The organism is Parageobacillus sp. NEAU-HV-2 (genome assembly GCF_059115485.1).
This window is the reverse complement of the sequence record NZ_JBXUJJ010000003.1, coordinates 339,434-396,126: the sequence shown is the minus strand read 5'-3', so window position 1 is coordinate 396,126 and position 56,693 is coordinate 339,434. Positions and strand designations below refer to the sequence as shown.

The 56,693-nt window shown below is 44.7% G+C and carries 58 protein-coding genes and 3 pseudogenes (1 of these 61 cut by a window edge); 40 read left to right on the top strand and 21 right to left on the bottom strand.

Annotation, left to right across the window (positions count from 1 at the left end):
- Positions 1-614, top strand: partial view of an SDR family oxidoreductase gene (locus tag AC1WMD_RS08310; protein ID WP_494256662.1) — the 3' portion only. The gene continues 424 nt to the left of window position 1, outside the view; 614 of the gene's 1,038 nt are visible here — the last part of the coding sequence; its start codon lies beyond the left edge, outside the window; the stop codon is at positions 612-614.
- Positions 615-793: 179 nt separating this feature from the next.
- Here AC1WMD_RS08310 and AC1WMD_RS08305 read toward each other — a convergent pair whose 3' ends face one another.
- Genes AC1WMD_RS08305 through AC1WMD_RS08290 form a run of 4 tightly spaced genes read right to left on the bottom strand, consistent with a single transcriptional unit; the run spans position 794 to position 3,912 of the window.
- On the bottom strand, positions 794-1,978 hold the full coding sequence (locus AC1WMD_RS08305; RefSeq protein WP_494256661.1) for an acetyl-CoA C-acetyltransferase: 1,185 nt from the start codon (positions 1,976-1,978) through the stop codon (positions 794-796).
- On the bottom strand, positions 1,975-3,546 hold the full coding sequence (locus AC1WMD_RS08300; protein WP_494256659.1) for an ATP-dependent acyl-CoA ligase: 1,572 nt from the start codon (positions 3,544-3,546) through the stop codon (positions 1,975-1,977). The genes AC1WMD_RS08305 and AC1WMD_RS08300 overlap by 4 nt, the downstream gene beginning before the upstream one ends.
- Before the next feature lie 37 nt (positions 3,547-3,583).
- The gene (locus AC1WMD_RS08295) at positions 3,584-3,766 is read right to left on the bottom strand and encodes a TIGR00366 family protein (protein ID WP_088124174.1); all 183 of its coding nucleotides are present in this window, start codon (positions 3,764-3,766) and stop codon (positions 3,584-3,586) included.
- The gene (locus AC1WMD_RS08290) at positions 3,742-3,912 is read right to left on the bottom strand and encodes a TIGR00366 family protein (protein ID WP_494256657.1); all 171 of its coding nucleotides are present in this window, start codon (positions 3,910-3,912) and stop codon (positions 3,742-3,744) included. Before AC1WMD_RS08290 ends, AC1WMD_RS08295 begins: the two co-directional genes overlap by 25 nt.
- A gap of 243 nt (positions 3,913-4,155) precedes the next feature.
- On the opposite strand from AC1WMD_RS08290, the gene AC1WMD_RS08285 reads away from it, so the two are divergent.
- The 8 genes from AC1WMD_RS08285 (at position 4,156) to AC1WMD_RS08250 (ending at position 12,044) form a co-directional block, all read left to right on the top strand.
- On the top strand, positions 4,156-5,556 hold the full coding sequence (locus AC1WMD_RS08285; protein ID WP_494256655.1) for a sigma-54 interaction domain-containing protein: 1,401 nt from the start codon (positions 4,156-4,158) through the stop codon (positions 5,554-5,556).
- 252 nt (positions 5,557-5,808) lie between these two features.
- Entirely contained in the window at positions 5,809-7,389 is a 1,581-nt protein-coding gene (locus AC1WMD_RS08280) for an acyl-CoA synthetase (RefSeq protein WP_494256653.1), read from the top strand.
- Positions 7,390-7,449: 60 nt separating this feature from the next.
- Positions 7,450-8,745, top strand: coding sequence for an MFS transporter (locus tag AC1WMD_RS08275; RefSeq protein WP_494256651.1), 1,296 nt, complete (start codon positions 7,450-7,452; stop codon positions 8,743-8,745).
- Positions 8,735-9,034, top strand: a complete 300-nt coding sequence (locus AC1WMD_RS08270; protein WP_043905109.1) for a hypothetical protein — start codon at positions 8,735-8,737, stop codon at positions 9,032-9,034. Before AC1WMD_RS08275 ends, AC1WMD_RS08270 begins: the two co-directional genes overlap by 11 nt.
- Before the next feature lie 208 nt (positions 9,035-9,242).
- Positions 9,243-10,217, top strand: coding sequence for a carbon-nitrogen hydrolase family protein (locus AC1WMD_RS08265; RefSeq protein WP_043905108.1), 975 nt, complete (start codon positions 9,243-9,245; stop codon positions 10,215-10,217).
- A gap of 437 nt (positions 10,218-10,654) precedes the next feature.
- Positions 10,655-11,194 (top strand): DUF6998 domain-containing protein, encoded by a 540-nt coding sequence (locus AC1WMD_RS08260; protein WP_494256650.1) that lies wholly within the window; start codon positions 10,655-10,657, stop codon positions 11,192-11,194.
- Between the two features lie 44 nt (positions 11,195-11,238).
- Positions 11,239-11,622, top strand: a complete 384-nt coding sequence (locus AC1WMD_RS08255; RefSeq protein ID WP_043905106.1) for a hypothetical protein — start codon at positions 11,239-11,241, stop codon at positions 11,620-11,622.
- A 2-nt stretch (positions 11,623-11,624) separates the two neighbouring features.
- The gene (locus AC1WMD_RS08250; RefSeq protein ID WP_494256649.1) at positions 11,625-12,044 is read left to right on the top strand and encodes a DUF6884 domain-containing protein; all 420 of its coding nucleotides are present in this window, start codon (positions 11,625-11,627) and stop codon (positions 12,042-12,044) included.
- Positions 12,045-12,107: 63 nt separating this feature from the next.
- Here the strand turns inward: AC1WMD_RS08250 and AC1WMD_RS08245 are convergent, their stop codons facing one another.
- The 5 genes from AC1WMD_RS08245 to AC1WMD_RS08225 all read right to left on the bottom strand — a co-directional run bounded on the left by AC1WMD_RS08245 (position 12,108) and on the right by AC1WMD_RS08225 (position 16,002).
- Positions 12,108-12,902 (bottom strand): hypothetical protein, encoded by a 795-nt coding sequence (locus tag AC1WMD_RS08245; RefSeq protein ID WP_494256648.1) that lies wholly within the window; start codon positions 12,900-12,902, stop codon positions 12,108-12,110.
- A gap of 40 nt (positions 12,903-12,942) precedes the next feature.
- Entirely contained in the window at positions 12,943-13,629 is a 687-nt protein-coding gene (locus AC1WMD_RS08240; protein WP_494256647.1) for a hypothetical protein, read from the bottom strand.
- Positions 13,630-13,698: 69 nt separating this feature from the next.
- Positions 13,699-15,318 carry a T7SS effector LXG polymorphic toxin gene (locus tag AC1WMD_RS08235; RefSeq protein ID WP_494256646.1) on the bottom strand — a complete coding sequence of 540 codons (1,620 nt, stop codon included), beginning with the start codon at positions 15,316-15,318 and terminating at the stop codon, positions 13,699-13,701.
- A gap of 12 nt (positions 15,319-15,330) precedes the next feature.
- Positions 15,331-15,603, bottom strand: coding sequence for a YwqI/YxiC family protein (locus AC1WMD_RS08230; RefSeq protein WP_494256644.1), 273 nt, complete (start codon positions 15,601-15,603; stop codon positions 15,331-15,333).
- Between the two features lie 15 nt (positions 15,604-15,618).
- A complete protein-coding gene (locus AC1WMD_RS08225) occupies positions 15,619-16,002 on the bottom strand; it encodes a YwqH-like family protein (protein WP_494256643.1) in 384 nt (127 codons plus the stop codon).
- A gap of 550 nt (positions 16,003-16,552) precedes the next feature.
- Here AC1WMD_RS08225 and AC1WMD_RS08220 point away from each other — a divergent pair.
- Both AC1WMD_RS08220 and AC1WMD_RS08215 read left to right on the top strand, forming a co-directional pair.
- Positions 16,553-17,179: a phosphatase PAP2 family protein gene (locus AC1WMD_RS08220; RefSeq protein ID WP_494256642.1), complete on the top strand. Its 627-nt coding sequence runs from the start codon at positions 16,553-16,555 to the stop codon at positions 17,177-17,179.
- Positions 17,176-17,340: pseudogene (locus AC1WMD_RS08215) on the top strand (GDYXXLXY domain-containing protein); the annotation flags it as partial. The gene AC1WMD_RS08220 and the pseudogene AC1WMD_RS08215, both read left to right, overlap by 4 nt.
- 162 nt (positions 17,341-17,502) lie before the next feature.
- Here the strand turns inward: AC1WMD_RS08215 and AC1WMD_RS08210 are convergent.
- Positions 17,503-17,682, bottom strand: a complete 180-nt coding sequence (locus AC1WMD_RS08210; protein ID WP_186003978.1) for a hypothetical protein — start codon at positions 17,680-17,682, stop codon at positions 17,503-17,505.
- Here AC1WMD_RS08210 and AC1WMD_RS08205 point away from each other — a divergent pair.
- The 5 genes from AC1WMD_RS08205 to AC1WMD_RS08185 all read left to right on the top strand — a co-directional run bounded on the left by AC1WMD_RS08205 (position 17,624) and on the right by AC1WMD_RS08185 (position 26,087).
- Positions 17,624-19,342, top strand: a complete 1,719-nt coding sequence (locus AC1WMD_RS08205; RefSeq protein ID WP_043905099.1) for a serine hydrolase domain-containing protein — start codon at positions 17,624-17,626, stop codon at positions 19,340-19,342. The genes AC1WMD_RS08210 and AC1WMD_RS08205 overlap by 59 nt on opposite strands.
- Positions 19,343-19,360: 18 nt before the next feature.
- Complete coding sequence (locus AC1WMD_RS08200; RefSeq protein WP_043905098.1) at positions 19,361-21,457, top strand: glycoside hydrolase family 3 protein; 2,097 nt, start codon at positions 19,361-19,363, stop codon at positions 21,455-21,457.
- Positions 21,458-21,472: 15 nt separating this feature from the next.
- Positions 21,473-22,729 (top strand): exo-beta-N-acetylmuramidase NamZ family protein, encoded by a 1,257-nt coding sequence (locus tag AC1WMD_RS08195; RefSeq protein WP_043905097.1) that lies wholly within the window; start codon positions 21,473-21,475, stop codon positions 22,727-22,729.
- 320 nt (positions 22,730-23,049) lie between these two features.
- Positions 23,050-25,434: a penicillin acylase family protein gene (locus tag AC1WMD_RS08190; protein WP_043905096.1), complete on the top strand. Its 2,385-nt coding sequence runs from the start codon at positions 23,050-23,052 to the stop codon at positions 25,432-25,434.
- 95 nt (positions 25,435-25,529) lie between these two features.
- Positions 25,530-26,087, top strand: a complete 558-nt coding sequence (locus tag AC1WMD_RS08185) for a DUF4871 domain-containing protein (protein ID WP_043905095.1) — start codon at positions 25,530-25,532, stop codon at positions 26,085-26,087.
- A gap of 65 nt (positions 26,088-26,152) precedes the next feature.
- Here the strand turns inward: AC1WMD_RS08185 and AC1WMD_RS08180 are convergent, their stop codons facing one another.
- Together AC1WMD_RS08180 and AC1WMD_RS08175 are read right to left on the bottom strand one after the other, a co-directional pair.
- On the bottom strand, positions 26,153-27,025 hold the full coding sequence (locus AC1WMD_RS08180; protein ID WP_494256701.1) for a fructosamine kinase family protein: 873 nt from the start codon (positions 27,023-27,025) through the stop codon (positions 26,153-26,155).
- Entirely contained in the window at positions 27,022-27,750 is a 729-nt protein-coding gene (locus tag AC1WMD_RS08175; protein ID WP_043905093.1) for an NAD-dependent deacylase, read from the bottom strand. The genes AC1WMD_RS08180 and AC1WMD_RS08175 overlap by 4 nt, the downstream gene beginning before the upstream one ends.
- A gap of 157 nt (positions 27,751-27,907) precedes the next feature.
- Here AC1WMD_RS08175 and AC1WMD_RS08170 point away from each other — a divergent pair, with 157 nt between their 5' ends.
- Positions 27,908-28,462, top strand: a complete 555-nt coding sequence (locus tag AC1WMD_RS08170; RefSeq protein WP_043905092.1) for a DJ-1/PfpI family protein — start codon at positions 27,908-27,910, stop codon at positions 28,460-28,462.
- A gap of 84 nt (positions 28,463-28,546) precedes the next feature.
- Here AC1WMD_RS08170 and AC1WMD_RS08165 read toward each other — a convergent pair whose 3' ends face one another.
- On the bottom strand, positions 28,547-29,443 hold the full coding sequence (locus AC1WMD_RS08165) for a DMT family transporter (protein WP_494256640.1): 897 nt from the start codon (positions 29,441-29,443) through the stop codon (positions 28,547-28,549).
- A gap of 271 nt (positions 29,444-29,714) precedes the next feature.
- Here AC1WMD_RS08165 and AC1WMD_RS08160 point away from each other — a divergent pair, with 271 nt between their 5' ends.
- Positions 29,715-31,151 (top strand): NAD-dependent malic enzyme, encoded by a 1,437-nt coding sequence (locus tag AC1WMD_RS08160; RefSeq protein WP_494256638.1) that lies wholly within the window; start codon positions 29,715-29,717, stop codon positions 31,149-31,151.
- A gap of 160 nt (positions 31,152-31,311) precedes the next feature.
- Here AC1WMD_RS08160 and AC1WMD_RS08155 read toward each other — a convergent pair whose 3' ends face one another.
- Both AC1WMD_RS08155 and AC1WMD_RS08150 read right to left on the bottom strand, forming a co-directional pair.
- A complete protein-coding gene (locus AC1WMD_RS08155; protein ID WP_494256636.1) occupies positions 31,312-31,767 on the bottom strand; it encodes a CBO0543 family protein in 456 nt (151 codons plus the stop codon).
- On the bottom strand, positions 31,694-32,845 hold the full coding sequence (locus tag AC1WMD_RS08150; protein WP_494256635.1) for a DUF2515 domain-containing protein: 1,152 nt from the start codon (positions 32,843-32,845) through the stop codon (positions 31,694-31,696). The genes AC1WMD_RS08155 and AC1WMD_RS08150 overlap by 74 nt, the downstream gene beginning before the upstream one ends.
- A gap of 78 nt (positions 32,846-32,923) precedes the next feature.
- On the opposite strand from AC1WMD_RS08150, the gene shc reads away from it, so the two are divergent.
- From shc to AC1WMD_RS08135, 4 genes and pseudogenes are all read left to right on the top strand, one after another.
- Positions 32,924-34,810, top strand: coding sequence for a squalene--hopene cyclase (gene shc, locus AC1WMD_RS08145; protein ID WP_494256634.1), 1,887 nt, complete (start codon positions 32,924-32,926; stop codon positions 34,808-34,810).
- Positions 34,811-34,819: 9 nt separating this feature from the next.
- Positions 34,820-34,906: pseudogene (locus AC1WMD_RS18670) on the top strand (CRISPR-associated endonuclease Cas2); the annotation flags it as partial.
- A 383-nt stretch (positions 34,907-35,289) separates the two neighbouring features.
- Entirely contained in the window at positions 35,290-36,567 is a 1,278-nt protein-coding gene (locus AC1WMD_RS08140; protein ID WP_494256633.1) for an MDR family MFS transporter, read from the top strand.
- Positions 36,568-36,937: 370 nt separating this feature from the next.
- Positions 36,938-37,699, top strand: a complete 762-nt coding sequence (locus tag AC1WMD_RS08135) for a TcaA second domain-containing protein (protein WP_494256631.1) — start codon at positions 36,938-36,940, stop codon at positions 37,697-37,699.
- Between the two features lie 31 nt (positions 37,700-37,730).
- Here the strand turns inward: AC1WMD_RS08135 and AC1WMD_RS08130 are convergent, their stop codons facing one another.
- Together AC1WMD_RS08130 and AC1WMD_RS08125 are read right to left on the bottom strand one after the other, a co-directional pair.
- A complete protein-coding gene (locus tag AC1WMD_RS08130; protein ID WP_494256630.1) occupies positions 37,731-38,396 on the bottom strand; it encodes an SIMPL domain-containing protein in 666 nt (221 codons plus the stop codon).
- A gap of 21 nt (positions 38,397-38,417) precedes the next feature.
- A complete protein-coding gene (locus AC1WMD_RS08125; protein WP_494256629.1) occupies positions 38,418-38,549 on the bottom strand; it encodes a hypothetical protein in 132 nt (43 codons plus the stop codon).
- A gap of 177 nt (positions 38,550-38,726) precedes the next feature.
- On the opposite strand from AC1WMD_RS08125, the gene AC1WMD_RS08120 reads away from it, so the two are divergent.
- A complete protein-coding gene (locus AC1WMD_RS08120) occupies positions 38,727-39,392 on the top strand; it encodes a 5-bromo-4-chloroindolyl phosphate hydrolysis family protein (RefSeq protein ID WP_494256627.1) in 666 nt (221 codons plus the stop codon).
- Positions 39,376-40,569, top strand: coding sequence for a toxic anion resistance protein (locus tag AC1WMD_RS08115; RefSeq protein ID WP_043905084.1), 1,194 nt, complete (start codon positions 39,376-39,378; stop codon positions 40,567-40,569). The genes AC1WMD_RS08120 and AC1WMD_RS08115 overlap by 17 nt, the downstream gene beginning before the upstream one ends.
- Before the next feature lie 36 nt (positions 40,570-40,605).
- Here AC1WMD_RS08115 and AC1WMD_RS08110 read toward each other — a convergent pair whose 3' ends face one another.
- Both AC1WMD_RS08110 and AC1WMD_RS08105 read right to left on the bottom strand, forming a co-directional pair.
- Entirely contained in the window at positions 40,606-41,058 is a 453-nt protein-coding gene (locus AC1WMD_RS08110) for a YndM family protein (RefSeq protein ID WP_043905083.1), read from the bottom strand.
- Between the two features lie 27 nt (positions 41,059-41,085).
- Positions 41,086-41,214, bottom strand: a complete 129-nt coding sequence (locus AC1WMD_RS08105) for a hypothetical protein (RefSeq protein ID WP_260676066.1) — start codon at positions 41,212-41,214, stop codon at positions 41,086-41,088.
- Positions 41,215-41,364: 150 nt separating this feature from the next.
- On the opposite strand from AC1WMD_RS08105, the gene AC1WMD_RS08100 reads away from it, so the two are divergent.
- From AC1WMD_RS08100 to AC1WMD_RS08080, 5 genes are all read left to right on the top strand, one after another.
- Positions 41,365-41,562, top strand: coding sequence for a YozQ family protein (locus tag AC1WMD_RS08100; protein ID WP_043905082.1), 198 nt, complete (start codon positions 41,365-41,367; stop codon positions 41,560-41,562).
- Between the two features lie 97 nt (positions 41,563-41,659).
- The gene (locus tag AC1WMD_RS08095) at positions 41,660-42,493 is read left to right on the top strand and encodes an EamA family transporter (RefSeq protein WP_494256624.1); all 834 of its coding nucleotides are present in this window, start codon (positions 41,660-41,662) and stop codon (positions 42,491-42,493) included.
- 333 nt (positions 42,494-42,826) lie between these two features.
- Positions 42,827-44,128, top strand: coding sequence for an ammonium transporter (locus tag AC1WMD_RS08090; RefSeq protein ID WP_043905080.1), 1,302 nt, complete (start codon positions 42,827-42,829; stop codon positions 44,126-44,128).
- Positions 44,129-44,150: 22 nt separating this feature from the next.
- Entirely contained in the window at positions 44,151-45,200 is a 1,050-nt protein-coding gene (locus AC1WMD_RS08085) for a DUF294 nucleotidyltransferase-like domain-containing protein (RefSeq protein ID WP_494256622.1), read from the top strand.
- On the top strand, positions 45,193-45,924 hold the full coding sequence (locus tag AC1WMD_RS08080) for an exonuclease domain-containing protein (protein WP_043905078.1): 732 nt from the start codon (positions 45,193-45,195) through the stop codon (positions 45,922-45,924). Before AC1WMD_RS08085 ends, AC1WMD_RS08080 begins: the two co-directional genes overlap by 8 nt.
- 38 nt (positions 45,925-45,962) lie before the next feature.
- Here the strand turns inward: AC1WMD_RS08080 and AC1WMD_RS08075 are convergent, their stop codons facing one another.
- Together AC1WMD_RS08075 and AC1WMD_RS08070 are read right to left on the bottom strand one after the other, a co-directional pair.
- Positions 45,963-46,457, bottom strand: coding sequence for a PCYCGC domain-containing protein (locus AC1WMD_RS08075; protein ID WP_043905077.1), 495 nt, complete (start codon positions 46,455-46,457; stop codon positions 45,963-45,965).
- A gap of 147 nt (positions 46,458-46,604) precedes the next feature.
- Positions 46,605-47,576, bottom strand: a complete 972-nt coding sequence (locus AC1WMD_RS08070) for an ABC transporter substrate-binding protein (protein ID WP_043905076.1) — start codon at positions 47,574-47,576, stop codon at positions 46,605-46,607.
- 184 nt (positions 47,577-47,760) lie between these two features.
- Between AC1WMD_RS08070 and AC1WMD_RS08065 the strand changes: the two genes are divergently transcribed.
- The 11 genes and pseudogenes from AC1WMD_RS08065 to AC1WMD_RS08015 all read left to right on the top strand — a co-directional run bounded on the left by AC1WMD_RS08065 (position 47,761) and on the right by AC1WMD_RS08015 (position 56,691).
- Positions 47,761-48,762, top strand: coding sequence for a FecCD family ABC transporter permease (locus tag AC1WMD_RS08065; RefSeq protein WP_494256619.1), 1,002 nt, complete (start codon positions 47,761-47,763; stop codon positions 48,760-48,762).
- Positions 48,759-49,805 (top strand): FecCD family ABC transporter permease, encoded by a 1,047-nt coding sequence (locus AC1WMD_RS08060; protein ID WP_494256617.1) that lies wholly within the window; start codon positions 48,759-48,761, stop codon positions 49,803-49,805. The genes AC1WMD_RS08065 and AC1WMD_RS08060 overlap by 4 nt, the downstream gene beginning before the upstream one ends.
- A gap of 18 nt (positions 49,806-49,823) precedes the next feature.
- The gene (locus AC1WMD_RS08055) at positions 49,824-50,639 is read left to right on the top strand and encodes an ABC transporter ATP-binding protein (RefSeq protein WP_043905073.1); all 816 of its coding nucleotides are present in this window, start codon (positions 49,824-49,826) and stop codon (positions 50,637-50,639) included.
- Complete coding sequence (locus tag AC1WMD_RS08050) at positions 50,636-51,382, top strand: IucA/IucC family C-terminal-domain containing protein (protein WP_494256615.1); 747 nt, start codon at positions 50,636-50,638, stop codon at positions 51,380-51,382. The genes AC1WMD_RS08055 and AC1WMD_RS08050 overlap by 4 nt, the downstream gene beginning before the upstream one ends.
- Before the next feature lie 141 nt (positions 51,383-51,523).
- The gene (locus AC1WMD_RS08045; protein WP_494256613.1) at positions 51,524-53,533 is read left to right on the top strand and encodes a putative bifunctional diguanylate cyclase/phosphodiesterase; all 2,010 of its coding nucleotides are present in this window, start codon (positions 51,524-51,526) and stop codon (positions 53,531-53,533) included.
- A 95-nt stretch (positions 53,534-53,628) separates the two neighbouring features.
- Entirely contained in the window at positions 53,629-54,240 is a 612-nt protein-coding gene (cdaS, locus tag AC1WMD_RS08040; protein ID WP_494256611.1) for a sporulation-specific diadenylate cyclase CdaS, read from the top strand.
- Positions 54,241-54,253: 13 nt separating this feature from the next.
- Positions 54,254-54,559, top strand: coding sequence for a DUF5634 family protein (locus AC1WMD_RS08035; protein ID WP_043905069.1), 306 nt, complete (start codon positions 54,254-54,256; stop codon positions 54,557-54,559).
- A gap of 93 nt (positions 54,560-54,652) precedes the next feature.
- Positions 54,653-55,135 (top strand): GNAT family N-acetyltransferase, encoded by a 483-nt coding sequence (locus AC1WMD_RS08030; RefSeq protein ID WP_494256609.1) that lies wholly within the window; start codon positions 54,653-54,655, stop codon positions 55,133-55,135.
- Between the two features lie 11 nt (positions 55,136-55,146).
- Positions 55,147-55,230: pseudogene (locus AC1WMD_RS08025) on the top strand (peptidase E); the annotation flags it as partial.
- A gap of 94 nt (positions 55,231-55,324) precedes the next feature.
- Positions 55,325-56,134: an AAC(3) family N-acetyltransferase gene (locus tag AC1WMD_RS08020; RefSeq protein ID WP_494256607.1), complete on the top strand. Its 810-nt coding sequence runs from the start codon at positions 55,325-55,327 to the stop codon at positions 56,132-56,134.
- Complete coding sequence (locus AC1WMD_RS08015; protein ID WP_494256605.1) at positions 56,131-56,691, top strand: histidine phosphatase family protein; 561 nt, start codon at positions 56,131-56,133, stop codon at positions 56,689-56,691. Before AC1WMD_RS08020 ends, AC1WMD_RS08015 begins: the two co-directional genes overlap by 4 nt.
- Positions 56,692-56,693 lie beyond the last annotated feature (2 nt).

Here is a 56,693-nt window from a genome sequence, read left to right as displayed (position 1 = left end):
GCGAAATCGAAGCAGAGAAACATTTGCCGCAAAGAGTATTAACAGTAAGGGCTGGGCTACTTGTCGGACCTTTTGATTATACAGACCGCTTGCCTTATTGGGTAAAAAGAATTTACGAAGGCGGAAAAGTGTTATGCCCAGGTAATCCTAACCGTCCGGTGCAATTGATTGATGTCAAAGATTTGGCTGTTTGGATGATCCAAATGGTGGAACGAAAAATAACAGGCATATATAACGCAACCGGCCCTGATTATCCTCTTACCATGGGGCATTTATTAGAAACGTGTAAGCAAGTAACAGGAAGCAACGCGGAACTTGTATGGGTGAAAGAAGAGTTTTTAGCAAAACATCATGTTCAGCCTTGGATCGAAATGCCATTATGGATTCCTGAAAGCTTCCCGCTCCCGGGAGAAAAAGAGCCGTGGAACGGTTTTTTTGCGATTGACATTTCAAAAGCGATAGAAGCAGGTCTTACATTCCGGCCGCTCGAATACACGATACATGACATTTTCGTATGGGAAACCTCAAGAACAGATGGAGAAAGAAAAGCAGGCATTACGTTAGAGAGAGAAACGAAGCTATTGGAAGCTTGGATAGAAGAGAGCCTTCGTTAATTTTTCAGATAGGAACACGCAAAGCCAATAACATCGTGAGTTATGGCTTTGCAAGCATTGTATACAAACATTCTTCCATAGAAGTTTGAAGGCACCCGTGTTTACTCGGGTGCCTTCGCCCTAGATATTGGACTAACGTCCACTGTGCTGCTGATTCATGCGTTCAGTTCTGTTTTGCATTATACACGCTCAATGACCATTGCTATTCCTTGTCCGCCACCAATGCACAGGCTGGCTACACCATAACGAAGTCGTCTTCTTCGCAGTTCATAAGCCAATGTAAGCAATAACCTTGCACCGCTCGCACCAACCGGATGCCCCAAAGCGATCGCTCCACCGTTCACATTGGTTTTTGTCCGGTCCAACTTTAATTCCTTCTCCACGGCAAGATACTGAGCGGCAAAGGCTTCATTCACTTCAACAAGGTCGATATCTTCCAATGTCAGATTGGCTCTCTGCAATGCCATTTGGATTGCAGGCACAGGCCCAATCCCCATAATTCGAGGATCCACGCCTGCAACTCCCCAGGAGACGATTCTGCACAGAGGCTGAATGCCCACCTTAGGAAGCATATTTTCCCCAATTATGATGAGCGAAACCGCCCCATCGTTGATTCCGCTGGAATTCCCCGCCGTAACCGTACCGTCTTTTTTAAAGACAGGCTTTAGTTTTGTTAAACTTTCCAAAGTCGTATCGTGTCTTGGATGTTCGTCTTCACTGATCACCTTTACCTTTCCATCCCTGGATATGATTTCGACAGGGATGATTTCCTCAGCCAGTTTTCCTTCTTGTCTTGCTTTTTCCGTTCTTTGTTGGCTTAAAAGCGCATATTCGTCTTGCTCTTTCCTGCTTATTTCATACTTCTGGGCTAGATTTTCCGCTGTCATCCCCATTCCTAAGCCACAATATTCATCGGTCAAGGTGTTTTGAAGCATATCGGTAAATTGAAGCGTTCCCATTTTCTGTCCCTCAAAGCGCATGGAAAAGTGGCTGAAAGGAGACGTTGACATATTCTCGGCACCGCCAACCAACGCCAGGTTGGACTCTCCTAACCGAATGCTCGAAGCGGCAGTAACCACTGCCTGCAAACCAGAACCGCACAAGCGGTTCACGGTTAAAGCAGGCACTTCCATTTGCACTCCTGATTTCAACGCGATATGGCGGGCTAGGTACGGCGCGTTCGTACTGGATTGAATTACGTTGCCGTAAACAACATTATCGATGTCTTTCGGATCGACTCCCGCTCTTTGGATGGCCGCTCTGGCGGAAATCGCCCCTAGATCAATTGCGGTTAAATCTCTTAAAGCTCCTCCAAATCTGCCAAAAGGCGTTCGTGCTCCTTCCAATAGATAAACGTTGGTCATCGTCTTCCTCCTATTTCTCTGTTTAACTGTACTCCATTTGCGACCCGGTCCCAAGATGCCCCAATTCCTTCTTTCCGCAAGGTGTATTTTTGTACCCTCTGAGTGGCGGTCTTTGGTAAATGTTCCTTAATTTCCACATATCTCGGTACCATGTAGTATGCCATGTGCTGTTCACAGTAACGGATAAACTCCTCATAATTAAAGTCACATTCAGGCTGAAGCGTAAGAACCACCTTCACATCTTCCTCCCCTAATTCAGAAGGAACACCTATGGCGGCAGACTCTTTCACGCAAGGGTGTTTATTCACAATCCGTTCGATTTCGTAGGAAGAGATGTTTTCTCCGCGGTAGCGGATACAGTCTTTGATTCGGTCTTTGAAATAAAAGTATCCGTCTTCATCTTGGTAGCCGCGGTCGCCGGTATGGAACCATCCTCCCTTAAGTGCCTCAGCCGTTTTTTCGAGCATTTTATAGTAACCTTGGAATTGTGTAAATTTCACTTCTTCCCGAACCACGATCTCTCCTTCTACGCCAGGCGGAACCTCCTGATCATTTTCATCCACAATCCTTAGCGAAACATGGGGTAAAGGTTTTCCAATCGAGCCTACACGGATTTGATCTATCGGATTGCAGAGGCAGACCGTTGCCGTCTCAGTAAGCCCATAACCTTCCACTATCGTTAATCCAAAACGTTTCTCGAACTCTTCCCAAATTTCCTTTGGGGCTGCTCCTCCAAAAATCCTAGTTACTGTATTATTCTTTTCATAATCAGATATTGGTTGCTTAAAGAGGATCGTTAGCATCGAACCAATGTAATTAAATATAGTTGCTTTACACTCGTAGATTTCCTTCCAGAAATTGCTTGCGCTAAATCTTTCGGACAACACCAGCTTTGCCCCCGACAACAGCGTTCCCATAACCGACAATTGTTGTGCGTTACAGTGGAACAAAGGCAAGCAGGTATATAATATATCTTCTTTCTTTATCCTCATCATTACATCTTTAAATGTAAGACCGGTGTTGATATAAGAAAAATGCGGCAAAATAACCCCCTTTGGTAATCCTGTCGTTCCTGATGTATAAATAATTGACATCGGTTCTCCCTTTTCAATGTGAGGCATTTCAAATTCAAGCGAGGGTGCATTCACAACTGATTTGATAAAGTCTTGCCGCTTCCAAAAATGTCTTACATTTGTAAGAGAAGGTTTCACCTTCAATATTTCTTGTTCAAATTCCGAATCAAATATCAGGAATTTGGCATCCGAATGGTTCAGAATATATTCCAACCCTTCTCCCTTAATATGAATATTTAGGGGAATCATGACAGCACCTAACTTGGCCAATCCAAACCAGATAAATATATAATCCGGGCTGTTCTTGAGCATTAAAGCCACGTGGTCTCCCTGATTAATGCCTAATCCTCTTAAGAAAAGGGCGATTTGGTCAGATTTTCGATCAGTTTCCAGATAAGTATATTTCTCTTCTTGAAATTGCAGAAAAATATCGTTAGGAATCGTTTTCGCATTATGCTTTATCAATTGACCAATATGTTTCAATTTTTGCATCATTTTTCTTCATCAACTCCCTACATAATAGTCGTAAGATTCATGCAAATATGAGCATACAGAAGGAACCAATCAAAAGAAAAATGATCATCGCAAATAAACAATATCCCCAGATGTCGCGGATTCCGAGTCCGGCAATCCCTAACGCAGGCAGCGCCCAAAATGGCTGGAACAAGTTTGTTGTAATATCTCCTAATGTTACTTCCAAAAACCGTTGTACCAATACTCAATCATCTCAAAAGGGCCTTTGCCGGCGATGAAAATCCCCATGATATAAGTAACCATAGTCAAAATGATGGCAAAAACAAAAGCATCGGGGATATAATTTTCCACGCCGACCCTGAACCGATTCACAATCCGGTGCAACATAACATCACTCCTCCTTAGATTTATTTAAAACGCTTTTGTTATCATTATCATGCAAATTTCATACCAAACTAAAAAGCCTAGCAAAGGTAGAAAAACGAAAATGATGTATGCAATATTGCATATGCAATATTGCATCGAATAATCATTTTCGCAATTCGAAATATATAGTATATTTAAAATATAAAGTACATTTAGAAAAAATACTTGCGTTGTATCATAACTCTACAAAAGGAGAGTGCCGTTTTGTACAAATCCCCTTACTTTCAGCATAGTACAAATGAAATTTTTAGATTGCTTAATGCAATATTTGACACATCCCATGATGGAATTTACGTTTGCGACAAATATGGCAGAACACTCGTCTTTAATGATGCTTTCCTACAAATTTCCGGGATCCCAGAAGATCTGCTATATAAGTTTAGCGTGTTTGAGCTTTTAGAAATGAATGCGGTTCCCAATTCTTGCGCCGCAGTTACCATTAAAACAAAGAAAAAACATAATACAATTATTGATTACTATAATGGCAAAAAGGCGATCCTTACCTCCACTCCGATCTTTGACGAAAATAACGAAATTGAGTGTGTTGTGTCCAATGTTAGGGATATTACGGAGTTGAATAGTCTGCAAATGGAACTGGAGAAAACACGGGAAATTACCACTATATATCGGGAAGCGCTTCAGCAGCTTCAAGAAGAAATACAATCTAATGAAATGCTGGTCTATCGGAGCAAAGTTATGCAAAATATCGTCTCTATGGCGTTAAGGTTTGCCAAGAATGATGCGCCAATTCTTTTGTTGGGAGAATCGGGTGTAGGAAAAGACGTGTTGGCGCAGTTCATTCATAACAAAAGCGGAAGACCAGGCTCATTTGTAAGAATCAATTGTGGGGCTATTCCTGAACATCTTTTAGAATCAGAACTTTTTGGTTTTGAAAAAGGGGCCTTTACAGGTGCAGAAAAAGCCAAACCGGGTTTATTGGAAATCGCTCATAATGGAACGGTTTTCCTTGATGAGATTGGGGATCTTCCTTACCCACTGCAAGTAAAACTTTTAAATGTCTTGCAGGAACAAAAAATAAGGCGCATCGGTGGAGTCAGTGACCGGGAAGTGAATATCCGGGTCATCGCAGCAACTAACGCCGATTTACAATTGCTCATTGAGCAAAAAAAATTCCGTAAGGATCTGTATTATCGGCTAAACGTCCTGCCCATTACCATACCCCCTTTAAGAGAAAGAATGGAAGATATACCAGTTCTGGCAATATATTTTTTAAACGAACTGCAAAAAAAGTATAAGATTAAAAAAATGATTGAAGTATCTGCTATGGATCGTTTGATGTCATATGACTGGCCAGGTAACATTCGTGAATTAAAAAATATGATTGAGCGAGTTTATCATATGACTGAAAATGACAAAATTACAGCTGATGACCTGCCTGAATCAATACGTACAGTCGATTCAGTCAATGTTAAAGGATCGGCTTTATATGTCAATAAACTTCCTTTAAAAGAGGCGATGAATCAATTTGAAAAATATTACATTAAGGAAATGATGAATCAATCCAAAACTTTAAAAGAATGTGCTGAAAAACTTAACGTCGATATTTCAACACTAATTCGAAAAAAGAAGAAATTAGGTATTTAACATTTTGGTGATCGCTCAAAAAATGTATGCAATAGAAAATAATAGCTTAAAACAAAATATTGATTTTTCGGGAAAGGGAAATTATCATAAAATTATTAATAGTCATAAAATAATAAATAGAATGATATTTTTTGTTGTGAAAGATATTAAAAAGCGCAAAACGTTCCTTCGAAATTATTATTAATGCTTTCTCCTTAATCGACGAATATGCAGTTTCAAAAGACGAAGATTGATAGACAGGGGGGGATAAACATGGCGGCAATGAATCTCGGCTATATGTTAAGCCGTTCAGCAGCAGCCTATTCGGATCATTTAGCCATTATTCACGGTGACTTGGCGTTGACGTACCGGGAGTTTAACGAGCGCGTCAACCGGGTCGCGAGCGCGTTTCGCCAGCTTGGTTTAGAGAAAGGAGACAGGGTGGCTATCTTTTCGCCCAACCGCGCAGAGATTCTGGAAGTGCTTTTTGCGACATGGAAAGCTGGCCTGGTGGCTGTACCGATGAACTTTCGTCTCCACCATGACGAGGTGCGCTACATTTTGAACCATAGCGAAGCCAAGGTTCTTGTGTACGCAGGTGTTTTTCAAGATGCGATCGGTCGCATTGCTGGGGACCTGTCCGCAACCCGTATCGCAGTATGTCTAGATGGCCTGAAAGAGAAGGGGCGGCAAGCTTTCCAAACGGTTCTCGACTATCGTGAACTTTTGGAACACGGGGACGATGCCGAATGGGTGGAGCCGGTTGCTGGGGACGATTTGGCGTGGCTCTTTTACACCTCGGGAACTACGGGGCGGCCGAAAGGGGCCATGTTGACGCACCGTATTCTATTGCTGATGACTTTGAATGTCTGTGCGGATATTTATCCCTTTGGGCACGATGACATTGGATTGCATGCAGCACCGCTCACTCATGGTTCCGGTTTGTATGCTCTTCCCCTCATCGCCAAGGGGGGAACGAATGTGATTCTGGACGCACCAAGCTTTGATCCGGAAGCGGTGTTTGCTTCGATTGAGAAATACCAGGTCACCGTGCTTCCATTCATGGCGCCGACCATGGTGAAGCGCCTGATCGAATCGGAAGCGCGCACCAAGTACGATTTGCGAAGCCTGCGGTGCATCATTTACGGCGGGGCTCCGATGTATGTAGAGGATCTGGTCGTAGGGCTGAAGGCTTTTGGACCAGTGTTTGCGCAGATTTACGGACAAGGCGAATGTCCGATGACGATTACCGGCCTCAGCCGGGAAGAGCACGATCTAAATCGCACTGAACGCCTCGCTTCTGCCGGTACTGCCCGTTTAGGAGTTCAGGTGCGCATTCAGGACGACGACGGCAATGAGTTGCCTCGGGGGACTGTCGGCGAGATTGCCGTTCGAAGCGATCTTGTCATGAAAGGGTATTGGCGCAATCCAGAGGCAACGAACGATACGATCGTGAACGGGTGGATGCGTACAGGGGATGTCGGATACATGGACGAACAAGGTTACCTCTACATCTTAGACCGGACAAAGGACATGATTATTAGCGGCGGGAACAACATCTATCCCCGTGAGGTGGAGGAGGTATTGTTACGTCATCCGGCCGTACAAGAGGCTTGTGTTTTCGGTGTTCCGGATCGGGAATGGGGAGAAGCGGTAAAGGCGGTTGTGGTGCTGAGGCAGGGACACATGGCCACGGAAGAGGAGTTGATTGCCTTTTGCCGGGATCATCTAGCGAGTTATAAAAAACCTCGATCGGTCGACTTCATCGAAGAACTGCCAAAGAATGCCTACGGCAAAGTACTCAAACGTGAACTCCGCGCTAAGTACTGGGAAGGGAATACGCGCATGGTATAGGAATAATTTTGGTTTCGTATTGCCAGTAGATATGGAGAGATATGGAAAGGAGGAAGTTCTATGAAAAAGAGCCGCATTCTCTTTGCCAGCCTTGCTGGTTCAGTAATCGAGTGGTATGACTTCTATTTATATGGCACGGCCACCGGCTTGGTTTTTTCAACTCTTTATTTTCCAACCCATGATCCTGCCGTTTCGCTTCTTTTAGCTTTTGTCACCTTCGGAGTCGGTTATGCTGCCCGGCCGATCGGCAGTATCTTGTTCGGCCACATAGGTGATCGACTAGGGCGGAAGGCGACGCTCATATATACTCTTATTGGTATGGGAGGCAGTTCGATGCTTATCGGTCTTCTCCCAACTTATGAACAAGTCGGTCTTCTGGCCCCGATTCTATTGGTAGCACTTCGGCTCATTCAGGGAATTTCCTTAGGTGGTGAGTGGGGAGGAGCCATTCTGTTGGCAACAGAATATGCTCCAAAAGGAGTTCGCGGGCTTTACGGTTCGATTCCCCAATTAGGGGTTCCGCTCGGTTTGGTTGCCGGTACCTTCAGTTTTACGCTCATCAGCTATTTAACTACCAATGATCAGTTTATGAGCTGGGGATGGCGGATTCCTTTCCTCTTAAGTGCAGTGCTTATCGGTTTGGCGATCTGGGTCCGGAGCGGTATAGAGGAAACCCCAGTCTTCCAAAAGCAGAAGGAAAGTGGAAATCTTGCGAGGGTACCGATCGTCGAAACGCTTCGCAACGACGGAAAAAACGTATTGCGTGCGATCGGACTGAAAATTGGCGACGGGTTCTTCAACGTCTTTGCCATGTCTTATGTGCTTGCCTTTGCCACTGTCTATTTGGGTTACTCCCGCGATACAGCCTTAACTGCCTTGACAATTGGCTGTGCTACGATGCTCGTTACCATACCGATTGTTGGTTACCTTTCTGATTTTATCGGTCGGAAAACGATCTATATCGGAGGTTTGACCCTTCTGTTCCTTCTCTCGGTTCCTTATTTTGCCCTGATCGGAAAAGGGGCCGGCTGGCTGTACTTCATGCAGGCGGTCATGCTCGGAATCATCTGGGCAGCTGTTTTTTCCACACAAGGGACATTGTTCTCTGAGTTGTTTCCGGCCAAAGTCCGTTATACTGGGTTATCGGTTGGTTATCAGTTTGCCGCAGCCATTGTTGGTTTTGGACCTACGATTTGGACTTCAATGGCGAAATCATTCGGCCCATCGCCGTGGGTATTTGGCGGGTTCATGATGGCGGGGCTTGCTCTCTCTTTGGTACTAAGCGTGTTTGTACCTGATGCAACAAAAACGGTCAACTCGCGTTACGATGAGAGCGTGAATATCGTTGAAAGCTGACGAGCCGGCTAGATCGAAAATCGAACGAATCACTTTGTTCGTTATTCTGGCAACAAAATTAATGGCTTGGGAGATTACTCCCTTCACCAAAAACGCCGTGATCCCTTTTGTAACAAGGGAAGCGGCGTTTTTGCTTTTTTACATTGTGGATTCGGATGGACATTTGGTATGGATGTCTAAACCTAGACTGAAAGCACGTTATTACAAAGGTGGAGAAAAACAAGGCAGAAGTATTTTCTTTTCTACTGTTTTTCATACGCCATTTGGTAGTATTTTCTTTCAAAATTAGCTAAAATAATTTATATAAAATATTTGGAAAAATAAAAATTATTTTTCTGTCAAAAGATAAACATGAATAGACTAGTGTTCAGAAAAAACGGACGAGGAAGGAGCCCAGTTTCCATTAAAGATAATTGGAAGCAGAGCGCTTGCAAGCGCTTTGCCCCATACATAAGTCAATAGTTAATTAAAAACTAGGAAATGAAGGGGAGTTTCAAATGACCACTCAACAATCTAATGTGCGTGTAGCTGTTGTGCAAGCCGCTTCCGTGATTATGGATCGAAAAGCAAGTACAGAAAAAGCGATTTCGTTAACGCAACAAGCTGCAGAAAAAGGCGCAAATATCATCGTATTTCCAGAAGCTTTTATTCCAGCTTATCCAAGAGGGCTTACTTTTGGAACGACTGTCGGAAGTCGTTCACCAGAAGGACGAAAAGACTGGCTTCGTTACTGGGAAAACTCGGTAGCCGTACCAAGTGAAACAACAGAACTATTAGGAGAAGCAGCCCGTAAGGCGGGAGCCTATCTCGTTATCGGTGTCATTGAAAGAGATAACGAGTTTAGTAGAGGCACTCTTTACTGCAGTGTTTTATTTTTTGGACCAGACGGCACTTTGCTTGGAAAACATCGAAAGCTAAAACCTACAGCTTCTGAACGAATCATTTGGGGAGAGGGTGACGGCAGCACGTTGCCTGTTTTCGATACCCCATACGGAAGAATCGGGGCGTTGATTTGTTGGGAGAACTATATGCCATTAGCGAGAGTGGCGATGTACGCCAAAGGGGTTCAAATTTATATCGCTCCGACGGCAGATGCTAGAGAATTATGGCAGTCTACGATTCGTCATATTGCAGCGGAAGGAAGATGTTTCGTACTATCCTGCAATCAGTATGTCACGAAGGATATGTACCCGACTGATTTAGCTTGTTATGAAGAATTGGCATCATCTCCTCACGAGATGTGCGCTGGAGGAAGCGCCATTGTAGGCCCATTAGGAAACTATATTAAGGAACCTGTCTATGGCAAAGAAGACATTCTTATAGCCGATTTGGATTTGCGGGATATCGCCTATAGTCAATTTGATTTTGATGTAGTAGGGCACTACTCAAGACCTGATGTATTCCAGCTTTTAGTAAATGAAGAGAAGAAAGATAGTGTGAAATGGATAAAATCTGACATTTCGCAACCGTAAATTCTTGGTGAAGTGATAGCCTATACGTGAGACATGAACCTCCTTGTAGGATGGCATGGTGACACATCTATTCTAACTAAGGAATCGGGTTCGTGTCTCTTTTTTAGATAATTTGCTCAATACAGTTTTTTATTGAATCGCTCATTTTACTCGCAATGGAATCGAAATCGTTCCTTAGCCTGAATTTGATGAAGCAATGGACAGCTCAAAATAAATCCAAATATGGAATTTTTCCTTCTTTCTTTATAACATTATTAATATTTGATAGAAAATGTTGATAAAATAATCGTGGATTTGTATGGAATCTTTTTTGTGCCCTAAAACAGACGAAAAGATATGGGAAAATGGATGCTTCTTTTATTGATCGGTTTCTCTTTTTATATTTTGCATAGTGCATTAGAAACTTTGTCGGTTAAATTTTTGGGGAGATCGGTAGTATGCAGGAATTATATGAATTAGCACGATTAATCGAACAAAAAAATAGAATAGAAAGAAAAATAACAGAAATAATTAGGCGCCCCGCGTTAATCGGGCATGTTGGAGAGTATATTGCTGCGAAAGTTTTCGGCATTTCGTTAGTGGATTCGGCTTCTAATAAAGGATTTGACGGATATTTTACCAAAGGGAATCTAAAAGGGAAAACGGTAAATATTAAGTTTTACACAAAAAACGAAAGATTGTTAGATATAAATCCGAATAGGTTGCCTGATTATTATTTAGTATTGACAGGAGATTTGCGTTCGGCGGCTTCCTCCCGTGGATGGACGAGACCGTGGTGTATTTCCTACGTGTATTTATTTGAGGCATCAGCGCTGTTAGAGCAACTAAAAGCGCGCAATGTCAAAATCGGGATAGCGACAAGCGTCGCCGGGCGATATTGGGAGGATGCGGAGATTTTTCCTTCTTCCAAAAATTCGTTATACACGTTAACTAATGAACAAAAAGAATGGTTAGAGTTGTTTTCATTACAAAGGTAGCAAAGAGATATTTATGAGAATTATAGAAGAAAGGATTGAAATCTATGGAAGCCGTATTAGTTTCATCATTAGAAGAGGTATTAGAAAATGTAAAACAGTTTAATAAAGATTTGCAAAATGAAACAGATATTGTTCAACAACTAACACAGTTCAAACATTGGTATTATATTTCTGATTTGCAAGCTTTCGGCCCAAGCAAATATATAGGATATAAAGATATGAATACCGCCAAATATGCAAGAGGAAAAGGAAAAACAGGAATAGATACGGAAAAAGTGTTGAAGCAATGGTTTGTGAAGCTTCCAAAAGAATCTGTTCGCAGCCAAGAATTGATGAGCGAGCTTGAAAAATTGCTTGAACAATATGGAAAGAAAGTCCGCAGTAATGCGGTTATTCATGTATTAAAGAGAGAAGGGGGGATGAAGTAAAAATGAAAATCGCGCTAATTAGTTGTACGAAAAAAAAGAGAAGTTATCCTTGTGCGGCAAAGGAAATGTATGAACCATCTTCTTTATTTACCAAAGCGGTAGCATTTGTCGAGAAAAAAGGATATGACGATTGGTTTATTCTTTCCGCCAAATATGGATTGCTCACAAAAGATATGGTCATTGATCCGTATGATGTGACGCTCAATCAAATGAAAGCGCTAGAAATAATAGCATGGTCAGAGAAAGTATTTCGACAATTAAAAGCGATCCATCCAACAGAAATCGATTTTTTCGCCGGCAAAAAATACCGGCATTATCTCATTCCAATGCTTGAAAGTCAAGGAATAAGATGCCGGGTACCGTTGCAAGGCATGAAAATCGGCGAGCAACTGGAGTTTTATAGTAAAGCGCTAAATGAATAATTAAATAAATCCCGCCAACAACATTTATCATGGCGGGAAGAAAAAAACATTGAGAATATGAACTTAGGATAGGTGAAAAAATTCCTTTATCGTTTCTTCTACTTTTTGAAAATATTCTTGAACAGACACAGGGACAATAAAGATTTTATTCTTCTCAATCTTTTCATAGTCAATATGCCAAATAAACGATTTGCTTGGAAGGAAAAAAGCTACTTGATCCAAAGCGGATCTATTTTTGACATAATCGGATTCCATAAAAGCGAAATTGTTTAATTCCTGGCCATTGTCAAGAAAGTCCTGTAAAAATAAACGCATGGTGGACGGAACCTTTTCATCTCGTATCGCTTCAAGAAGAACTTCCGGTTCTGATGTATGAAGCTCATCAAACAGCTTATCGTTTATTTCCATAGGCAAGATATCTTCGGGCTTCTTTCTTCTAGTATTTGAAGCAAAAAAGTGACAAAGCAAGTTAAACAATCCTTTTTGAGGATCATGAAATGAAAAGGAATGTTCGTTTCCTTTCACATGTTGAACTAAAGTTTTGGAATCATGAACACGGTGCAGCAACAATACGTGTCTTTTTTTCATATCCACGCATCGAACTTTTTCTCTGGACTGTACTAGCAAGTGAATTAAATTTTCTAATCCCGGAACTAATAAAGATTCTCTTGTCACATCTAAATAACCTTTCTGATGCAGCAACTGCTCTACTTCACGGATAAAACGTTTTTCTTCTTCTTCATTTTCTACTAAAGTAGCGTCGTTTAATATTTGGCTGGCTATTTCGCTGTATCCGCATAAAGCTAAAGCAGAAACTAGTTCGTTTATGGATAAAGTAACGGTTCCATTTGTACTCATGTAATCGCATCTCCTTCAAAAGTATTCACTTATAGCTACATCAATCATATACGCCAAGAACCACAAAAGATTGCAAAATTAGTACAAGAAAAGTTAAGATCGCAAATAGTTTATTGAGCAAAAACGGCATTTTGGATAGAAGTAATTGAATATAATGGTTAAAGCCCATAATAAATAATGCACTGTATTTAAAAAAATAATTAAATATACTTTTCTGGTCATTCTCTATGTTCACATTAGAATAATAATAAGCAATAACAAAACGCTGAATAAATATGGATACAAAAGCGCATACCCAACTAACTGCAAGCCACACTGGAAGATAGATGCTTGGATAAGGCATATCGAAAATAAGACCTAAAGAAATAAGAGTTGCTAGGCAAAAAACTAAGGCCATTCCTATCCATTCATTTTTTTCTCTTTTTTTGAAGATAGATTGAATGATTCGGTTTATACGGACCGGTTCATAGAAAAAGCAAGCAGGAACAAAAAGCAAAATAAACAAGAGTTCAAAACCGGAAATAAAAATGAAAACCATGATTGAACCGTCTTCATCCCAGTAATTTTTATTGATGAGAAGTATAGCGAGAATGAGAAGTACAAAGAGATTACTCTCTAAAAAAAAGGCTGCTCCTCTTTTAATAGAAAAATTTTTTTTGTTCTTTTTTTTTAATGGAAATGTGCGAACTTGTTGTTTCAATTTAGAACTTGGAAATAATACTTTCATTATATAAATATCTCCTTTATTAAAGTGATTTTGAATTGAACGGTATCTACCATCTCAATTTTTATTACACTAATTAAAAAAATCCGCAATAAACTTTTCCGCGTTTGCTAAAGAATCACTTACCATTTCTGTAACGTTTTCAATGCCTTCTTCAATTTCTTTTCCAACTTCCTCCACACCTTCCTTGATTCCCTGTACAACTTCTTCAATTTCGCGTCCGACTTTTTCGCCAAAGTCTTTTGCCGCATCTTCTATCAACCATGACCCAACAATACCAACTCCGGCACCAATAGCTCCGCCAATAATTGTTCCTGGACCTGGTGCTATTAATGAACCTATATATGCTCCTGCAGACGTTGTAGCAGCAACACCAACATCAAGTCCGAGACCTGCCGAAAATCTCCCGAATTTTTCATACAAAGATTTATATTGATTCTCGTCACTGAAAAATTCACCTGCATTTGTACCTAATGAGAACCATACCCCTGCTAATGGCAACCTTTTAATAAGTTTTGATATAGATTTAACATCTGTAAATTGCCGAACGGTGCTTCTAATATCCACTTTTGCATTGTATTGTTTTAATAAGCTTTCATCAAAGACAAGGATTTTGTGTTGTTGTGCGACGATTTTCCCAAAACTGATTTTATTTGTTTTCGGATACAAACCAATAAGGTCGCGTAAAACGCCGCTTGGTGCATTGTGATATTTTGCTAAAGCTCTTTTAATTATATTGCTAGAGTTTTTATCTCCTTTTTCTAATAATTGGTAGATTCTTTCTGCAAGCTTTGATTCGTATTTTTTATTTGCTCCTTTTAACCACGTTTGGGATGCTTTAATAATAAAATTCCCTTTTCCATCTTTGGATAAAGTTAATAAACCTGTACGGAGAACGTGAACTGCAACCAATCCTTTTGCAACACTAAGCGCGCCGTTAAATTTGCCGAGGGAATCGAGCCATTCGGCGACGGCGCCTACAAAAGTGGAATCTCCCTCTTGTACAGACAGCTCAATCGCATCATCAATCATTTCTTTGAACGTATCTGTTTCGGAAATGAAATTTTCGATTTCTTTTATTTGTTCTTTACTTAAGAAAACGCCGCCTTTTGTCCATTCGTGCAGTTTCTGGGTGAATTGACGAATTTGAGCGAGCTGCTCTTGCATGGGTGTCAGTTCGCTAGAGATTTCTTCATCAAGCTTCGCCAGTTCATGGACAGTTTTTTGAGCGTGACTTTTTGCCGATGCGATTTGATGCTGAAAAGGAAGAATTTGAATAGGAGTGCCATGAACCAAATCTGCCACGTCTAAAAAATATTGATGGATGCTATTGACCGTTTCCTCGGTAAAGTTTTCTAACTGATTAAGGCGTGTTTTTACTTCTGCTTCGATAAATTGTTCGCTTATAAAACCGCTATTTGTTTCAAAATGTTCGATCTTAGTTAAAATGTCTTCTAGGATGTCTAAATACTGATAAAGAAATTGATGCAGCAGGAGAATGGCAGGGATATGCAAAGTAGCAAAGTGTTCTTTAATCGCTTCACCGCCTTCCCCCTCTAAAGCATCGTCTAAATGGATTATTTTGTTCACAGCATCGCGAATAGCGAGGATTTGTTCTTTTTCTTGCTGTTTTTGACGGATCAATTGATTGATTTCATGTGAAACTTCCGATACTTTTAATACCCTCATCATCTTGACTCCCCGTTATATGGTCATCTTTTTGGCAATATTTCGGTCTGTCTCCGCAAGATTCTCAATATGTCTGCGAACATCGTTCTCAATGTGTAATAGCGTATTTTTATAATCGGTAACGATTTGATAGTAAAGGTCTTCAATTGCTTTTATTTTTGTGATGAAATCAAGAGAGGAAACCGGGAACGATGGATGTGAATGATTAGTATTTAATTCGCCGATTTTACGTTTTAGCTCGTCTAATGACGCTTCAACTTCCTTTAAATGGACTTTAATTTCTGTCATTGTAATCCCACCTGCTTACTGAGCCTTTAAATGAGCCAACTGGCTTCGTTTTGAAGAAATAGAGTTGGAAATGCTTGTATTCAGCGCTTCTAGTTCCGATATCTTTTTGGAAATATCATTTAAAAGGCTTTCCGTTTGCTGAATAATGCCTGTGTACGCGTAATTGATGCCGTTTCTTATATCTAAAAACATATCGGCATATTTGCCTTGCCATGTATAGGGAGTGAGCTCGGGGTCAAATACAAGTGGTTTGTGATCAACCAATTCACTAAGTTCATTAGATATGCCGCTTTCAGCTTTTTTTAACCGTGCAATTTTTTCGTAATTATGTCGCAATTGGTCTTCAAGATTAGAAATATCATTATATAATTGGTGAATGACGTATTCTTTTTCCTCCATATTCATCATCTTCCTTCAAAATAAATACTGTTTATAGAAAATATGGAATCCCATTATATATTTTACACAGCGTTTGTTTTCCAAGAAATATGAAACAGGAAAATTAAGGATTTGGAATCATTTTCTTCATAAAAATATGATAAAAAATACCTATTTGATTTTTGAAAAAGTTGTTCAATCATCCTGTGTTTGAAAAAGAAACGCCCCTAAATGAGAAATTTCTTTTGGTGTGTCCGGTATGGGTACAGTCTATAGGTGGATGGTCCTGAGTTGTGAAGGAGAAAGAGCTGTTAATTTGGTGCAAGGGTGCCCGTGGCAACGCGGAATCGGAAGGAAGCGGGCGCAAACTTCCGGCCTAAGGGACACCGTATACCGAACGGTACGTACGGTGGTGTGAGATGGCGAGGGGCAGCCCAAGGACAATTGCTAATATTGTATCGTAAAAGGTTTTTAAGCTGTTTTAGATGATTACAAGATTTTACCTAACAAATGGCTAAAGTTGAGTTATAATTTCGATATAAATATCATAACAAAAGCAAGGAGCATGAATATGAACAAACGTCTTCTATCCGTATCTGCACTTAGTTTTCTCCTGTTTCTTGCCATATGGGCCGCGGTGGCGGCGGGAGCAACCAATGCGATAGATCAGCGGCTGCTACAATTGTTTGATTCATGGGACTGGTTAGATGGCTTTACGATATTAGGCTATGGCTATTTCATCGGCATTGCCAGCATCCTGCTTGTGTTGTTTTTATGGTTTTGCAAACGCGATTATTACGGCATGGTGCTTGTGCTGGTTGCTGTCGGCGGCGGTTACGGGCTGAATACATTTATTAAGGACCTTGTCGGACGGGCGCGGCCGCCATTTGCGCAAGGGGTGTACGGGTTTAGCTTCCCGAGCGGCCACGCGATGGTCGGCAGCATTTATTTGTTGTTAATCGCGTACTTTCTAAGCAAAGAGGTAAAGAAAGCATCACAACGGTGGATGATTTTTTTCATTTTCGGCCTTCTTGCATTATTGACAGGGCTTAGCCGCTTAAGCCTTCAAGTTCACTACCCGTCTGACGTTTTGGCAGGGTTTTTGTTAGGGATTGCTTATCTTTCTGTTTGCATTTCTGTTTATCAATTTGTTTATAGTAGAATGCCGGTTACGAACAAAGGGAGTTTTAAAAAATAATCATCAATGGAACGTTTTACGGCAATACGGTCGTGTATGGAATTGAATCGTATTTTGTTCCGGAAGGAGAAGGGAAAAAATGGCAGGAGAAGGCCCGCTTTGCCTATGTGCGCGTTAGTGAGGACGGAGATGCGCTGCTCGAAAAGATCAGCAGTGAATGAGGGAACCATTTCCTCATGAAAGGGAATATGTTTGGTAAAGCTAATTCGAAAAAGGAACTGTTCTTCGAATTAGCTTTTTCTTTTTCGCAGAAAGGAAAAATTAGGGAAAATGTCCTAATCAAATCAGGAGTAAAGTGGTATATACAACTATACCATAAATTGCTATTCTATAAAAAATGAAAACCCTTCCAATATCTCTGCTTCAACATTTTTTGCCCCAAGAAAATGCACCAGGAGAAATACGTTTTTTCTATTAGTTATTTTGATGAAAAGGAGGCTGCTGATGAGCAATCGGTCTATTTCCATCGTTTTGTCGTCTGTAATGTTAGGATCAGTCATCATTTCTTCACCCCCACCTGTTTTCGCAATATCCCATGAACATCCATCTCCCACGATGGAGCAAACTGAAAAGAAAGTATACAAAACAACTCAGTCCAAAATACAAACACCTTTTTCTTGGGATCATCCCGGCCCCGTTTCTCCGGTTATACACCCGGGATCGCCTAAAGCGGCTGGCATGAGGGAAGAACCTTTACGGGAAATCGATCAAGTAATAGAACAGGCGATGCGTGACCGTGTTATCCCAGGGGCAGTTGTTTATATTGTTCGGAGAGGAATCATTGTCAAACACGAAGCGTATGGATACGCAAAGCGATATGAGGATGATGTGTTTACCGAATCCAAACAGCCGATATCGATGCGGGAAGATACTATTTTCGATTTAGCTTCTATCAGCAAGCTGTTTACGACTACCGCGGCGATGAAACTTTATGAGCAAGGAAAGTTTTCTTTGGATGACCCTGTCGCTAAGTACATACCGGAATTTGCGCAAAACGGAAAAGAAAAAGTAACCATTCGTCAATTAATGACCCATACTTCCGGACTTGCGGCATGGATTCCTCTATATAAAATGGGAACCAATCGCGAAGACCGTTTGCAAATCGTGTTTGCACAGCCGCTTGAACACCCGCCGGGAACCACGTATACATACAGTGATTTGAACATGATTACACTAGGAGCGCTGGTGGAGCGGCTGTCCGGTTTGCGCCTTGATCAGTTTGTGTATAAATACATTACGAAACCGCTTGGCATGAACGATACGATGTATAATCCCCCTCCACACTTAAAGACGCGAATTGCCGCTACGGAATACCAGCCGTGGACCGGAAGAGGGCTTGTCTGGGGAGAAGTCCACGATGAAAACGCGTGGGCGCTGGACGGGGTGGCCGGCCACGCGGGAGTGTTTTCAACCGCTCACGATTTAGCAATTTTTGCTTCAATGTTTTTGCAAAACGGAAAGTATGGCGGTAAGCGGATCCTGCAACCGGAAACGGTTCGGCTATTAATGGAAAACCAAATTCCGCAATTCCCTGGCGACGATCATGGATTAGGATGGGAACTTGCTCAAGGGTGGTACATGGATGCGCTGTCGGAAAGTACCACACTGGGGCATACGGGATATACCGGTACATCGATCGTAGTAAGCCCGAATAATCATGTTATTGCTATTTTGTTGACAAATCGTGTGCATCCTACGCGGAATACCGTGTCTACAAATCCGCTGCGCAGACAAGTTGCCCGTTTAACGGCGGATGCAATTCCGATTGCAATGCCTCGAAAAGAACAAGCTTGGTTTGCCGGATATGGTGACGGTTTGAATGCGGTGCTATCGACAAATGTAACATTAAACGAACAAGCAACATTAACCTTTGATACATGGTATCGAATCGAACCAAACGTTGATTTTGGCGTGGTGGAAGTATCACAAGACGGCATTCATTGGACGCAAGTTGGAGAATTATTGACAGGCAGCAGCGGGGATTGGATAACAAAGACCGTGACAATTCCAGCACATACTGTCTCGATTCGCTTTCGCTATCATACCGATGTTTCTGTCAACGGGCGTGGCTGGTATGTAACGAATATTTGTCTTACGGATGAGAACGGTAAGAAGATGAAGGCAACATGGGAAAGCAGTGAGTGGGAACAACGTTCATTTTGAGATTGAGGAGGAAAAAGGATGTTGTCATTTTATAAAAAAATAACGGCAATTTTAGCAGCAGTGATGATGCTCTTCGTTCCATGGACTTCACCGCAAGCGCATACAGAAAAATCGGAGACCGACTTAATCATTTATCAAAACATTCCGGAAGTAGATGTGAAAGTCGATGGAAATAAAATTTCGCTGCGAGCGCTTCATGTTCATCGGGAAGGATATTTCACCGAAGTAACCGAAGGGCTAAGATGGAAATCATCCAATAAAAAGGTAGCTACTGTGGATGATCATGGTGTTGTTACTTTCCTCGAAAAAAGCGGAAGAACGTTTATTACAGTGACAGACGGAATGCAGAAAGACCGCATCGCTTTTGAGTTTAAAACCGCTCCTGCATCGAAAAAAAGCGGCAAACAGAACGTGAAAGTGACCGTTGTCAAAGAAAAGGGAAGCCGCTATGACATTATTCAAAAAGCGATAGATGGACTAACGTTGGAAGAAAAAATCGGGCAAATGCTGATGCCGGATTTCCGCAATTTCAATGGGAAGCCTGTCACTGCCATGCTTCCGGAAATCAAGGAACTGATACAAACCTATCATATTGGCGGCGTCATTTTATTCCGTGAAAATGTGGTGACGACGGAGCAGACGGCAAAGCTCGTCGCGGACTATCAGCAGACGGCTGAAAAGTTTGGGTTGCTTATGTCGATAGACCAGGAAGGCGGCATTGTGACGCGGCTGCAGTCAGGGACGAATATGCCGGGGAACATGGCGCTGGGGGCGACTCGTTCCGAACAATTGGCTTACAAAGTAGGGCATGCGATTGGCGAAGAATTATACGCGCTAGGCATTAACATGAATTTAGCTCCTGTTTTAGACGTCAACAATAATCCCGATAACCCGGTGATCGGCGTCCGTTCGTTTGGCGAAAATCCAGAGCTTGTCGCGGAACTGGGGGTATCTTATATCAAAGGATTGCAAGACGGCGGAATTGCCGCTACCGCCAAGCATTTCCCAGGACATGGAGATACAGCTGTCGATTCCCATCTTGGGTTGCCGGAAGTGCCGCATGACCGTGATCGTTTGAAGAAAGTTGAACTATATCCATTTCAAAAAGCGATGGAAGCGGGAGTTGATGCGATTATGACCGCTCATGTCACGTTCCCGAAAATCGATGATACGAAGGTGATTTCGCAAAAAGACGGGACGGAAATTTCGCTTCCTGCCACTTTGTCGTATAAAGTGCTGACCGGATTAATGCGTGAAGAAATGGGATTTGATGGTGTCATTATTACCGATGCGATGAATATGAAAGCGATTAGCGATCATTTTGGATCGGTGGATGCGGCGATAAGAGCGGTTCAAGCTGGTGCTGATATTGTGCTCATGCCGGTGGGACTGGAAGAAGTAGCAAGCGGATTAAAGAAAGCAGTGCAAAACGGCGACATTTCGCAAAGACGGATCAACGCCTCCGTAAAACGAATTTTAACGTTAAAAGTGAAACGCGGCATTTTTAAACAAGAAACCCCGCCTGATCCGCAAGAAATCGTCGACCATGCTTTGCGAGTTGTCGGTTCGCAAGAGCATAAACAAGTTGAATCCGAAGCCGCAGCAAAATCGATTACACTTGTGAAAAATGACAATGTATTACCGCTTCAAGCAAACGAAATAAACAACCTTGTCGTTGTAGGAAATACGATGATGGAATCATTAGCGGAAGCAATACAGACCTACATTCCAAATGCAACTGTCATCCAAGCGGCGGCTCCTTTAGATGAGGCGCAGCTGCAAAAAGTGAAAGAAGCAGATGCGGTCATTGTCGGCACGTATACTTCGAACGTCTCAGGAAGGTTGCCGTCGAGCCCGCAAATGAAAATGGTGCAGCAAATTATCGCAAACACAGATGCTCCTATCATCGCAATCGGGATTCGCAATCCGTATGATGTGATGTCCTATCCAAATGTGGATGCCTACCTCGCGCAGTACGGTTTTCAGCAGGCAAGTTTCCAAGCGGCAGTAGATACGATTTTCGGAGTAAATACACCGACTGGCAAACTTCCGGTAACGATTCCAAGTTACGATGGCGGCGTACTGTACGAATACGGCCATGGTCTCACTTATTAAAAAGGGGGCGGTTTCATGCAAAAGCGATGGTGGATTGTTTTTACGACAGTGATCTTGAGTTTGTCGCTGTTTACTGGTGTATTGGCAAAAGGCCCATCAAAAGAGAAAAGAAACCAAAAACTAGAGCTTGGTGTAGAAGTGCTATTAAAGGAGAAAAAGTACTTAATTAAAGGAAAACGGGTTGGGCTCATTACCAATCCAACTGGTGTTGACGAGCGCCTAAATAGTGTGGTGGACCTCCTTTACAATGACCCTGACATCCAGCTTGTCGCTTTATATGGTCCGGAACATGGCGTGCGTGGCAGCGCTCAAGCCGGCGAATATGTTCCGTTTTATATCGATGAAAAAACTGGTCTTCCTGTATACAGCTTATATGGACCGACGAAAAAACCAACACCGGAAATGCTAAAAGGAGTTGACGTGCTTCTTTTTGATATTCAAGATGTCGGCACCCGCTTCTATACGTATATTTATACGATGGCGTACGCGATGGAAGCGGCCAAAGAAAACAATATTCCATTTATTGTATTAGATAGGCCAAATCCGCTAGGCGGCATGAAAGTAGAAGGGCCTGTACTCGATCCGAAGTATTCTTCCTTTGTTGGCATGTATCCGATTCCGCTGCGCCATGGAATGACGGTAGGAGAGCTTGCTTTGTTGTTCAACAAGGAGTTTGGCATCGGTGCCGATGTGACGGTTGTGAAAATGAAAGGCTGGAAGCGTTCCATGTATTACGATGATACAGGGCTGCAATGGGTATTGCCGTCTCCGAATATGCCGACGTTAGATACTGCGCTTGTGTACCCGGGAGCGGCTCTCATCGAAGGAACGAACGTATCGGAAGGCAGGGGAACGACAAAGCCGTTTGAGCTTATCGGCGCTCCGTTTATCGACAGTATCGAATTGGCGGAGAAACTAAATGCCCTGCATCTGCCAGGCGTTATTTTCCGCCCAGCCAGTTTCACGCCGACTTTTTCAAAACATAGCGGAAAATTAACACATGGCATCCAAATTCATGTGACGGATCGTCATGCGTTTAAACCAGTAGAAACCGGTCTATCCATTGTCAAAACCATTCATGATTTATATCCAGGTCAATTTGCCTTTAGCCAAGAAAACAGCCAAGGTATTTCGTATTTCGATCAGCTTATTGGCAATGGCTGGGTGCGTCAGGCGATTGAAGACGGAATGCCGGTGGAAGAAATGAAACAAAAATGGGAGAAAGATGTAGAAACATTTATGAAGATCAGAAAGAAGTACTTGCTTTACTAATGAGAGGGGCTCCCTCTCTTTTTTATGCAAGAAGACTTCAAAACCAAAATAATGTAACGAGGGTGAATCAATAGACTCGCTCTCGGCTGTTTTAAAGCGAAAAAGCAATGATTTACCGGAATGTTTCTAATTAACGGGATTCTTTTTTGGATCGAGTGTTTGAATGATTTTTAGCAAATTTTTTTCGGACATAGCGGCACATTTAAGTGTATAATCGGAAGGATGTTACCAAATATATAAAAATATTACATTTGAGGCAAACAAGGAGTTTTTTAATTTCGGTTGCAATATATTTTAAGTACAAGGAAAGGGGGAATTAGATGAAAACAATTGCTCATCCGCAAATGAAGACGAAGAGATGGAAACAGACTGTATGGAGTACGTTAGTTATTATTGTCTTCGCTGTGGTCGGAATCGTTATGTTTGTAAACGCTTACATAAACCGTTCGCTTCCGCAAACAAAGGGAGAACTTTCTGTACCGGGATTGTTGGCGGAAGTGAAAGTCGTTCGGGATGAAAACGGTGTTCCGCACATTACCGCGAAAAATGAGCATGATTTATTTTTTGCCCAAGGTTTTGTTCAGGCACAGGATCGTCTGTTTCAAATGGATTTAAGCAGACGGCAGGCGTCGGGCCAATTAAGCGAAGTGATTGGCGAGGCGACGGTCAAGCGCGATAAATTTTTCCGCACGCTCGGATTGCGCCGCGCCGCGAAAGCCTCCTATGACGCATATAACGAAGAAGCGAAAAAGGTGCTGCAGGCGTTTGCCGACGGTGTCAACGCCTATATCGAGCTTGCCAAACAGGAAGGGAGGCTGCCGATTGAGTTTCGGCTGCTTGGCTATGAGCCGAAGCCGTGGACTCCGATAGATTCGCTAACGATTGGAAAGTATATGGCCTTTGACTTAGGCGGCCATTGGCAAGGGCAGGCGTTCCGCTATTGGACGCTTAAAAACTTGCCGAAGGAAAAAGCGTACGATCTATTTCCCTCCTATCCCAAAGACGCACCAACGATTGTGCAAGCATACAAAGATGTACAGCTTTCCGTTGAAAAAGCGTTTGCGTCCGCTGTCATTCCGCGGGAATGGAATGGTAGCAACAACTGGGTAGTCAGCGGTAAGAAAACAAAAAGCGGCAAACCTCTTTTGGCGAATGATCCTCATTTATCGCTAAGCACCCCGTCCATTTGGTATCAAATGCATTTGCAGGCCCCCACCTTGAATGTCAGTGGAGTGATTTTCGCAGGAATCCCAGGCATCATTTTAGGACATAACGAGCATGTAGCGTGGGGCGTGACAAACACCGGACCGGATGTGCAAGATTTATATATCGAAAAAAGAAATCCAGCCAACAAGCGGCAATTTTTGTACAACGGAAAGTGGGAAGACGCGAGGGTCGTGAAAGAGCCGATCAAAGTCAAAGGCGGCAAAACGATTCCATATAAGGTGACGATTACAAGGCACGGTCCTGTCATTTCCGATTTTGCATATAAAGATGACAATATGGCGTTCTCACTATGCTGGACGGCGCTGGATCCATCTACAGAGCTGCAGGCCATCTTGGAAATGAATAAAGCAACGAACTGGCAGCAGTTTGAAAAAGCGCTCGAGCATTTCCATGTTCCGACGCAAAACTTTGTTTTTGCGGCAAAAGACGGAACGATCGCGTATAAAGCAAACGGGAAGATTCCGGTTCGCAAAAAAGGAGACGGTCTGCTTCCGGTCCCAGGATGGACGGACGAATACGAATGGATCGGATTTATTCCGTTTGACAGGCTGCCGCGTGTGGTAAATCCAAAAGAAGGATTTATTGCTACGGCGAACAACAAGGTGATAGGAAATCACTATTCATACCATATCAGCCACCACTGGGCGCAGCCGTGCCGTTATATGCGGATTGCGCAAGTGCTTGAAAGCAAAAATAATCTCACGCTCGAAGACATGAAAAAGCTGCAAATGGATCAAACCAACTTATGGGCGAAAGAATTTGTGCCGGTATTGGTGCAAGCGGTGGCTAGCGAGCCGCTTTCCAAAATCGAGCGAAAAGTGCTCGCCGAGCTGCGCAATTGGGATTATGTCGATCGCAAAGACGATGCCGCCCCGCTGATTTTCCATTTGTGGATGAAAGAAATTCCGAAAGTTTTGTTCCGTAAAGATATTCCGCCACAAGTGGATAAGTTGTTTGAAGGAAAACAGATGGTGGTTGATGAGTTGCTGCGGCGGGCGGCGAAAGGAGATGTCTCGCCATGGTTTACGGAAAACGGCGGATTTGCCCGTGTGCTTGCGACAGCGCTGCATCATGTTACCGACCAGTTGGCGGAAAAATACGGCGCTGACCCGTCGAAGTGGAAGTGGGGAGACTATCATCGACTTTACTTTGCCCATCCGATGTCAAGTTCCTCCCCGTTGCTGCAGTTTTTCTTCAATCGGGAAAAGCCGGTTTCTGTCGGCGGCAGCCAAGTGACGGTGCAGGCAGCGAGCTTCACGGACGAAGGCATTGTCAACCATGGCGCTTCCTGGCGGTTTGTCATCGATGTAAACGATATCAAGCATGGCTACCATATCGTCGGGCCTGGTCAGGCGGGGCATTTCAGCAGCCGCTGGTATCATGATCAAATCGATGATTGGGTGAAGGGAACATATCATGTGACAACATTAGGGAAAGTAGAAGGTGGGGATGTACTTACTTTAACACCAAAAGAATAGTTGCCACAAACAAGAGCCTATTCCTTTTTTCTTAGCAGGATTGTTTCCACGCTAGACGAATGTATAAGTCAAGCAATGTATATAGGGGAGGAGAAATGGATGTGTTGCATATTAAGAAGATAAGGTCGATTTACTGTTTGTTGGGAGCAGTTATTGTTTTTGCTTTAACGTCGTGCAGCGAGGAAGCAAAGCAACCAACGCGGGGGATAGAATCCCATGCGGAAGAAACAAGCGGGGCAGAAAAACCACCGGTTCATGTGGACGAGAAAGTTATTCGCAATATTGACTGGCAGGTAAGCCCCGTTTTCTCAGCAGGCGGCTATCAAATGAGAGGCGTGCCTAATAAGGTCGCCTTTATCGATGCGCCATTCTTTGCCAATCAAAACGGCAAATATATGTGGCATTTCTGGGGCGATTCCATTCCGGAAGGAAAGCTGACGATCGTGGCAGTAAAAGAAGGCAGCGGCGCTATCACACCTGCATTAACATGGGACGGAAAAAGTGTTTGGACAACACGCGACCTAGGAGGCCCAAATAACGGAGCAGATGCCCATTTGCCGTCGAATATGATGCTTGGCGAACGAGGAAAATGGGCGTTGCTTGTCTACATTGGGGATACGTTTTGGGATTATGTGGTGGTGGAAGTGAAATAACGGATTGGAGATAAACACCCTTGCCCTTCTCCTTAGAAGCAGGGGAAGGGTGTTTATATTTTCTATTATTCTCCGACATACCTTCGCAGCACACGATCGACCGCACTCCCGTATGTTTCCCCGAATAAGTTCAAATGCACAAGCAAATAGAAAAGCTGATATAATTGTTTCCGTTCATGATAATCGGAAGAAAGCGGCATGAGTTCGTTGTACGCTTCATAAAAGCGGCTAGGGAACCCGCCGAACAGTTCAGTAAAGGCGATTTCGAATTCATAGTGTCCGTAAAACACAGCGGGATCGATCAAGTAGGGAACACCGTTTGCGCCGACGAGCCAGTTTCCGCCCCACAGGTCGCCGTGCAATAAGGACGGAGAGCAATCTTTTGGCAACCAGCGTTCCAAAGAGGAAAGCAACTTCTCAAGCTTATTTCGCCGCTGTAGAGGCATGTGCCCTTTTTGTTCCGCAAGCCGAAGTTGCGGAAGCAGGCGGCATTCGTGGAAATAATCGATCCAATTGTCGTACCATCCATTTTTTTGCGGTAATAGTCCAATATAGTTGTCTTCCGCAAATCCAAATGCCAAGCCGCGGCATTGATGAAGGCGGGCGATGCCATGCCCGAGCTGTTCGGCCGTTTTGTTAGTTTTCTTTCCTTCAATCCATTCTAAAACCAAAAACCCGTACTCCTTCGCTTCTTTCATGCCGTAAACGAACGGAACGCGGATGGCGTTAGCGTTTCGAATGGTCTCCAATCCTGTCTGTTCACATTCGAAAAAACGGTGTGGAAAGGTGCGGCGCATTTTTATAAAATATGGCTGCTTTTCGCTTTGAACGTAGAAGGCGTCATTGATATCGCCTCCGTGCACGCGGCGGTATTGTTGAATCGGGGAGAAATCGCCGATCGAATGTAGCGCTTCTTGCAAGATCGCTTCCACCTTCACCGGCCATTCCCCGCTTTCCATTCATCGTTGATCTCGCGCAGCACATCGCCGATTTTCCGCTTGTTGATGACAACGTCGGCGATGTCATCAAGTTCAGTCGGTTCCCAGTTGACGATCGCGATTTTCGCTCCGTTTCGTTTGGCGACGAGCGGAAGCTGATTGGCAGGCGATACTTGCAAGGAAGAGCCAAGGATGATCAATACATCCGCTGTTTGCGCTGCTTGCCATGCTTGCTCGAGCGCCTGTTCCGGCAGCATTTCGCCGAACAGGACAACGGACGGGCGCAAAAAGCCTCCGCATTCGCACGTAAATCGATGCTCCAGATATACGATGCTGTTAAACGTGTTGCCGCACTGCTGGCAATGTACCGTCCGTAATGAACCATGCAGTTCAATGACGTGACGGCTTCCGGCCTGCTGGTGAAATCCATCAACATTTTGCGTCACAATTTCCTGAATAAGACCGCGCTGCTGCCAATCGGCTAAAATCATGTGCCCTTCGTGCGGCCGGCATGCTTGCAGCGTACGAATGCGGTATTGATAAAATTCGATAAATGCCTGCCGATGGTGCTCGAGCGCGTAGGTGCTAGCGAGCTGCTGCGGATTAAACCGTGTCCATAGCCCCGTTTTTTCCGAGCGAAAGTCGGGAAGCCCGCTTTCCGTCGACATCCCGGCTCCGGTCAGCACCACGGCGTGACGGGATGACATTAACCATGACGCAATCATATTTCCCCTCTCCTTTACGCATAAGTAGGTACTTCTATTTTATATGAAATCGAAAAAATTCCCTATCTTCATCTTTCGACAATCATTTCGCTTTCTCTTTTTTCCAATTTTCGCTATGATAGAGATGGTAATAAAAATTAGGTAAGGAGGCGTGATCATGAGCAAAAAAGTATTGATTGTAACGGGGGATGCGGTAGAAGCGTTGGAAGTGTATTATCCGTACTATCGCCTGCTTGAAGAAGGTTATGACGTCACGATTGCCGCGCCAAAGAAAAAGAAATTGCATACCGTGGTCCATGATTTTGCCGACTGGGATACGTATGTAGAAAAGCAAGGGTATTTGATTGACGCGCATGCAGCGTTTGCTGATATCGATCCAGCGCAATATGACGGACTGGTCATTCCAGGCGGGCGCGCGCCGGAATATATACGCCTTGATGAAGATTTGCGGCGTATTGTGCGCCATTTCTTTGAAGCGAATAAGCCAATTGCGGCGATTTGCCATGCGTCGCTCATTTTTGAAACAATGCCAGATGTGTTGAAAGGCCGCAGCTTAACGGCTTACATCGCGTGCAAACCAGGCGTAGAAGCGTTAGGGGCAACGTATGTATCGGACAGCACCATACACGTCGACCAAAATCTTGTTTCTGCTCATGCTTGGCCGGACTTGCCTGCCTTTATGCGCGAATTTCTCCGTTTGCTTCAAAAATAAGGAAATAAACGTCCCCTCAAGGCAACTTGAGGGGACTTATTTATGTCAAGCAAATAATAGAATCATTGCTACGCATTCGGAGTTTTAAGTGGCTATGCCTTTTGTTTCTTCTATTTTCGCTTTTTGCACTTTTGTTGCTAAATATACCCCGAATAGCACAATTATGCCGCCGATGAGCTGGGAGGCGGAAATGCTTCCGCCAAGCAAAAAGGTGATGACCGCGGTAAATACGGCGATCAAATTTAAATAAACGCCGGCATAGCTCGGTCCGACTTTTTTGACGGCTATATTCCAAAATAAAAAAGAGAGAACGGACGGAAACAAGCATATGTAGCTAATGCCGATGATACCGGTTTTACTGACTTCGGCGAGCGGAAATGGCTGTAAGCATAGAAACGGCAGTAAGAGGATAATGCTGAAAAATACCGAACAAGTTGTTGCCGTAATCGGCGGGACGGCTAGTTTTTTGCCGATAATCGAGTAAAGCGCCCAGACAACGCCGGCAAGCAGCATCATCAAATCGCCGCGGTTATAGTTGGTTTGGAAAATCCATTGTAAATGCCCGTTCGTTAAAATAAACAAAACGCCGACAAGCGAAAGAAAAAAGCCGATGAGATTGAGCCACGTCACCCGTTCTTTTAAAAGAAAATACGATAAAATAACGATAGTTGCTGGATTCAAGGCATTGACGATCGCCGCGTTCATCGGCGATGTATATTCAAGCGCCCTGTACAGAAGTAGATTATAGCCGGTAATGCCAAGAATGCCAGTGATCATGAGCGGAAGCCACCATTGTTTGACCACTTCTTTGTAGCGCGGACGTTCCCATAAATAAGAAATAGGAAGAAGAAAAACAAAGGCGACGCTCCAACGGATAAATGTCAGCCATAAAGGCCCGGTTTCTGTAATGACATACTTGCCAAAGATGTAATTTCCCGCCCAAAATAAATTGGCCAGCACTAAAAAAGCTTTTTCCCTCATCACAGGCCTCCCATCCCTCTTTTTCTTTATTGTACTAAAATTTGGTCGTTCGCGGAGACAAAAATTTTTTCAGGTGATATTCGTCTGGTTGCAACAATCATTGCGTGAAGTTGGTGAAGGGATGGCTTGCGGAATCGACGGCTGTGAGTAAATTTCCATCCTTTTCTTTTTTTTAATAAGATAAGGGTTGTCTTTTTTCCTTTAATAGGATAACATGTGTACCGTAGAAGATTTTGAGATGGATAAAAATGTAAAAGAAAGGTAGATTGTAATGGCATTACCAAGTGGTGCAACAATGAACATTACGATTCGTCTTCAATTTGAAAAAGATCGTGTCTTATTCAGCGATATCGCCGCAGCGATTGGGAAAGCAGGCGGAGACATTGTCGGGATTGACGTCATTTCCTCAAGCAAAGTACATACCGTACGCGACATTACCGTCAGTGCGTTGGATACAAAGCAATGTGATCTTATTATTGAAGCGCTTAAAAAAATTCAAGGTGTTAAAATCATTAACGTATCAGACCGGACGTTTTTGATGCATATCGGCGGAAAAATTGAAACGAAATCGAAAATCCCGGTCAAAACGCGCGATGATTTATCGAGAGTGTATACTCCGGGAGTGGCGCGGGTGTGCACGGCAATTGCACAAGACCCAAGAAAAGCGTATTCGCTGACGATTAAGCGCAATACGGTTGCGGTCGTTTCGGACGGCACAGCGGTATTGGGGCTGGGCGACATCGGCCCTTACGCGGCGATGCCGGTGATGGAAGGAAAGGCGATGCTGTTTAAACAGTTTGCCGGGGTCGATGCCTTTCCAATTTGTTTGAATACGAAAGATACGGAAGAAATCATTCAAATTGTCAAAGCGATTGCGCCGGCGTTTGGCGGCATTAACCTTGAGGATATTTCGGCACCGCGCTGTTTCGAAATTGAAAAACGGCTAAAAGAAGAGCTTGACATCCCAGTGTTTCATGATGACCAGCATGGTACAGCGGTGGTGTTGCTTGCCGGATTGTTAAACGCGCTCAAAATCGTCGATAAAAAACTAGAAGATATTAAAGTCGTATTGACAGGAATCGGCGCCGCAGGAATTGCCTGCACGAAAATCCTGCTGGCGGCTGGCGTGCGCAATATTGTCGGTGTCGACCGCTACGGCGCCATCCATCGCGATGAAAAATACGATAATCCGTATTGGCAGGAATATGCGCAAATAACTAACCCGGACAACGAAAAAGGAAGCTTGTCCGATGTCATCGCCGGTGCAGACGTGTTTATCGGCGTTTCCGCTCCAGGCATTTTGAAGGTGGAAGATGTGAAAAAAATGGCGCGCGACCCAATCGTGTTTGCCATGGCCAACCCAGTGCCGGAAATCGATCCAGAACTCGCCGAACCGTATGTCCGCGTGATGGCGACAGGGCGCTCGGATTATCCGAACCAAATTAACAACGTGCTATGCTTCCCTGGCATTTTCCGCGGTGCGCTTGATTGCCGCGCCAAAGAAATCAACGAAGAAATGAAGCTCGCTGCCGCGAAAGCGATCGCTTCCGTCGTCACGGAAGACGAACTCAATGAAACTTATATCATTCCAAGCGTATTTAATAGCAAAGTAGTAGAACGAGTGCGGCAAGCGGTCATCGAAGCAGCGTACCGGACCGGCGTGGCGCGGAAAGATAATATTCCTTTAGGGGGATATACAGGGGAGTAAAAATAAGCGGACATTATCCTCTGACAATTGCAAAATAATAGCTGCGGCCTTTTCTCGATATTCCATCGGGGAAAGGCCGTTCAGTTTTTCTTGAAAGCAACTTGTGATGTAAAAATGAATTATATTCAGACCCACGAAATACAACTTCGCAGGCTTGCCTCTAGTGCAAGCTCATCCAGCGATAAAACCTCCAGACCATCGCCATAAACAGCGAATACCCAACAAACGAATATATGTGTTTCCATTCAGAGCTGTGGACAAACCATCCTATTGTCTCTGCCTGTTTTTCGATCCATGTCATCAGCAGGCCCATTGCGATGAGAAAACCTCCTCGTTGCCATGGATGAAGCCTTGCCATGACGTAAAGAAAAAAAGTGACAAAGAGCGGCAGGCCGATTAAGGTGAAGGAAAGATCAATCGAAAAAATGGCTGGGAACGGCCTGTGTGGGAAATGGTACCATCCATTTCCGACAAAATAAAGGTCTAAATATGTTCCAATCCATGACGCAAAGAAAAGCGTAGAAATATAGGCAGGAGCGCGCTTAGTGCGAATGAAAGAAGGTGTTTTTGGCGATGATCGCCAGTTCCATTTTTTCGAGCGTTTCACAATAGGCATGGGTAATCTCTCCATTTATTTGTTCGTTTGATTTCACAAGGTATTCCACAACATTCCAATCATCAAACCAGTCGCCGCGCTCCGCTTCTTCATGGACAACATTTTTCCATGCATATAGGAGTCGCGGGCTGTAAATTCGGGGCACCCCCGGCTGTATTTGACAATCTTTAATCCGCCGGCGGTATGGTTGCCTAGGGGCCAATTCCCAAACATCATTGAACAGATGGGGCCAATAATCTTTCCGTGTCCCGGTATGGGGGTGAAGCGAAGCCCAGCGGAACACTCTTTCCAATGTGTCGCTGTTTTGAAACAGCAACGAGTACAGCCGCTTTCCTAATAAAATCCGTTCATGCAGCGAATGGAATTGATGGAGCGTTTGACCGATGAGAACGGTATTTCCTTGTTGATCCTCGTACGGAAACAAAATATGGTTTAAGCTGAGAAAATCTTGCAGTTTGAATTCGATGGTATGGAAGACGCTTTTTTGAAAAACGGGATTTTGGATAACCCGTTTTTCCAAATAATTTTGCTCGTTAATGACCAGGGCAATGGCAAGAATATAAGGATCGCCGCGGCGCCAAAAATGGTTCCAAATCGTTTCCATGAAGGTCGATACGTGAAACATTGGGAGAAGATAAAACAGCGGTTTTCCCCGTTTTTTGCTTTCCTCATAAAGTAAAAATTGTGGATAGACATCTTGAAAAATAAGCCAGTTTCCGCGTTCCAAAAAGGAGAAGAAAGCTTGCCGTTCCTCCTCGGTCAATAAATACAGCAGCAGTTCCCCTTTTAAATCCGTCATATTCCAGCCGCCGTTTCTCGATACCATATGTCCTAAAAAAGCCCAATGAATTTCCGGGTGCCGCTTGTAAAAGTCCAGGTATGCCGCTGTTCTTGTGACGTTGTTTTCGTTTTTCTCCTTTGTCCGGGCTGCTATTTGCTGCACGAGCTGTTTTTCTTCCATTGTTAGATTGGCCTCTTTTACAATATCGCTCACCCCTTTCCTCTTTTTCTTTAACTCATTTTTGATCTCAAGAAGCAATGGGGAGAGGGAAGGAGTTTTCTTTTTTGCCCAAAACATGCGAACCACTCCTTCTGCGAATCGTTTTGCCGGTGCGGGAATAAGTATTAGAGGAGGATTATATATTACTAGGAAGGGATGGCGAGTGTGACATACAGCATGCCAGGCGAAATAGGCAGACTTGTAGCGATAGTGAAACGAGAGCAAGCTCCCGATGGATCTTGGCGCTACCCATTTGAAACTGGCATTTCTACCGATGCTTATATGATCATCTTATTACGCACGCTGGAAATAAATGATGAAGATTTGATTCGGAAGCTGGTGGAACGAATTGAAAGCAGGCAGGAGGGCAATGGGGCGTGGAAGCTTTTTTACGATGAAGGAGAAGGGAACCTCACCGCGACGGTGGAGGCGTATTATGCGCTTTTATATTCTGGATATCGAAAGAAGACGGATCCACATTTGCAAGCGGCGAAACAGCGAATTTTAGAAATGGGCGGAATCGAAAATGTGCATATGTTCGCGAAGTTTATGTTGGCCATGACTGGGCAATATCGCTGGCCGAAGTTTTTTCCGATTCCAGTTGAATTTTTGCTGCTCCCGCCTTCATTTCCACTTCATTTTTTTGATATTTCTGTGTATGGGCGGGCCAACCTCACACCGCTGCTCATTTTGACCGATAACAAATATTATCGAAAAACACGAAAGAGTCCTGACCTTTCCGATTTGTTTCTGTCGCGGGCCGAACGCGGCGAAAAATGGGGACTGCGTGCCGATCGTTTGTTTCTTTCGTACCTCAAACAAGCGCTCATCGGGCTGCCAAAGCAGATTCACGCCGTTGCGAAACAGCGTGCCGTCCGATATATGCTGCAGCGTTTGGAAGCGGATGGAACGTTTTATAGTTATTTTAGCTCGACGTTTCTGATGATTTTTGCGTTATTGTCACTGGGATATCCAAAGGATCATCCGGTCATTGTCAAAGCGGTCGAGGGACTCAAAACGTTTCGTTGTTCCATCAATGGACATACGCATATGCAATATACTACAGCAACGGTTTGGAATACCGCTTTAGCCAGTTACGCCCTGCAGGAGGTGGGCGTACCACCGTCCGATGCCGCCATTGAAAAGGCAAACCGCTATCTTCTTTCCCGCCAGCATTACCGATACGGAGATTGGGTCGTGCACAACCCTTACAGTTTGCCAGGGGGATGGGGATTTTCCAACATAAATACGATCAATCCTGATGTGGATGATACGACTGCTTCGTTGCGGGCGATTTACAGCCAGGCGTCCAAAAAAACTTCGTTTCGCCACGCCTGGAACAGAGGCCTTCATTGGCTGCTTTCCATGCAAAATGATGATGGGGGATACGGCGCATTTGAGAGAAACGTCAATAAACGTCTGTTTCATTATTTTCCTATTCAAGGAGCGGAGTTTTTATTGACAGACCCATCGACAGCGGACTTAACGGGAAGGACGCTGGAATTTTTGGGGACATTTGCGAATTTGACGAAAGATCATCCACCTATCGCGCGCGGGATCAAGTGGTTGATCGACTATCAAGAAAAAAATGGGTCGTGGTATGGTCGGTGGGGGATTTGTTATATATACGGTACATGGGCGGCGGTAACCGGAATGATCGCTGTCGGTGTTCCCCGGACGCATCATGCCATCCAAAAGGCGGCGAAATGGCTATTAAGCATTCAAAACAGCGATGGCGGGTGGGGAGAGTCGTGTAAAAGCGACAGCGCAAAAACGTACGTACCATTGCGGGCAAGCACTACCACTCATACCGCCTGGGCGCTAGATGCCTTGATCGCTGTCTTTGATCAACCAATTCCGGAAATTCAAGCCGGGATTAAATTTCTGCTTCAATCTATAAAAAAAGAGGATTGGACGGCTTCGTATCCGACAGGTCAGGGGATGGCTGGCGGATTTTATATTCACTATCATAGTTACCGCCATGTATTTCCGTTGTTAACGTTAAGTCACTATGAAAAGAAATTTGGATTGCTTCCGATTTGAAAATTAATTCAAGAAGATTTGATTTATCTTTATCAAGTGGCTAACCTAAAAAATGTAAAAAAACAAGTGTTTGGACAAGAGCGGAACTTCGATGAGCAACAAAATCCAAAATTGTTTTATAATTGCAGTAAACCTGATATATCAACAAAAATTACGTATTTTTTAACTAAAGCAAAAAACACAACTGCCGCTTTACTGCAAAACTTAGTATACTGATAATGTTTAGCGTAAAACGTTGATACATCAATATGTTGTTATTGTTTAAAAAGAGGTTTTATCTGAATGTAGTGGGATATAAAGCTACTAGAACCCCATGTTATAAGGCATGGGGTCCTTGTTTTGTCCGAACGTAGAGAGATGTAAAGGAGTGAGGGGCTATTTTTTGTTAGAGAAATATTTTTCTAAAAAGACAAAATAATGGTATAATTTTCAAGGATAATAGTTTTTGCAGTATACAAAGAAATAGACGGAGGTCATTTATGAGGATACGCGACTGGGATCGGAATTTAAAAATGCGTCTATTTGGTGAGGCGCTCGTCAATATCACTTTTTGGATGTTTTTCCCGTTTATGGCGATATATTTTACTGAATCGTTTGGGAAAGATAAGGCAGGAATCTTGTTAATCATCTCGCAGCTTTTTTCCGTGATTGCTAATTTAATAGGAGGGTATTGTGCGGATGCGTTTGGGCGTAAACGAATGATGGTGCTGTCAGCCTATAGTCAAGGGGCAGCGTTTTTCTTTTTTGCGCTTGCAAGTTCGCCATGGTTTACTTCGCCGCTGGTCGGTTTTATTTGTTTTACGATCGCAGGAATTTGCGGATCTTTTTATTGGCCTGCAAGCCAGGCAATGGTGGCGGATGTCGTTCCAGAAAAAGACCGAAGCAGCGTATTTGCCGTGTTTTATACGTCCATCAACATTGCAGTGGTGATCGGTCCGATGATTGGTGGAATTTTTTACGAAAACTATCGCTTTGAACTATTGCTTGCCACCGCGTTTTCGTTTTTGCTGCTCGCTATGCTCCTTTCCAAATGGCTCCGCGAAACGGTTCCAGCGCAAGGAAAAGCAAGGTTAGCACGCGGGAAGTGGCATGAGTTTTTACGACAACAAGTCCAGCAATATAGTGTGATTGTACGTGATCGAATATTCCTATTGTTTATCATTGCCGGTATTCTTGTTGCACAAACGTTTATGCAGTTGGATTTACTGATTCCTGTGTATACGAAAGACACTGTGGAGAGACAAACGTTATTTTCGTTTGGTGATTGGTCGGTTACCGTTGGCGGAGAGAAAGCGTTTGGCCTTCTTATTTCGGAAAACGGCCTTCTTGTTGCACTGTTTACGGTATTGGTGACGAGATGGATGTCGCGTTATCATGAGCGCACGGCCTTTATTGGCTCTTCCATTGTTTATGGAGTGGCTATTTTCCTATTTGGCCAAACCATATCGATTTGGGGGCTTATTTTTGTGATGGCGCTGTTTACGTTTGGCGAACTGATGACAGCAGGAATCCAGCAAACATTTATTTCTAAATTGGCTCCTGAGGAAATGCGTGGCCAATATTTTGCGGCTGCGAGCTTACGCTTTACGATCGGGCGGATGATTGCCCCGCTTTCGATTACGGCAACGATATGGCTCGGGTATGAATGGACATTTTTCTTGTTAAGCATGCTTTCTTTCATCAGCGCAGCTTTATATACGGCGATGTTTCAACAGTTTGAAAAGCGGCGCGAGAAGCGGGCTGCGGCGTCATTATAAATGGTGAGGAGGAAGGGCATTATCCGTCATGGAAGATCGAACTGGTAGAAGCGGGGGTGGATGACGAGGAGTGAGTTTGCCGAATGGGTGAGAGCGTATGATGAGCACGGTATTTTGAAATTTCAGCAACCGCTCTCGAAATGATAAAGAACGGGTCACTTTTCATTTCAAGTCCGCTTCATTGGAGCAGCGTTAAAGAAACGGGGGTAGAAACAAACCGCATCGCCAAGTGCAAAACATTGGCATGCGGTTTTGTACACGTTTTATAATAAAAAAAGCTAAAGATGCACTTGTTGCTCCCTCAACATAAATTCCCTGATTCTGTCATAAAGATGAACTAGAATACAGACAACAGGAGAGGGGAAGCTCGGTGAAACAGCGTGTATCTTTAGAGGGAACCATACAGGGGGGCAATCGGCAAGAAAGAGAAACAAAGGATGCCGGAAGCGGTGCGGCGGCATTGGCGCGCTATGAGCAGCGGAAGCAAGCGCGTCTTTTAATGCGAGAGCGGCGGAAAAAGTATTACCGCACCTTCTTGCGTACGGCTTTGGCCATAGCGGCAGTGTGGATGATTGGTGCGTTAATATGGAAAGGATACATCACGTTGAAAAACGCTGCCAGTAGGGAAATGGCCGTGATGCGCCTTGAGGATGCGCTCAAAGATAAAGATGTTGCCGCGCTGCAAACGTATCTTCGTGTGCCGGACAAGACGATTCCGGTCAATGAAAAGACGCTCGCACCGTTGTTTTCGTACTTAGACGCGCACCCAAAAGCATATGAAACACTCGAACGCGACTTTGACAAACAGCGCAACATGAAGCATGTATACATAAAAGGATTGACGTCGAAGCCGCCCATTTTCACCATCAAAGTGTTTGGGGACCGCTATGTGTTTGAACCAACCTTATACTTTATTAACATTCGGTTGAATGAGCCGAATGATGAAATTTTTATTAACGGCGAGAAAGTAGAAGGGGAACCGACAAAAGATCCATTTGTGAAAAAAGTCGGCCCGTATTTGCCTGGAACATATACTATTGCGGTCAAGAAACAAGAAAAGCAGAATAGGGAAGCGAAAGTTCATTTATTTGGCGGTGCGCGTGTGCATGAAGTGGATTTAGCGAAAGAATAAAGATCCTTCGGCAAATGGAAGGATCTTTTTTTTAGTAGGAAAAGACCGCCTGGACGGTGGCTTTGATGATAATATCTTGCGTCTGAATCGGCGGAGCGGTTGAAGATTCTGCTAGCGTGGCCACTGATGAGTAAGGTGCCCGCGGGAAAGAGGGAGCGACGCTTTCTTCTTTGATTTGCAGCGGTATGTCGTGCATCGGCAGACCGATGGTGCGGGCGATGACGATCGCTTTTTCTTTGGCGTTTTTCACCGCCAGCATCAGCGCCTGTTGATAGTAAGGCTGTTCGTAAGCGAGGCGGAATTGGATGTGACGGGCGATGTTCGCGCCGTTGGTGACGGCGGTGTCGTAAATATTGCCGACTTTTTTTGTATCTTTGACGGTAATGTCGAAAATATGCTCGACTTCATAGCCGGTCAAGGTGTTTGTTCCATCAGAGTAATTATATTTCGGATAAATGGAAAACGAGGCGGTATCGATGTCCTCTTCACTGACCCCGATTGCTTTTAGTGCACGGATAACGTCGTTAGCGCGCTTTGCGTTTTCCGCGAGCGCTTCTTGGACGTTGGCGTGTTCGGTTCGGACCCCAAGAGTGATGATGACCGTATCGGGCTTTGCCGTGACCGCTCCCTGGCCCGTCACGGTGATCGTTTGCGCCATTGGTTTGGTTCGCTGCATCGGCATATACCATTCTTGCATGTCCTTTCTCTCCTTTCCCGGTTATGCCGCTTTGCGGTCATCATAATCATGGATGCGCCAGTAGTAGACGCGCGGTAGCCCGATATAACACCAATATTCTTTTAATAATGTCACTCCGACAAAATATACCATCTGCCAATCAATCTGTTTCATCCGTTTCTCTCCTTTGTCAATCCTTTTGTTAAAGCATATTCGTCCGCAGCGTTGTCCTATGCGCCATTTCCATCGAAGCAGAAAATCAAGATGAGGATGAAACAAAATGGTCATTTATACGTATGAAAAAAAGAGGACATGTTATAATGGAAGTAAATAAGAAGAAAGGGATGAACGATGAAACAGCTGTTGAAAACGTTATGGCGCTGGTTTGTTTCATGGAATATAGGAGTCGTGGTGGCCGTCATCGTGTTTTTTCTCGCCGATTTTCATTTCCTTCCTTCCTTTTTATCGGGAATGGGGGCGATGTTCGTTACATCCGCGATGATGAAAAGACGAGGTCATCGCATCACGGCGCAAGAGATGTTCAAAGAGGAAAAAGCGTATATTCGCTCCCAGATCCATGAAGCGCGGAAACAGTGGAAACAAATGCGGCGCGCCCGTTACCGCCTTCGCTCGCTGGGGATGTGGCAAAAAATCTCGCGTATGTGCATGATCGTCGACAAAATGATTCGTGCGGTGGAGCAGCATCCGCATCAATTTCGCATCGCTCAGCCGTTTTTCTTAAATGAATTGCCAATGGCGGTGACGATGATCGAAAAATATGTGTATTTAACCAATCAGCCTGTACGCAGTCAGGAGATGAAAGAAGTACTTTGGAAAACGGAACGGCTTCTCAATGAACTGGCGGAGACAGCAGAAAAACGGCTTCTGGAAATACTTTCAAATGACGTGTTTGATTTACAAGTCGAGGCGAAAATGCTCGAGCAATCGCTAGAGCAGCAAAAGCTTTCGGAAACGATGCAATGGAGAAAGGAGAACGACTATGAAACCGTCCGATAAGGTGCCAGACGGTGATCTGCAATATCCAGAGTGGACAAGCTCACTTGACTCGCTGCTAGAAAACCCGTTTTCCTTGCCGAACGAGCAGCCCGAAACGGCCGTAGAAGAGCAAAAGCAATCGACGCGGCTCATTGATACGTTAAAGCCAGAACATCGCGATAAAGCGCTTCAGCTTGCGAAGCAAATCGATCCGCGCAACCAGCAGGCAATCATCCAATACGGGGTGGCGGCGCAAGCGGAGCTGTCTAAGTTTTCCCATACGATTCTCCATCATGTGCAAACGAAAGACGCGGGTCCTGTTGGCGAAGTGATCAGCGATTTAATGACGAAAATTAAAGAGGTTAATCCGGATGATTTGCTTCCGGCGAAAAAAGGGCTGCTTTCGCGGCTGTTTGGCACGGTGTCGAAATCGCTGCAGGGGCTTGTTGCCAAGTATCAAAAAATCGGCGTCGAAATTGATAAAATCGCCGATCAGCTCGAGAAACACCGGCAGATGCTGTTTCGCGACATTATGATGCTAGAGACGCTGTATGAAAAAAATAAAGAATACTTTGATGCGCTAAATATTTATATCGCCGCGGCGGAATATAAATTGGAAGAATTGCGGACAAAAGTGATTCCGGAAAAACGCGCTCAGGCAGAACGGTCGGGAAACCAAATGGAAATGCAAGAAGTCAACGATTTGCTGCAGTTTGCCGATCGTTTGGAAAAGCGGATTCACGATTTAAAATTAAGCCGGCAAGTAACGATTCAAACGGCTCCGCAAATCCGCATGATTCAGCATATGAACCAAACGCTCGTCGAGCGCATTCAATCGTCGATTTTAACGGCGATTCCGCTATGGAAAAACCAAGTCGTGATCGCCTTGACCTTATTCCGCCAGCAAAAAGCGGTCGAGGCGCAAAAGCAAGTGGCGGAAACGACGAATAACTTGCTGCTTCGCAATTCGGAAATGTTGAAAACAAACAGCATTGAAGTCGCAAAGGAAAATGAGCGCGGGCTCATTGACATTGAAACGTTGAAAAAAACGCAGGAAAACTTGGTGTCTACCTTAGAGGAAACGTTGAAAATTCAGGAGGAAGGCCGCCGCAAGCGGCTACAGGTCGAACGGGAGCTTGTGACGATGGAAGAACAGCTGAAACAGACGCTATTGTCATTAAAACGCAACGATCGATGAAGGAAAAGCTGACCTCATTTGATGGGGTCAGCTTTTCTATTTCTCGTCATCATGATCAGCTTCACGGCGGACGTCGAATTCTTCCGCCATCTCCGTTTGCCATTTATGTCCAAATAAAGGTACACTTTCTTCTTCTTGGCCGCGAAGGATGAAGCGTTGGACATAAGCATGGAACAACACTTCACCGAGCGCGACAAGCAGCGCGGAAAAGAATGCAGCGTTTAAAACCGCGGCACCGCTGCCATCGTAAAAAGCGCCAATGCCGATCCATACGCCGACAAAGGCGAGGCCGAAGTCCGCAATCGTCGCTGACAGATTTCCAAAGCGCGGGAGGAGGTATAAATCGCCGAGCACGTAAGCAACGAGTGTCATCCACAGGCTGAACCATAACAGTTCTGCTGAGGAGATGCGTAAAAATAACGGGACGATCGCAAAAAAGACGGTAGCCAGCAACACGTACTTTAATGCAAGTGCGATTAAATGTCTCATTTCTATACGCCATCCTTTAACCGAACATTATTCAGCCGGGAAATTTGGTCCTTCCAATTTTTTATCCCCGTATCCAGGTTGTTTTTCGCTATTTTTTTCAGATTGCTGCTTTTTTTGTTGCTGTTCGAGATTGTTGTTTTGCTTTGGTTGTTTCATGATGTTCATCCTCTCTTCCATAATGGTTTACCATTAGTTTGCCGTCTTGGTGCGAATGTATGCATGCAATACCCATAAACTTCCTCTTTTTATTTTGCCTCGTTGTTCCACATTAATAGTGAGCGGGAATGAACAAGGAGGAATGTGGTCATGGAAAAGAATGAACAGTTGCAGATTGCAGGAAGACAATACGCGCCATCCGATGAAGAAGCGTCGTCTTTTTTCGATGCTGCGCTGGCACAAACGCATGAGCAGGTGAGCGATGTGTATGCGGAAGGGACAGTGGAAGCGGTCATCGATAACGTGAAGGGAAAAGACATTCCTCTTTCCGAGGAACGAAAACAGTAACAGCGGAGCGTCAAGGCGGAAAAAGCCTTGACGTTTTTTCATCTCTTCGATTTATAATAGAGGTTGTACAATTTATTCAACAGGGAGAGAGACAGAAGTGTGGTTGGCTGCTGCTGTGATGACCGCGGTTTGTTTCGGCATTAACAATACGCTGTTTAAATGGAGCACGCGCCATTCCATGTCGAAACAACATATTCAGTTTTATTTTTATATGGTGGCGTTTAGCATCATGGCGTTGTATGGATGGATGGCAAAATCGCTCCATCCGAGCGCGGCATCGATGATGCTCGGGGCGCTGATCGGGATTTGCAATGCGACGGGAAACATGCAAATGACCGCGGCGTTTGAGAAAGGGCCAGCCAGTTTGACGGCACCGCTTATTGCCGTCAATGCGATTTTTCCGGTGCTGGCAGCGGGGATGATTTTTGGCGAACATATTCCGCTTTTACATTGGATCGGCATTTTATGTATGTTATGTTCAGCCGCAATCATTCAATATACTCCGAAAGTGGAGAAAGGAGATTACGAATACATACCTTGGCTGCTCCATATCGCCATGGCGATCGTTTCGTTTGGAATAGTAGGAATTTTAATGAAGTGGTGCTCGGTCGTCGGAATCGGTTCGCTTGACTTGCTCACGGCGATGTATGGAGGCGGCGGACTGTATTTATATTGGAGCTGCCGTAAAACGATTGTCCAAAAACGGGAGTTTCGTGTTGGCGCAATGGTGGCTTTTTTCAGTGTCATCGGTTTTAGCTGTTATTTTTATGCGCTTACGACGGGCGTTGCATCGGTCGTCTTTCCTGTTGTCAGCTTGAACTGCCTCATTGTCGTTATTTTAGGCTGTTACTTATTCAAGGAAAGACTAAAAGCGTACCAGCTGATCGGCATTGCGGCTGCCTTATGCGGATTAGTTTTGACAAAATTGTAGGAGAAAAAGGAAAGAAAAACAGTTCGCTCCCGTTTATACTACTAATACTTTTTGGCTTGTACCGGACGACTATATGTTGCGCGTGCCGTTCGGAAAGCCGATTCTCGTCGCGTAAAATGTACGGAATGCCTTAAAATGTGCTGGTTTTAAGGCATTCCGTTTTTTTATTTATTGATAAAGGCAATTATGAAAACAAAACTTAATGTTATAAAAAATAACAAAATTTAATAAGTAAACGGTTACAAAGAGAAATCAATATTGAAATCTGTTTGTTATGTGTTATATATTATTACATATAAAGTTATAAAAAATAACATTAAGGGGGAGAAGTGAATGGATGGCAAAATGCTAGCTGCAGGTCTTGACGCATTATGGGTAATGGTGAGCGCGGTGCTAGTAATCGGCATGCAGGCCGGGTTTGCTTTGCTGGAAGCAGGGTCGACGAGAATGAAAAATTCGGGGCATGTCGCTGGCAAACAGATTCTCAGCTTTGCGATCGCCTCGCTGGCGTTTTGGGCGTTTGGCTTCGCGATTACGTTTGGAGAGGGAAACCGCCTGATCGGCACGGATGGATGGTTTTTGCAAGGGGATGAAAAAACGTTTGCTTCGTTGTCATGGGCGAATGTTCCGCTAACATTGAAATTTTTATTTCAACTCGGCTTTGCCGGGGTATCGCTTGCGATCGCCTGGGGAGGATTTGCCGAGCGCGCCAAGTTATCGGTCTATTTTCTGTTTGGAACGATTTTTACGATTGCCATATATCCGGTCATTGGCCACTGGGTATGGGGTGGCGGATGGCTTGGCGAAATAGGCATGCAAGATTTTGCTGGCTCTACGGTCGTGCATTTGCAAGGGGCGATCGCCGCGCTAGTGGCGACAGTTTTGCTTGGACCGCGCATCGGCAAGTTTAATAAAGATAAAACGCCGAATGTTATTCCGGGGCACAACCAAGTGTATACCGTCATCGGCGGATTAATTTTATGGATCGGCTGGTTTGGCTTTAATGCAGGAAGCACAATGGCGGTAGGCGATGGCTTTTTCGGTTATGTAGCGTTAACGACGAATTTAGCGGCCGCGGCGGGAGCAGTTGCCGCGATTGTCACAGCGAAAATCATGGTTGGAAAAGCGGATATTCCAGCGATGGTCAACGGGGTGCTTGCCGCGCTTGTGGCGATTACAGCGGCGTGCGCTTTCGTCGAACCGTGGGCGGCGGTAGTAATCGGCGCGGCTGCCGGCTCATTGACATTTTGGACGTCGATTTATTTTGAGCGAAAAGGGATTGATGACCCGATTTACGCGTTTTCCGTGCACGGCATTGCCGGCATCATTGGTACGATTTCGACCGGATTTTTTGCTTCGCCGCGTTTAGTCGAAATAACAGGAATCGGCAAGGCTGGCCTTGTGTATGGCGGCGGATTTCATCAATTGATCGTGCAGACAGTCGGCGTGCTCGGCGCGGCGGTTTATGTAGCAGTAGTTTCCTTTGTCGTCTTGTTTGTATTGAAGAAAACGACTGGATTGCGCGTAACGGTGGAACAAGAAATTTCCGGATTGGATATTAGCGAACACGGTTCATACGGCTATCCGGAGCAGTTAGATCCTGCCTACCAGCCAAAGCCGATGGTGCAGCAGTAATTTTGTTTTACGGAGAACTTTCATGGAATCGTTATATGAATGGGTGAAGCAATTGGAAGAGGCACAAACGATCGGGGAGCTTCGTCTGTATCACGATGAGCTCGCCAGACAGCTGCGTTATTGGCTGCGCTGGGAGGAACTTGAAGCTATTTCTGAAATCGTCGCTGAGGCGCACGATGCGATGATGAGGCGGGTGTTTTGCCTGGCGGAAGAGGAAACATTGCGCGCGGCAGTCGGCGTCCGTCCGCGAAAATGGTGCTGGTATGTGATGGGAAGCATCGGGAGGAGGGAGCCTACAGTATGGACGGACCAAGATCATGGCATATTGTTTGCCTGCGCGGAGCAGGAAGAGAAACAATGTTATGAATTCATCCGCTATATGGCCGCTGTAGGAACGAATTATCTGCACGAAATTGGCTACCCGTATTGTTCCGGCTACGTAATGGCGACAAACAAACGGTGGGGGCAGTCGCTTCGCGATTGGGAGCAACAGATCAAGATGTATATAAGCGGCTGTCTCCCTAACGATATCCGCTTTTTGTTTATTGCGATGGATATGCGGCCGATTTATGGGGATAGCGAGCTGGTTACCGACAGCAGGCGAACGCTGTTTTGCTCGATGAACAAGGAGAGGCGGCTGCTGCGGCAAATCGGGGAGCATGTGATGTTTCCTGACGTCCCTTTAGGCTGGCTAGGCAACGTGCAAATAGAACGATGGGGGCCCCACAGCGGAGCGATTCATATGAAACATAGCGGCTATGTGCAAATCGTCAATGCGTTAAAGTGGCTAACGTGTGTTGCTAATATTTCCACAGCGACGACGTGGGAACGATGGCGCGAGATCACAAACAAGAAGCTGCTTCCTTTGTCGTTGGCGGAGGAAGTGAGGGAAGCGCTCTTGACGTATTACTACATTCGGCTAAAGTATGCAACAGAAGCGGCAAGCGAGCGGGACTATGTGCTATGGCGCACGCTGGAAGCAAACGAACAAAAACGGCTGAAAAAAGCGATGAAGACCGCCAAAAAGTTGCAGCGGCTTGTCTTGCGGCAGGCAGGTGGTATAAGTGAGTGAGCGGCATCGTTTTTGGCAGCGGGCGCTTCGCTTGCTGTCGCTAGAAATACCGCGCGAAGCATCGTCAGCCTTCCTGGACGGGGAGCATTCGCTGCAGCAGGAAATGTGGCTGCGGTCGCTGCGGAAAGAAAAACGGCAGCAAATCGATATGAACACTCCTTTAGAAGAAGTGTCCTTTATGATTATTGACATGGAAACGACAGGATTTTCTCCGCAGCAGGGCGACGAAATTTTGGCGATGGCGGCGGCAAAAACAATAAGCGGAATCGTAAAAGAGACATATTTTACGTTCGTTTGTCCGGAAAAAGCCATTCCGCCGCACATTTCGGCGCTGACGGGAATTCAAACGAAAGACGTATTGCATGCCCCGCGCCTAGACGAGGCGCTCCGTTCGTTTTTATCGTTTATTCATGGCGGAGTAATGATCGGTTATCACATTGGCCATGATTTATCGTTTCTCCGCCACTTTCTTTGGATGTATTACCGGACGAAATGGACCGTACGCTTTTTCGATATGCAACCGATAGTGGAAATGATTTTGCGCTGTTCGTGCCCTACGCTCGATGAGGCGCTGCGATATTATGGAATCCCCTGCGAAAAACGGCATACGGCTGACGGTGATGTGGAGGCGATGGCAAAGCTATGGAAGGTGTTATTCGAGGAATTAAAGCAACGCAACATCGAAACATTGCATGATTTGTACGCAGCGTTAAGTATACGGTAAAAAGGCTATCTCCGGCAAGAGGGAGATAGCCTTTCGCGTTATAATGGCTTCGTCGGCGTCGGTTCCGCATAGCCTGCTTTATATTTTTCATCGATCATTTGGCGAATTTCCTTGATGGATTTTCCTTGCTCATAGGCGGCGATGGATTCAGCGGCAATATCGAGGCAGACGCCGCATTTGGTTGCATGGTCATCCCAAACGACAGAGCCGTCTTTTCTCGTTTCATGAACGAAACAATCATAGTTATTTTTATGTCCGGCCGCTTCGCCGCAGCCGCAGTAGCAAGGAATATGCTCGAGCAAGTCTTTATGCTTGGCGGCTTGCTGATACAAAACAGCCATATCTTCTTCAAAATTGCTTAAAAAGGTTGGAAGATGGTCGATCGATTTTGTCGTTTCGCGGATATCCCCGGAATTGGTTGTATATGTCATGGAATGGTCATGCTTCGCTTTGCTTGTTTCGTCATCGGAGCAAGCGCCCATGATGATGCCAAATGAGAGCAGACACGCTGCCATGATGGCGGTTCGCTTCATGCCATCGTCATCCTTTCTATATAGGCTTGTATTTTGAATTTAACATAGTATCGTGGAAGCGACAACTTTTTTCCATCGACAGCGCTGTCGATGGAGGGTGCCTGCATAAAAAAGCTGCCCTGCGGAAGCAAGGCAGCTTTATTCCGTTTATTGTTGTTGCAAGAAATATTTTTCGATATCATCGAGCATTAAATGGGCAGCGAGCACACCGCCTGCCGTGTTCCAAATCGTGTCGCTCACTTTGTACACTTTTCCTTGTTTTGCAACGTTTAAGCTTTTAAAGAGCGGGTCGTTAATCCATTCTTTTTCTAGTTTGTTTGCTTCTCCGTCTCCTGTTTCATAGGTGAAGTAGAAGAGGATATCGCCGTCCATCGCTGGGATGCGTTCTTTCGTTACACCCGTTTCGGCAAAGTCATTGACATTTTGCGATTCCGGACGGGCAAACCCAAGCTGGTCTAAAATAACACCGGAGAACGAGTCTTTATGATAAATGCGGACATCGCCGGCCATAAAGCGAACAATGGATACTTTCATTTTCAATTTGTCGTCTAATTTTGTTTTTAATTCTTCGATACGCTTGTCATATTCGGCGATGACTTTTTTTCCTTTTTCTTCTTTATTCACTGCTTTGGCATAGAGCATAAAGTTATCTTTCCAGTTGCCGCGCAGCGTTTCCGAAAAAACAGTAGGAGCGATTTTGGATAGCTGCTCGTAAATTTTTTCATGGCGCAGTTTATTGCCGATAATTAAATCCGGTTTTAATGCGGCGATTGCTTCTAGGCTTGGTTCTGCTTCCGTTCCCAGCTCCTTGACGCCCTCCATTTTATCTTTAATGTGATCGTACCAAGGGTTGCCAGTCCATGATTTGACCGCGCCGACCGGTTTTATTCCCAGCGCTAGCAATGCTTCCGTTCCTTCATTCGTTAAAATGACGACACGTTTTGGAGTTCCTTTTATTTCCGTTGTGCCCATTGCGTGTTCAACGGTATAGCTTGCTTCTTTTTGTTTTTCATTTCCATTGGTTTTTGTCTCTGCTTCCTCGTTTTTGCCGCAACCAGCAAGAATGAAAAGAAGAGAGAGAGCAGCGGCGATGAGAAAAGAGAGTTTAAATTTGAACATTATGTATCCCCCTTTATTTTTGATAATGATTTTCATTTACAACAAAAATAATAAATGAAGACGATAATCATTGTCAATAAAAATGATGAGAAATGGTTGAAAATAAAATAAGAAACCATTGACATTGAAAGTCATTATCAAATAGACTTATCAATAGAGATAGATATATAAAGGGAGATTTACGATGTTAGCGACGAACCGGAAGAGATCGATTGGCTTGTTTATATTATGCTTGTTGTTGCTTACAAGCATTTGGATGAGCATCATTTACGGCTATACCGATACAAGTTGGAAAAATGCGATAGAGGCGTTCACGAACAATAACGGTTCGAATGTCCATATCATTATTGAAACAGTCCGTCTGCCGCGGGCGCTGATTGCTGCAGCGGTGGGGGCGAGTTTAGCGATGGCGGGGGCGCTCATGCAGGCATTGACGAAAAACCCGCTTGCATCGCCAGGAATTTTCGGCATTAATGCGGGTGCTAGCTTTTTTATCGTTCTATTTGTGACCTTTTTCCAAGTACATTCGCTGCAAATATTTACATGGCTAGCTTTTAGCGGTGCTGCACTGGCAGCGGCAACCGTGTTTATCATTAGCGCAGTCGGAAAAGACGGAGCAACCCCGTTGAAATTAACGCTTGCCGGCACGGCGGTCGCCGCCTTATTTGCTTCGTTAACACAAGGAATGTTGGCCGCGAATGAAAAGGCGTTGGAAGAAGTGTTATTTTGGCTGGCCGGTTCGGTAGCGGGACGGAAGCTGGAAATGTTAACAGCAGTTTTGCCATACATTATCGTTGGCTGGGCTGGATCGCTGCTGCTCGCGAAAAAAGTGAATATTTTAATGATGGGAGATGATGTGGCAAAAGGTTTAGGACAGCGCACGAATGCGGTGAAAGTAGGAACAGCGCTTCTTGTCGTATTGCTTGCCGGCAGTTCGGTCGCCGTTGCCGGACCGATCGGGTTTATCGGCATCATCGTTCCCCATATTGCGCGTGCGCTAGTTGGCGTGGATCATCGCTGGGTATTACCGTATTGTGCTTTGATTGGAGCGATTTTATTAATTGCGGCCGATATTGGGGCCCGCTATATTTTAATGCCGCGCGAAGTTCCGGTCGGAATCGTGACGGCGTTTCTTGGTGTTCCGTTTTTTGTTTATATTGCCCGTAGGGGGATTTTAGCGAAATGAAGAAGTATACATCGTTGCGAGTCGGGAAATCGATCTCGTTTTTAGTCGATAAAAAAGCGATAACGATTAGTTTGATATTATTCACTGTTAGCGTCGCCGTATTTCTTGTCAGCGCAGGCAGCGGCGAAATGTATATTTCCCCGTTGGAAGTAGCAAAAACGCTGTTTGGAAATGGTTCGGACATGAACGAAATCGTGATTTATACGTTTCGCTTGCCACGCATTCTTGTCGCATTGTTAGCGGGAATGTCGTTTGCCGTGGCAGGGGCGATCTTGCAAGGAATGATTCGCAATCCGCTCGCGTCACCGGACGTGCTCGGCATTACGGGCGGGGCCGCAGCGGTGGTCGTCACGTTTTTGACGTTGTTTAGCAACAAAAATCATTCCTTAACCATCAGTATCCATTGGCTGCCGCTCGGCGCGTTTGTTGGTGCGACGGTAACTGCCTTGCTCGTGTATGTGCTGGCTTGGAAAAACGGCATGGCGCCGCTAAGGCTTGTATTAATAGGGGTTGGAATATCGGCGCTTATGCAGGCATGCACGACGTTATTGATGATTACCGGACCGATTTACCGGGCGAGCCAGGCGAACGTCTGGATTACCGGAAGCGTCTACGGCGCTTCATGGAAGCATGTCACACTGCTTGCGCCATGGGCGTTGATTTTATTAGCAATCAGTTTTTTATCAGCGCGGAAGATGAACATTCAGGAATTAGGCGATGAATTGGCCATCGGCGCGGGGGCTTCCTTGCAAAAGCAACGTTTTTTTCTTCTATTATTAAGCACTGCCTTAACCGGAGGAGCGGTCGCTTTCGCAGGAGGCATTGGCTTTGTCGGGTTGATGGCGCCGCATATGGCAAGAAGGCTTGTCGGTTCCTCATTTGGAGCGCTTCTTCCTGTATCCGCGCTATTAGGAGCTATTTTCGTGATGGCCGCTGATCTTGCTGGACGCATGCTGTTTGCGCCTATGGAAATTCCAGCCGGGGTGTTTACAGCGGCAGTTGGGGCACCGTATTTTATTTACTTATTATATAAAAGCCGATAATAAAAGGGGTGGAAGAATATGAACGCCTTACAAGCAAAAGAGCTAACATTATCATATGGAAATACGATCATTATTGATGAGCTGGATTTAACGATTCCAAAAGGAGAAATTACTGTATTTATCGGGGGAAACGGCTGCGGGAAATCGACGTTATTGCGCGCTTTGGCACGGATTTTGAAGCCGGCGGGCGGTGCGGTTTTACTAGAAGGAAAAGAAATTGCGAAATTGCCGACAAAAGAGGTGGCGAAAAAGTTAGCGATTTTGCCGCAGTCGCCAACGGCGCCAGAAGGATTAACCGTGCTGCAGCTTGTTAAACAAGGTCGGTATCCGTATCAAACGTGGCTGAAACAATGGAGCGAAGAAGATGAAAAAGCGGTGCGACGCGCGCTGGAAGCGACGAGAATGACAGAATTAGCGGAGCGTCCGGTCGATTCGCTTTCAGGAGGACAGCGGCAGCGGGCGTGGATTGCGATGACGCTAGCGCAGGATACGGATATTATTTTATTGGACGAACCAACAACCTACTTGGATATGACGCACCAGATTGAAATTCTTGATTTATTGTTTGAGCTAAACGAGAAGGAAAAACGCACGATTGTCATGGTGCTTCACGACTTAAACTTAGCGTGCCGCTACGCTCACCATATTGTGGCGATTCGCGATAAAAAAATATATGCGCAAGGAAAACCAGAAGAAATCATTTCCTGCCAACTGGTGAAAGACGTGTTTCAAATGGATTGTCAAGTGACATATGATCCGTTATTTGGTACACCGCTTTGTATTCCATATGGAAAAGGAAGATGCATTCTACAGAAAGAAGGCGTTTCATCATGATTCTTTCCGCGGAGGAAAGAAAGGTATTAGAAACGTATCGGCTTTCAACCGTTCAAACAAACTCGCCGCTCTCGATTCGCTTGGATCGTTTGTTTGAGGATAGCGTGCTCATCGATTATGTAGCGAAAGTGCGTGACAGGCTTGGCGCTGCCAATGACGCTGTCGCGGCATCGATGTTGATCAAGCGATATAGCTTCCTTGTCGCGATGTCGCTTTATGCGATGTCCGTTTGGAATAAACGGCTTGTGTTGTCACCAGAGCGGATTTGGATGGAAACGGACGACCATGCTGCCATGTGGATGCCGACGTTCCGCTTTGAGAAGCTGGAGGCAGAAGTGTGCGCCTCCTGCCGCAGCCAATGGCGGGAAGAGACAGTACGCCGTCTGTTTGCCAAACATGTTTTTCCGCTTATTGCGAAGCTGCAAAAAACAACGAAAATATCTTCCTACATACTATGGGAGAATATCGCTGTTTACATTTATTGGATTTATGAAACGCTGCTGAACGATGAAGCTCTTGCCCATATTCATCCCCGGCTTCGCGATGATTTTCGTTTTCTCGTCTACGAAGCGGACGGGGAGTTATTTGGTACACCGCAGCAAAATCCGTTAAAACGGTTTTGGAAAGGAAATACGAGCGTGAAGCAGCGGACAACATGCTGCCTTTACTACCAAACAGAAGGAGGAACGCACTGCCAGACATGCCCGTGCATCGTCCGTGAGCGTCATTCGAAAACGAGTTGAAACAGCACCTATTTTGCGGTGTTGTTTCTTTTTTTTGCCAAAATTTTTGCGAAATTTGTTGATTTTTATCGATATTTTCGTGAAAATGGAAGTATAGAAGGAAGCTTTTCTGAAAAATGATTATGGCGAGGTAATTGTTGTATGACAAGCCAGTATGTTGCTTTTTTTCAACACTTCACCGAAGCGGTAGCCATTTTTAACCTAGAAGGGTCTATTTTATATAGGAATTCAATATTTCAAGAACTGTTTCCCTCCAATGAATGGGACCGAATGGCGTTTGCGCAAGTCATCGATCCAATGTTAGAAGCGGTCAAAAACGGTGAATCCGTCCATCCTATAGAACGGACGATAAAAATATCTGAGAATAATGTTATATTTGTGCGTGCTTCATTTTCCCCCATTGTCAATGAACAAGGGGAAGTCGATGCGGTTTTATGTGTATGCCGCGATGTGACGAAAGAAAAGAAACTCAAACAGATGTTGGAAGAAACGCAGCAACGCCTGCAACTAATTGTAGAACATTCTACCGATTACATTCTCATTTTTTCTAATCAGCGTGAGCTCGTATACATACCTTCTTTATGGAAGAAAAAAGAAATGGCAACCCCTCCTTATTCGTATGAAGATATTTTTCAGTTTGTCCATCCTGATGATTTGCCAATTATTAAGCAAAAGTTCGATGAGCTATATCATACATACAAGGCGCAAATCGCTGAATTTCGCAAGTGCGACCAGAGAGGAAACTGGATATGGATGGAAGCGCACGGAAAAGCGATTATGAACGAACAAAATGAACTTGATTATGTCATTGTAACGATCAAAAATATTGGCGAACGGAAGCGATACGAAGAAAAACTGCGCCAGCTCGCTTATTTTGATTCATTGACGGGAATTGCGAACCGCAGTTATTTTGAACGATACATAAAGCAGCTGATCGAAAGCCAAACCGCATTTGCCTTATGCTATTTAGACTTTGACAAGTTTAAATGGATCAATGATCATTTTTCCCACCAGGCGGGCGATTACTTTTTGCAAGAAGCGGTAAAGCGCGTGCAAAGCGTGCTCAGAGACGAAGACTTTTTTGCCCGTATTGGCGGGGACGAATTTGTCTTGTTGCTTCCTAATGTGACAAAAGAGGAAATGGCAAAACTTGCTGATAAATTGGTGAGTGCGTTTCATCAGCCGTTTTACTACGAAAAACAACTCATTCAGTCGACGCTGTCAATGGGAATCGCGTTTTTCCCAAAAGACAGCGACCGCATCGAGCAGGTGATGAAATATGCCGATCAAGCACTGTATAACGTCAAAGAGCGGGGAAGAAACGGTTATGAATTTTATCGTCCGCTCGCAAATCGGAAAGCGGTCATTGAACAAGATTTGCCGTTTGCGATTATGCGTGAGCAATTTTATTTATGCTACCAGCCGAAAATCAAGCTTGGCAGCGGTGCGGCAATGGGAGTGGAAACGCTGTTGCGCTGGAGCCATCCGTCGCTTGGCGAAATTCCGCCGCTGGAGTTTATTTCGCTGGCGGAAGAAAGCGGATTTATTTTTGAAATTACATTATGGGTGCTAGAGCATGCGTGCCGGCAAGTAAAAGAATGGCAGGCGAAATTTCCAGGATTGAAGTTAGCCGTTAACTTATCTCCATTTTTGTTAAACCGACCCGAATTGATTCATCATGTCAAGCATATTTTACATACGACAAATTTTGCCCCGGAACATTTAATTTTGGAAGTAACCGAAACTGGCTTAATGGAAAACATTGAAACGGGGAAACATATTTTAACAGAATTAAAAAAGATCGGCGTCCAAGTTGCTATCGACGATTTTGGCACCGGCTTTTCTTCGCTAGCATATATTCGCAACCTGCCGGTGTCATTGCTAAAAATTGACCGCAGCTTTATTCAAGGAATCGCCGAAAACTCGAAAGACGCGACGATTGTCGATACGATTATCCATTTGGCCAAAAGCCTAGACATTCAAGTGTTGGCGGAAGGAGTGGAAACTTATCCGCAAGTAGCGTTGTTAGAGCAAATGCACTGTGATTTTGCGCAAGGGTTTTACTTTAGCAAGTCATTGGAGGCAGAAAAATTGCAACAATGGCTCGAAGAATACAACCGATCAGTATGTAACCGTGACAATCCCTTCTAATGTCCATTATTAGAAGGGATTTCTTTTTATTTCCATTTGTTTTTTTCCGGAAATGCCACACACTAATAAGTAACCAACAGTGATGGGGGAATTGCATGATTCAGGAGTCATTACCGCTTGATCAACCGATGAAGGAGCAAATTCTTCGTTATTTATATGAGATCACGGCAGAAGCCGAGGCCATCCGTCACTCGTTAGTAACGGAAGAGTGCTGCATATTGTCGCGGCTAGAAGCGCTGCAAAAACTCATTTTAGATGTCCAAACGGCGGCGGCTTCGTTTTATTTGCAAGCATATTTATCTGAATATACACCGCATTATATCGACATATCTCTTGCTGCGAAGCATCTAGCGGAACGCCGTCATGGCGCGCTGATTATCGTTGAGAGGAACGACTCGCTCGATGGTTTATTGCATCACGGCATTCCGATCGGCGCGAAAGTTTCCCATATGCTGCTAGAAACGATTTTTTATCCAGGTAATCCGCTACATGACGGAGGGACGCTCATTCGTTACGACGAAATTGTCTCCGCGGGCAATATTTTACCGCTTGCGGAGCATGTGACGACGAGGAAAAAATTAGGTACCCGTCATCGCGCCGCTATCGGATTAACGGAACGAAGTGATGCGCTTGTCATCGTCGTTTCCGAAGAAACCGGCACCATTTCGTTTGCCATTAACGGACGATTATATGTATTGCGTCCATGAGAGGAGGAGAAAGATGGAATTTGCGCCAAGAAGCGTGATTATCAACGAGTTTATTGACACGTTGCAGCCGTTGATGGATGTTTATCAGTTGGACCAAGTTGGTATTTTCGAAGAAGAAGGAGAAGGGAACAAGTATTACATCGGCTATACGATCAACAAAGATGATGACATGATTGTCCTTCATATGCCATTTGTCAAAAATGAACGCGGTGAGCTGGCATTGGAAAAACAAGAATGGACGATACGAAAAGATGGGCGGGAACAAAAAGGATATCAATTTCTGCAAGAAGCGATGGACGAAATTACTGATAGACGATAACGAAGACGATTTATGCCACCCGGCAAGATCGTCTTTTTTCGTGAAGAAAAAAGGAAAACAAAGCGATCATCGAGAAGTAAAAATGGATGGCGCATGATGAAACAGAAAGGAAAGGAAGGCATGATTCAGGAAATAGACATAGAGGCAGGCGAATGGGCGGAGGCGGTGCTGCGCCTTCAATTGCGTTCTTACGCTGTCGAGGCGCAGCTGATCGGATTTGCGGACCTTCCGCCATTACAAGATACAGTCGCAACGTTACAGCAGTGCGGTGAACGGTTTTATGGATATATAAAGCAGGGACAACTGGCAGGAGCGATTTCCTATGAGCGGACAGAAAAGACCGTGCACATTTGCCGCTTGATGGTGGATCCTGACTTTTTTCGACAAGGGATCGCCAGCGCCCTGATCGAGTTTGTTTGTCATAAAGAACGAGATGCGAACGAAATCATCGTTACGACAGGAAGCGCGAATATACCTGCGCTTCGTCTATATGAACGTCACGGTTTCCGCGAAGTCGAACAAATGAAGATGCCAGAAGGGATTTTTATTACGAAACTCGTGAAACAGCTGGCATGAAGGGGAGGAGAATGCGGCAAATCATCTCGCTTGGGGGCGACAGATTTTCGATGGAGCCGGGAAATCCGCTGTTAGATTTGTATATTTTGAGACAATAGCTGTCCGCTCTCGAGCTGACACGAGAAACGATCAGGGAGTCGAAGAAATCGGGATGGAAACGATGTGTTTAGGGAGAGAAGGGGATCTGGTATGAGTGAGTATTCGATAGTGACAAAAACAAAAACATTAATCACGAAAGACACGTTAAAAGAAGAGTTTCGGCAATTAGGGCTGCAAGAAGGAATAACCGTTATCGTTCATTCTTCCTTGAGCGCGATCGGCTGGGTGTGCGGCGGGGCGGTAGCGGTGATTCAAGCATTGCAAGAAACCGTGACGGAAAGAGGAACGATCGTCATGCCGACACAAACGACCTATAATTCAGAGCCTTCTTATTGGAGACATCCGCCAGTGCCGGAAGAATGGTGGGAGGGAATCCGTTCCTCCATGCCTGCGTATGATCCGCTTGTCACGCCAACTATGGGAATGGGCGTGATTGCCGAGACGTTTCGCACGATGCCTCGTGTGATTCGCAGCGCACATCCGATGTACTCTTTTGCCGCTTGGGGCAGACAGAAAGAAAAAATAATTCACGGCCATTCGTTAGATTACGGTCTTGGCGAACAATCCCCGCTCGCACGAATTTACGATGCAGACGGCTATGTGCTGTTAATCGGCGTCGATTATGATGCGAACACTTCGATGCATTTAGCGGAATACCGACTGCCAAGCAAGAAAACATTTTTGCAAGGAGCTGCCATAATGGAAAATGGCCGGCGGGTGTGGAAGACATTTATCGATGTCGAAACCGATGAAGAGCGTTTTGTGCAAATTGGCAAGGACTTTGAAAAGACACATCATGTAAAAAAAGGCTATGTTGGCAATGCCGAATGCCGTCTTATGAAACAACGGGAGTTGGTCGATTTTACGTTAGACTGGTTAAAAAGGAATGAGGCAAGATGAACACAAACGTATATTTGGTGAGGCACGCCCACTCGATCTTTACGTCCGATGAACGGCGCCGGCCGTTATCGGAGCGGGGAAAACAAGATGCTAAGCGCGTCGCGCAAATCTTGAACAAAGAAAAAATCGATGTCGTCATTTCCAGTCCGTATGCGCGGGCGATTGAAACGGTGGAAGAGGTTGCGATGTATCATCAGCTTCCTGTTATTCTTGTAGACGGATTTAAGGAACGGAAGCTTGCGGCCCAGCCAGTGGCCGATTTTGAAGCGGCGATGGATCAGCTTTGGCATAACGAAGAATTTGCTTTTCAGGGAGGAGAGTCGAATAAAGAAGCGCAGCGGCGGGGAGTAAAGGCGCTTCAAGATGTGCTCGATACATATAGCGGAAAAAACATTGTCATTGGCACACATGGCAATATCATGGTATTAATCATGAATTATTACGACTCTTCTTATCATTATGCCTTTTGGCAGCAGCTGTCGATGCCCGATATTTACCGTCTCACGTTTGATCAGGCGCAGCGTCTCATGGAAGTAAAACGGTTATGGGAGGGGTAGGG

Excerpts from the sequence above, each read along its gene's own strand:
- AC1WMD_RS08035 (WP_043905069.1), top strand. The coding sequence starts at position 54,254 with ATGGAATTTGCGCCAAGAAGCGTGATTATCAACGAGTTTATTGACACG.
- AC1WMD_RS08125 (WP_494256629.1), bottom strand. The coding sequence starts at position 38,549 with ATGAAACAGATTGATTGGCAGATGGTATATTTTGTCGGAGTGACATTA.
- shc (WP_494256634.1), top strand. The coding sequence starts at position 32,924 with ATGGCGAGTGTGACATACAGCATGCCAGGCGAAATAGGCAGACTTGTA.
- AC1WMD_RS08250 (WP_494256649.1), top strand. The coding sequence starts at position 11,625 with ATGAAAATCGCGCTAATTAGTTGTACGAAAAAAAAGAGAAGTTATCCT.
- AC1WMD_RS08200 (WP_043905098.1), top strand. The coding sequence starts at position 19,361 with ATGTTGTCATTTTATAAAAAAATAACGGCAATTTTAGCAGCAGTGATG.
- cdaS (WP_494256611.1), top strand. The coding sequence starts at position 53,629 with ATGATTCAGGAGTCATTACCGCTTGATCAACCGATGAAGGAGCAAATT.
- AC1WMD_RS08235 (WP_494256646.1), bottom strand. The coding sequence starts at position 15,318 with ATGATGAGGGTATTAAAAGTATCGGAAGTTTCACATGAAATCAATCAA.
- AC1WMD_RS08150 (WP_494256635.1), bottom strand. The coding sequence starts at position 32,845 with ATGTTTTGGGCAAAAAAGAAAACTCCTTCCCTCTCCCCATTGCTTCTT.
- AC1WMD_RS08290 (WP_494256657.1), bottom strand. The coding sequence starts at position 3,912 with ATGTTGCACCGGATTGTGAATCGGTTCAGGGTCGGCGTGGAAAATTAT.
- AC1WMD_RS08115 (WP_043905084.1), top strand. The coding sequence starts at position 39,376 with ATGAAACCGTCCGATAAGGTGCCAGACGGTGATCTGCAATATCCAGAG.
- AC1WMD_RS08255 (WP_043905106.1), top strand. The coding sequence starts at position 11,239 with ATGGAAGCCGTATTAGTTTCATCATTAGAAGAGGTATTAGAAAATGTA.
- AC1WMD_RS08175 (WP_043905093.1), bottom strand. The coding sequence starts at position 27,750 with ATGATTGCGTCATGGTTAATGTCATCCCGTCACGCCGTGGTGCTGACC.
- AC1WMD_RS08280 (WP_494256653.1), top strand. The coding sequence starts at position 5,809 with ATGGCGGCAATGAATCTCGGCTATATGTTAAGCCGTTCAGCAGCAGCC.
- AC1WMD_RS08210 (WP_186003978.1), bottom strand. The coding sequence starts at position 17,682 with ATGATGACTGATCCTAACATTACAGACGACAAAACGATGGAAATAGAC.
- AC1WMD_RS08225 (WP_494256643.1), bottom strand. The coding sequence starts at position 16,002 with ATGGAGGAAAAAGAATACGTCATTCACCAATTATATAATGATATTTCT.
- AC1WMD_RS08140 (WP_494256633.1), top strand. The coding sequence starts at position 35,290 with ATGAGGATACGCGACTGGGATCGGAATTTAAAAATGCGTCTATTTGGT.
- AC1WMD_RS08065 (WP_494256619.1), top strand. The coding sequence starts at position 47,761 with ATGTTAGCGACGAACCGGAAGAGATCGATTGGCTTGTTTATATTATGC.
- AC1WMD_RS08185 (WP_043905095.1), top strand. The coding sequence starts at position 25,530 with ATGGATGTGTTGCATATTAAGAAGATAAGGTCGATTTACTGTTTGTTG.
- AC1WMD_RS08070 (WP_043905076.1), bottom strand. The coding sequence starts at position 47,576 with ATGTTCAAATTTAAACTCTCTTTTCTCATCGCCGCTGCTCTCTCTCTT.
- AC1WMD_RS08205 (WP_043905099.1), top strand. The coding sequence starts at position 17,624 with ATGAGCAATCGGTCTATTTCCATCGTTTTGTCGTCTGTAATGTTAGGA.
- AC1WMD_RS08155 (WP_494256636.1), bottom strand. The coding sequence starts at position 31,767 with ATGCCTATTGTGAAACGCTCGAAAAAATGGAACTGGCGATCATCGCCA.
- AC1WMD_RS08045 (WP_494256613.1), top strand. The coding sequence starts at position 51,524 with ATGACAAGCCAGTATGTTGCTTTTTTTCAACACTTCACCGAAGCGGTA.
- AC1WMD_RS08275 (WP_494256651.1), top strand. The coding sequence starts at position 7,450 with ATGAAAAAGAGCCGCATTCTCTTTGCCAGCCTTGCTGGTTCAGTAATC.
- AC1WMD_RS08100 (WP_043905082.1), top strand. The coding sequence starts at position 41,365 with ATGGAAAAGAATGAACAGTTGCAGATTGCAGGAAGACAATACGCGCCA.
- AC1WMD_RS08230 (WP_494256644.1), bottom strand. The coding sequence starts at position 15,603 with ATGACAGAAATTAAAGTCCATTTAAAGGAAGTTGAAGCGTCATTAGAC.
- AC1WMD_RS08015 (WP_494256605.1), top strand. The coding sequence starts at position 56,131 with ATGAACACAAACGTATATTTGGTGAGGCACGCCCACTCGATCTTTACG.
- AC1WMD_RS08165 (WP_494256640.1), bottom strand. The coding sequence starts at position 29,443 with ATGAGGGAAAAAGCTTTTTTAGTGCTGGCCAATTTATTTTGGGCGGGA.
- AC1WMD_RS08105 (WP_260676066.1), bottom strand. The coding sequence starts at position 41,214 with ATGAAACAACCAAAGCAAAACAACAATCTCGAACAGCAACAAAAAAAG.
- AC1WMD_RS08120 (WP_494256627.1), top strand. The coding sequence starts at position 38,727 with ATGAAACAGCTGTTGAAAACGTTATGGCGCTGGTTTGTTTCATGGAAT.
- AC1WMD_RS08300 (WP_494256659.1), bottom strand. The coding sequence starts at position 3,546 with ATGATGCAAAAATTGAAACATATTGGTCAATTGATAAAGCATAATGCG.
- AC1WMD_RS08050 (WP_494256615.1), top strand. The coding sequence starts at position 50,636 with ATGATTCTTTCCGCGGAGGAAAGAAAGGTATTAGAAACGTATCGGCTT.
- AC1WMD_RS08110 (WP_043905083.1), bottom strand. The coding sequence starts at position 41,058 with ATGAGACATTTAATCGCACTTGCATTAAAGTACGTGTTGCTGGCTACC.
- AC1WMD_RS08190 (WP_043905096.1), top strand. The coding sequence starts at position 23,050 with ATGAAAACAATTGCTCATCCGCAAATGAAGACGAAGAGATGGAAACAG.
- AC1WMD_RS08085 (WP_494256622.1), top strand. The coding sequence starts at position 44,151 with ATGGAATCGTTATATGAATGGGTGAAGCAATTGGAAGAGGCACAAACG.
- AC1WMD_RS08030 (WP_494256609.1), top strand. The coding sequence starts at position 54,653 with ATGATGAAACAGAAAGGAAAGGAAGGCATGATTCAGGAAATAGACATA.
- AC1WMD_RS08220 (WP_494256642.1), top strand. The coding sequence starts at position 16,553 with ATGAACAAACGTCTTCTATCCGTATCTGCACTTAGTTTTCTCCTGTTT.
- AC1WMD_RS08305 (WP_494256661.1), bottom strand. The coding sequence starts at position 1,978 with ATGACCAACGTTTATCTATTGGAAGGAGCACGAACGCCTTTTGGCAGA.
- AC1WMD_RS08245 (WP_494256648.1), bottom strand. The coding sequence starts at position 12,902 with ATGAGTACAAATGGAACCGTTACTTTATCCATAAACGAACTAGTTTCT.
- AC1WMD_RS08170 (WP_043905092.1), top strand. The coding sequence starts at position 27,908 with ATGAGCAAAAAAGTATTGATTGTAACGGGGGATGCGGTAGAAGCGTTG.
- AC1WMD_RS08160 (WP_494256638.1), top strand. The coding sequence starts at position 29,715 with ATGGCATTACCAAGTGGTGCAACAATGAACATTACGATTCGTCTTCAA.
- AC1WMD_RS08265 (WP_043905108.1), top strand. The coding sequence starts at position 9,243 with ATGACCACTCAACAATCTAATGTGCGTGTAGCTGTTGTGCAAGCCGCT.
- AC1WMD_RS08240 (WP_494256647.1), bottom strand. The coding sequence starts at position 13,629 with ATGAAAGTATTATTTCCAAGTTCTAAATTGAAACAACAAGTTCGCACA.
- AC1WMD_RS08195 (WP_043905097.1), top strand. The coding sequence starts at position 21,473 with ATGCAAAAGCGATGGTGGATTGTTTTTACGACAGTGATCTTGAGTTTG.
- AC1WMD_RS08060 (WP_494256617.1), top strand. The coding sequence starts at position 48,759 with ATGAAGAAGTATACATCGTTGCGAGTCGGGAAATCGATCTCGTTTTTA.
- AC1WMD_RS08075 (WP_043905077.1), bottom strand. The coding sequence starts at position 46,457 with ATGAAGCGAACCGCCATCATGGCAGCGTGTCTGCTCTCATTTGGCATC.
- AC1WMD_RS08055 (WP_043905073.1), top strand. The coding sequence starts at position 49,824 with ATGAACGCCTTACAAGCAAAAGAGCTAACATTATCATATGGAAATACG.
- AC1WMD_RS08020 (WP_494256607.1), top strand. The coding sequence starts at position 55,325 with ATGAGTGAGTATTCGATAGTGACAAAAACAAAAACATTAATCACGAAA.
- AC1WMD_RS08260 (WP_494256650.1), top strand. The coding sequence starts at position 10,655 with ATGCAGGAATTATATGAATTAGCACGATTAATCGAACAAAAAAATAGA.
- AC1WMD_RS08090 (WP_043905080.1), top strand. The coding sequence starts at position 42,827 with ATGGATGGCAAAATGCTAGCTGCAGGTCTTGACGCATTATGGGTAATG.
- AC1WMD_RS08130 (WP_494256630.1), bottom strand. The coding sequence starts at position 38,396 with ATGCAAGAATGGTATATGCCGATGCAGCGAACCAAACCAATGGCGCAA.